This window comes from Leptothoe sp. EHU-05/26/07-4, assembly GCF_043421015.1.
GTDB classification, from domain to species: Bacteria; Cyanobacteriota; Cyanobacteriia; order Phormidesmidales; family Phormidesmidaceae; genus Leptothoe; species Leptothoe turfae.
The window spans coordinates 1-57,671 of record NZ_JAXSQV010000003.1 but is presented as its reverse complement, the minus strand read 5'-3'; the positions used below and the strand labels follow the sequence as shown (position 1 = coordinate 57,671).

40 protein-coding genes, 6 pseudogenes and 1 other annotated feature (1 of these 47 running past the window's edge) are annotated in these 57,671 nt (G+C 48.6%); of the genes and pseudogenes, 33 read left to right on the top strand and 13 right to left on the bottom strand.

Annotated elements, in window-relative coordinates:
* The 21 genes from U2F10_RS08105 to U2F10_RS08005 all read left to right on the top strand — a co-directional run.
* Positions 1–2,944: the 3' portion of a CHAT domain-containing protein gene (locus tag U2F10_RS08105; protein WP_499871663.1), read on the top strand. The gene continues 587 nt to the left of window position 1, outside the view; the window shows 2,944 of its 3,531 coding nt (coding positions 588–3,531); its start codon lies beyond the left edge, outside the window; it ends in the stop codon at positions 2,942–2,944.
* Positions 2,945–3,539: 595 nt separating this feature from the next.
* On the top strand, positions 3,540–4,937 hold the full coding sequence (locus tag U2F10_RS08100) for a phage tail sheath C-terminal domain-containing protein (RefSeq protein ID WP_499871661.1): 1,398 nt from the start codon (positions 3,540–3,542) through the stop codon (positions 4,935–4,937).
* 19 nt (positions 4,938–4,956) lie between these two features.
* Positions 4,957–5,466, top strand: coding sequence for a hypothetical protein (locus tag U2F10_RS08095; RefSeq protein WP_490794254.1), 510 nt, complete (start codon positions 4,957–4,959; stop codon positions 5,464–5,466).
* Position 5,467: 1 nt separating this feature from the next.
* On the top strand, positions 5,468–5,824 hold the full coding sequence (locus U2F10_RS08090) for a hypothetical protein (RefSeq protein WP_163700299.1): 357 nt from the start codon (positions 5,468–5,470) through the stop codon (positions 5,822–5,824).
* A 14-nt stretch (positions 5,825–5,838) separates the two neighbouring features.
* Positions 5,839–5,970, top strand: a complete 132-nt coding sequence (locus U2F10_RS08085; RefSeq protein WP_264315260.1) for a hypothetical protein — start codon at positions 5,839–5,841, stop codon at positions 5,968–5,970.
* Positions 5,954–7,495 carry a hypothetical protein gene (locus tag U2F10_RS08080; RefSeq protein WP_499871659.1) on the top strand — a complete coding sequence of 514 codons (1,542 nt, stop codon included), beginning with the start codon at positions 5,954–5,956 and terminating at the stop codon, positions 7,493–7,495. The genes U2F10_RS08085 and U2F10_RS08080 overlap by 17 nt, the downstream gene beginning before the upstream one ends.
* Before the next feature lie 2 nt (positions 7,496–7,497).
* A complete protein-coding gene (locus U2F10_RS08075; RefSeq protein WP_499871657.1) occupies positions 7,498–9,822 on the top strand; it encodes an MSCRAMM family protein in 2,325 nt (774 codons plus the stop codon).
* Positions 9,823–9,835: 13 nt separating this feature from the next.
* A complete protein-coding gene (locus tag U2F10_RS08070; protein ID WP_499871656.1) occupies positions 9,836–13,288 on the top strand; it encodes a hypothetical protein in 3,453 nt (1,150 codons plus the stop codon).
* Between the two features lie 264 nt (positions 13,289–13,552).
* Positions 13,553–14,059, top strand: a complete 507-nt coding sequence (locus U2F10_RS08065) for a hypothetical protein (RefSeq protein WP_499871654.1) — start codon at positions 13,553–13,555, stop codon at positions 14,057–14,059.
* A 573-nt stretch (positions 14,060–14,632) separates the two neighbouring features.
* Positions 14,633–15,796 (top strand): hypothetical protein, encoded by a 1,164-nt coding sequence (locus U2F10_RS08060; protein ID WP_499871652.1) that lies wholly within the window; start codon positions 14,633–14,635, stop codon positions 15,794–15,796.
* Positions 15,797–15,829: 33 nt separating this feature from the next.
* Entirely contained in the window at positions 15,830–17,956 is a 2,127-nt protein-coding gene (locus tag U2F10_RS08055) for a hypothetical protein (protein WP_499871651.1), read from the top strand.
* A 119-nt stretch (positions 17,957–18,075) separates the two neighbouring features.
* On the top strand, positions 18,076–19,041 hold the full coding sequence (locus U2F10_RS08050) for a hypothetical protein (protein WP_499871650.1): 966 nt from the start codon (positions 18,076–18,078) through the stop codon (positions 19,039–19,041).
* Entirely contained in the window at positions 19,041–19,892 is an 852-nt protein-coding gene (locus U2F10_RS08045; protein WP_499871648.1) for a phage baseplate assembly protein V, read from the top strand. The genes U2F10_RS08050 and U2F10_RS08045 overlap by 1 nt, the downstream gene beginning before the upstream one ends.
* Before the next feature lie 3 nt (positions 19,893–19,895).
* Positions 19,896–20,552: a polymer-forming cytoskeletal protein gene (locus U2F10_RS08040; RefSeq protein WP_163660245.1), complete on the top strand. Its 657-nt coding sequence runs from the start codon at positions 19,896–19,898 to the stop codon at positions 20,550–20,552.
* Between the two features lie 23 nt (positions 20,553–20,575).
* On the top strand, positions 20,576–21,019 hold the full coding sequence (locus U2F10_RS08035) for a GPW/gp25 family protein (protein ID WP_499871647.1): 444 nt from the start codon (positions 20,576–20,578) through the stop codon (positions 21,017–21,019).
* A 4-nt stretch (positions 21,020–21,023) separates the two neighbouring features.
* Positions 21,024–23,534 carry a baseplate J/gp47 family protein gene (locus U2F10_RS08030; RefSeq protein WP_499871645.1) on the top strand — a complete coding sequence of 837 codons (2,511 nt, stop codon included), beginning with the start codon at positions 21,024–21,026 and terminating at the stop codon, positions 23,532–23,534.
* A 10-nt stretch (positions 23,535–23,544) separates the two neighbouring features.
* On the top strand, positions 23,545–25,284 hold the full coding sequence (locus U2F10_RS08025; protein WP_499871644.1) for a hypothetical protein: 1,740 nt from the start codon (positions 23,545–23,547) through the stop codon (positions 25,282–25,284).
* Positions 25,285–25,322: 38 nt separating this feature from the next.
* Positions 25,323–25,856 carry a hypothetical protein gene (locus tag U2F10_RS08020; protein ID WP_499871643.1) on the top strand — a complete coding sequence of 178 codons (534 nt, stop codon included), beginning with the start codon at positions 25,323–25,325 and terminating at the stop codon, positions 25,854–25,856.
* A gap of 9 nt (positions 25,857–25,865) precedes the next feature.
* Complete coding sequence (locus U2F10_RS08015; RefSeq protein WP_499871642.1) at positions 25,866–27,632, top strand: hypothetical protein; 1,767 nt, start codon at positions 25,866–25,868, stop codon at positions 27,630–27,632.
* Positions 27,633–27,661: 29 nt separating this feature from the next.
* Entirely contained in the window at positions 27,662–27,925 is a 264-nt protein-coding gene (locus U2F10_RS08010; RefSeq protein ID WP_163660255.1) for a hypothetical protein, read from the top strand.
* A 9-nt stretch (positions 27,926–27,934) separates the two neighbouring features.
* On the top strand, positions 27,935–28,498 hold the full coding sequence (locus U2F10_RS08005; RefSeq protein WP_163660258.1) for a hypothetical protein: 564 nt from the start codon (positions 27,935–27,937) through the stop codon (positions 28,496–28,498).
* Positions 28,499–28,522: 24 nt separating this feature from the next.
* Here U2F10_RS08005 and hpsP read toward each other — a convergent pair whose 3' ends face one another.
* From hpsP to U2F10_RS07975, 6 genes are all read right to left on the bottom strand, one after another.
* Positions 28,523–29,716, bottom strand: coding sequence for a hormogonium polysaccharide biosynthesis glycosyltransferase HpsP (hpsP, locus tag U2F10_RS08000; RefSeq protein ID WP_499871641.1), 1,194 nt, complete (start codon positions 29,714–29,716; stop codon positions 28,523–28,525).
* Positions 29,717–29,742: 26 nt separating this feature from the next.
* On the bottom strand, positions 29,743–30,780 hold the full coding sequence (locus U2F10_RS07995) for a hypothetical protein (RefSeq protein WP_499871640.1): 1,038 nt from the start codon (positions 30,778–30,780) through the stop codon (positions 29,743–29,745).
* Between the two features lie 190 nt (positions 30,781–30,970).
* Positions 30,971–32,137 (bottom strand): hormogonium polysaccharide biosynthesis glycosyltransferase HpsO, encoded by a 1,167-nt coding sequence (gene hpsO, locus U2F10_RS07990; RefSeq protein ID WP_499871639.1) that lies wholly within the window; start codon positions 32,135–32,137, stop codon positions 30,971–30,973.
* A gap of 33 nt (positions 32,138–32,170) precedes the next feature.
* Positions 32,171–33,199: a hormogonium polysaccharide biosynthesis glycosyltransferase HpsN gene (gene hpsN / locus U2F10_RS07985; RefSeq protein WP_163660265.1), complete on the bottom strand. Its 1,029-nt coding sequence runs from the start codon at positions 33,197–33,199 to the stop codon at positions 32,171–32,173.
* 20 nt (positions 33,200–33,219) lie between these two features.
* Complete coding sequence (gene hpsL / locus U2F10_RS07980) at positions 33,220–34,902, bottom strand: hormogonium polysaccharide biosynthesis protein HpsL (RefSeq protein WP_163702384.1); 1,683 nt, start codon at positions 34,900–34,902, stop codon at positions 33,220–33,222.
* Between the two features lie 183 nt (positions 34,903–35,085).
* Positions 35,086–36,354 (bottom strand): pentapeptide repeat-containing protein, encoded by a 1,269-nt coding sequence (locus U2F10_RS07975; protein WP_163660271.1) that lies wholly within the window; start codon positions 36,352–36,354, stop codon positions 35,086–35,088.
* 108 nt (positions 36,355–36,462) lie between these two features.
* Between U2F10_RS07975 and U2F10_RS07970 the strand changes: the two genes are divergently transcribed.
* Complete coding sequence (locus U2F10_RS07970) at positions 36,463–38,010, top strand: site-2 protease family protein (protein ID WP_499871638.1); 1,548 nt, start codon at positions 36,463–36,465, stop codon at positions 38,008–38,010.
* Here U2F10_RS07970 and U2F10_RS07965 read toward each other — a convergent pair.
* Positions 37,984–38,826 carry an energy transducer TonB gene (locus tag U2F10_RS07965; protein WP_499871636.1) on the bottom strand — a complete coding sequence of 281 codons (843 nt, stop codon included), beginning with the start codon at positions 38,824–38,826 and terminating at the stop codon, positions 37,984–37,986. The genes U2F10_RS07970 and U2F10_RS07965 overlap by 27 nt on opposite strands.
* A gap of 332 nt (positions 38,827–39,158) precedes the next feature.
* Here U2F10_RS07965 and U2F10_RS07960 point away from each other — a divergent pair, with 332 nt between their 5' ends.
* Both U2F10_RS07960 and U2F10_RS07955 read left to right on the top strand, forming a co-directional pair.
* Positions 39,159–40,991 carry a purple acid phosphatase family protein gene (locus tag U2F10_RS07960; protein ID WP_499871635.1) on the top strand — a complete coding sequence of 611 codons (1,833 nt, stop codon included), beginning with the start codon at positions 39,159–39,161 and terminating at the stop codon, positions 40,989–40,991.
* A gap of 5 nt (positions 40,992–40,996) precedes the next feature.
* Entirely contained in the window at positions 40,997–42,061 is a 1,065-nt protein-coding gene (locus U2F10_RS07955; RefSeq protein ID WP_163660279.1) for a hypothetical protein, read from the top strand.
* Between the two features lie 107 nt (positions 42,062–42,168).
* Here U2F10_RS07955 and U2F10_RS07950 read toward each other — a convergent pair whose 3' ends face one another.
* Positions 42,169–42,375 carry an RICIN domain-containing protein gene (locus U2F10_RS07950; protein ID WP_499871634.1) on the bottom strand — a complete coding sequence of 69 codons (207 nt, stop codon included), beginning with the start codon at positions 42,373–42,375 and terminating at the stop codon, positions 42,169–42,171.
* 43 nt (positions 42,376–42,418) lie between these two features.
* Positions 42,419–44,032 (bottom strand): IS1634 family transposase, encoded by a 1,614-nt coding sequence (locus tag U2F10_RS07945; RefSeq protein ID WP_499871633.1) that lies wholly within the window; start codon positions 44,030–44,032, stop codon positions 42,419–42,421.
* Positions 44,033–44,371: 339 nt separating this feature from the next.
* On the opposite strand from U2F10_RS07945, the pseudogene U2F10_RS07940 reads away from it, so the two are divergent.
* Positions 44,372–44,959 (top strand): annotated as a pseudogene (locus tag U2F10_RS07940) (IS701 family transposase); the annotation flags it as partial.
* 11 nt (positions 44,960–44,970) lie between these two features.
* On the opposite strand, the gene U2F10_RS07935 reads toward U2F10_RS07940, so the two are convergent.
* Together U2F10_RS07935 and U2F10_RS07930 are read right to left on the bottom strand one after the other, a co-directional pair.
* Positions 44,971–46,575, bottom strand: coding sequence for a DUF6399 domain-containing protein (locus U2F10_RS07935; RefSeq protein WP_499870936.1), 1,605 nt, complete (start codon positions 46,573–46,575; stop codon positions 44,971–44,973).
* Between the two features lie 302 nt (positions 46,576–46,877).
* Positions 46,878–48,056 (bottom strand): annotated as a pseudogene (locus tag U2F10_RS07930) (ISL3 family transposase); the annotation flags it as partial.
* Positions 48,057–48,132: 76 nt separating this feature from the next.
* Here U2F10_RS07930 and U2F10_RS07925 point away from each other — a divergent pair.
* Positions 48,133–49,068, top strand: a complete 936-nt coding sequence (locus U2F10_RS07925) for an IS5 family transposase (protein WP_499870216.1) — start codon at positions 48,133–48,135, stop codon at positions 49,066–49,068.
* Between the two features lie 25 nt (positions 49,069–49,093).
* Here U2F10_RS07925 and U2F10_RS07920 read toward each other — a convergent pair.
* Positions 49,094–49,627: pseudogene (locus U2F10_RS07920) on the bottom strand (transposase family protein); the annotation flags it as partial.
* A gap of 174 nt (positions 49,628–49,801) precedes the next feature.
* Between U2F10_RS07920 and U2F10_RS07915 the strand changes: the two are divergent.
* Together U2F10_RS07915 and ltrA are read left to right on the top strand one after the other, a co-directional pair.
* A pseudogene (locus tag U2F10_RS07915) lies at positions 49,802–51,000 on the top strand (IS4 family transposase).
* 39 nt (positions 51,001–51,039) lie between these two features.
* A pseudogene (ltrA, locus tag U2F10_RS07910) lies at positions 51,040–52,170 on the top strand (group II intron reverse transcriptase/maturase); the annotation flags it as partial.
* Between the two features lie 55 nt (positions 52,171–52,225).
* Here ltrA and U2F10_RS07905 read toward each other — a convergent pair.
* A pseudogene (locus U2F10_RS07905) lies at positions 52,226–52,420 on the bottom strand (class I tRNA ligase family protein); the annotation flags it as partial.
* Positions 52,421–52,487: 67 nt separating this feature from the next.
* Positions 52,488–52,753: a binding site (T-box leader), on the bottom strand.
* Positions 52,754–53,535: 782 nt separating this feature from the next.
* Here U2F10_RS07905 and U2F10_RS07900 point away from each other — a divergent pair.
* The 5 genes from U2F10_RS07900 to U2F10_RS07880 all read left to right on the top strand — a co-directional run bounded on the left by U2F10_RS07900 (position 53,536) and on the right by U2F10_RS07880 (position 57,654).
* Positions 53,536–53,775 (top strand): hypothetical protein, encoded by a 240-nt coding sequence (locus U2F10_RS07900; protein ID WP_499871632.1) that lies wholly within the window; start codon positions 53,536–53,538, stop codon positions 53,773–53,775.
* 25 nt (positions 53,776–53,800) lie between these two features.
* The gene (locus tag U2F10_RS07895; RefSeq protein ID WP_499057047.1) at positions 53,801–55,222 is read left to right on the top strand and encodes an MATE family efflux transporter; all 1,422 of its coding nucleotides are present in this window, start codon (positions 53,801–53,803) and stop codon (positions 55,220–55,222) included.
* A 157-nt stretch (positions 55,223–55,379) separates the two neighbouring features.
* Entirely contained in the window at positions 55,380–55,682 is a 303-nt protein-coding gene (locus U2F10_RS07890; protein ID WP_499871630.1) for a transposase, read from the top strand.
* Positions 55,679–56,023 carry an IS3 family transposase gene (locus U2F10_RS07885; RefSeq protein ID WP_499871629.1) on the top strand — a complete coding sequence of 115 codons (345 nt, stop codon included), beginning with the start codon at positions 55,679–55,681 and terminating at the stop codon, positions 56,021–56,023. The genes U2F10_RS07890 and U2F10_RS07885 overlap by 4 nt, the downstream gene beginning before the upstream one ends.
* Before the next feature lie 17 nt (positions 56,024–56,040).
* A complete protein-coding gene (locus U2F10_RS07880; protein ID WP_499871627.1) occupies positions 56,041–57,654 on the top strand; it encodes an IS1634 family transposase in 1,614 nt (537 codons plus the stop codon).
* Positions 57,655–57,671: the final 17 nt, after the last annotated feature.

The following is a 57,671-nucleotide window of genomic DNA, read 5'->3' as shown; positions in this document are numbered from 1 at the left end:
CAGACAATTTGAAGAAGCCATTGATTTTCATCAGCAAGCTTTAGTAATTTACAGTGCAGTTTTAGACTACTCGGGAGAGGCCAATGCCTTAGGTGGCTTGGGAGTGGTTTATAGTGCCATAAGAGAGTATGAGCGGGCCATTGAGTTTCATCAAAAATCTCTAACAATCAGAGTACAGATTGATGATTTTGCCGGTGTGGCATTCTCTTTAAATAGCCTAGGCCTTGCATATAAATTGTTAGGGCAATATGAGGAAGCCATTGATTTTTATCAGCAATCTCTAGCCATAAGACAGAAAATAGGCGATCGCCGAGGAGAAGCGATTTCATTAAGCCATCTAGGTAACACTCATCATCTTTTAGAGCAATATCAGAGAGCTATTGATTTTTACATGCGATCGCTAACCATTAGGCAGGAAATTGGTGATCGTCGAGGAGAAGCGATTTCATTAAGGCATTTAGGGAACGTCTACGAATCATTAGCTGAATATGAACAGGCCATTGATTTTCATCAGCAATCATTAACGCTACAACAAGATGTTGGAGATTCTCGGGGAGAGGCAATTTCTTTAGGGGGAATAGGTGGTGTTTATCATGCATTAGGTCGATATCAGGAGGCCATTGACTTTTATCAGAAATCATTACTCATCACTCAGGAGATTGGTGATCGTCAAATCGAAGCCTATGCATTCGTTAATATTGGTAAGGCCTATTATGGACTAGGAAGGTACAAACAGGCTGTTGATTTCTTTTGGCGGTCTTTAAACATCTTTCAAAGCATTAGCGTTCGTCGAGGTGAAGCGAATGCCTGGAATAGTTTAGGCACTGCATATCATGCATTAGGTCAATATCAGCAGTCTATTATCTTCCATTCCCAATCTTTAAAGATTGCTCAAGAGATTAGTAATCTTCAGGAAACAGCTTCTGCTTTAGGAAACTTAGGGAAAAATTACTACGTTTTGGAGCAATATACACAAGCTATTGACTTTCATCAGCAATCTTTGCGTATTCAAAGAGAACTGCTTGATCGGCAAGGGGAAGCCGCATCTTTAGATAATCTAGGTGATGTGTATCGTGCATTAGGTCAATATCAATTAGCTATTGACTTCTATCAGCGGTCGCTTGCTATCACTCAAGAAATCAGCGATCGGCAAGGAGAAGCTGCATCCTTAGGTAACCTGGGGGAAGCTTATTATGCTTTAAATCAATATAGACAAGCTATCGAATTTCATCAACAAGCTCTTTATATTGCTCGAGAAGTTGATAGTCGAAAAGCCGAATCATTGGCCTTGGCAAACTTAGGCGAGGCTTTTGTTGGCCTTGATCATCCTGGATTAGCTATTATCTTCTACAAAGAAGCTGTTAATGTGCATGAGGCTGTTCGTAACGATATTCGAGGACTAGATAGTGAATTTCAGCACACCTACATTGAAACGGTTGCTGATGTCTATCGAACGCTTGTGGCTCTCCTTCTAGAACAAGGTCGTATTCCTGAAGCACAACAAGTTCTCGATCTCTTGAAGCTGGAAGAAATACGTGAATTCACCCGCACCACTCGTGCCACCTGGACAGGTACCGATCTGCAATACACCAAAATTGAACAGCCTGTTGTGGATGCCCACGGTAGCCTGATTGCCCTGGGGCAAGAAATCTATGCCTGTCGGCAAATCCGTTGCGGTGATCTAGAAAACTTGCGTGAGCAGCAACGAGTGCTGACGGACAGCTATGAAAAACAAGTGTCTCAATTTGAAGCTGCGATCGCAAGTAATGACCAAGAAGACGACCTCTTTCAATCCCCCAACAGCCTCAGTGACGATGCCTACAAGCTGTTACAGGCCAATCCTGATGCGGTCTTGATTTACCCCTTTGTGACTGACGATAAACTGTGGCTCCTTTGGGCCGCTGCAGGCGGTTCAGTCGGTAGCGTCCCCGTAACAGTTTCCCGAGGGGAATTATCCACAGTCGTCCAGCAATTTGGGGCTCAGCTTACCGATTTGAGCTTCCCTGCAGAGGTGCAAGCAAGCAGTCAGCAACTTTACCGTTGGCTGATTAAACCGCTCGAAACCGAACTACAGGCCAACAACATTCGTCAACTCATCTTTGTCAATGACCGCGTGACTCGCTACATTCCCATGGCCGCCTTGTACGATGGCGAACAGTATTTGCTCGAGCGCTACACGATCTCCACGGTCATTGCCCCTGCGATTACAGATACCGAAGCTACCCTGGCAGGGATTGATGAATCAGTCGCTTTGGGGTTGGGGCTAACTCAAGCTGTCTCAGGATTTAATCCGCTCCCGGCGGTTGCGCAGGAACTGGACGCCATCATTCGCAGCGATGATGCTGACCCGAGGGGTATTTATCCAGGCCAGGTCTTTCTTGATGATGACTTTACCCTAAAGGCCCTGCAAGCCAATGTTGAATTCCGGCAAATTCTACACATTGCCACCCACGCAGAGTTTGCCCCCAGTCGACCCGAAGATTCGTTTATTGTTTTGGGGAATGGCGATCGCATGAAGATCCAAGACATCGAAGTGATGCAAGAAAGCCTAAGGGATTTGCATTTAGTTGTGCTCTCTGCCTGTAAAACCGCCCTGGGAGGGACCGCCGGTGACGGTACCGAAATCGCCGGGATCAGTTCCTACTTTCTGGCAGCTAACCGTGCAGAAACCGTAATTGCCTCACTTTGGGCCGTTAACGATACCAGCACTAGCCTGTTGATGCAACGCTTCTACGAGTTTCTTGCCTCTGGCGAACTTACTAAAGCCGAGGCACTGCGCCAGGCCCAACTAAGTCTCCTCTACGACGAAGATACCGAAACTCGCCTTGCAGCCACCCGCGCCACGATCTCAGTTGAATCTCGTGATGGTAACCCCCTGGCTACTAATAGATTCCAACATCCCTATCACTGGGCACCCTTCATCCTCATTGGCAATGGGTTGTAATTCCTCCAGGTGAACTTACCCAACCTGAATTTCCAGAGATTAACATAATGGCGGTACCGGTAGGAGAGATCTCGCTGTTGGTAAGCCAGGAGAATACGAAGTAATACACAGAATAAAGAAATATATACTACTTTAAATTTTTGGATGCGGTTTCGTCCTTGAATCCATCACTTAAAGTATAAATTTATAGTTAGATGTAAGTGATTATGCGCATGAAAATCACAAGATTAGCTTACATGAGAGATTATTTTTTTTAGCTGCCTAGTTAATTCATTACTAATCATCACTAATAGGAGCAGTATGTACAACTTTCGACGAAGGCATTAGGCTTTCAATCATTTTATGTGAATCTAGATTTCCGGTGGCTCTTGAAGAAATCAAGAGTTACAAAAAGGTTGTATATCACGGTAATAGCTCAAATTAGTAGCTCCAAAAGATTCTATCGCTTAACAACGCTAGATAGATTGGTGATATTTAGATCACTCTTCTTGTTCTATTAAGTTACTGTTTGAGTAATTCAGAATGGTCAAGATTGCTGAATTTTTGAACTGCGTAGATTCAGATTTTGAAGATCGCGCCTCCAGGAGAGGAAACTATGTCAGAAATGATTTTGCCAGGGACTTACATTGAAGTACGTGCTGAGGGACTGATTAGTGCTGGGAGAATCTCTACAGGCAATATTGGTATTGTAGGAACAGCCTCAAAAGGGCCTGTCAACCAGCCAGTTTTGATTAGTAGCCTGGCTGAAGCCAAGGAAGAATTTGGTGAGGGCGATCCCAGTAATGCTACGCTGATGACGGCGCTGGCACTCATCTATAAAAATGGTGGTCGAACTGTCTATGCCGTTCGCACAGGTCAGAGGAGCCAATACACCTTTAAGAAAGATCAGGGAGATCAAGAAACGACGCCCGTATTAACATTGCAAGCACGGACGTCAGGAGATGCAGATAATCTAAAAATCAAGGTTAGTGAAGCGTCGAAAGACTTAGAAAATAGTGACACCGGTGGATCACCCTCCACAGATAAAGTTACAGTCAAGCTTTTTGAAGGCAATAGGACAAAAGAGACAGAATCTTACACTGTTACAAGCTTCCAGGATCTGGCAACACAAGTAAATGATCAGGCTGACAGTCTGATCAGTGCAGTTGATTTAAATGAGGCCCTGAAAGATACCCTCCCACCTAAGGTTGATGGAACAGATGGCAAATTTGAAGGTGGTCAAGATATTGATTATCCAGCCGGATTAGCAGCCTTAGAAAAGGAAATTGTAAATATAGTGGTGCTAGCAGGGCAGGATATTAAACAAGCCAAAATGCTAGAGGCGCTGCAAACACATCTCAAAACAACAGCTAATATCAAACGTGAACGTATTGGGGTGATCGGAACGAGTTTAGAGGAAGCTATACCACCAGCCAATGATATACCTGCGGATGATCGGTTGATCTTGGTGACGCCAGGCATTGTCACTAAAACTGCTGACATAAAAACAAACTTGTCTGGTGGTTATTTAGCGGCAGCCGTTGCGGGTGTGATTTCTTCACTGCCAGTACAAACCAGTCCTACCAACAAAACATTGGTATTGGAAGGACTCACAACAGAGTTTAACAGTGGTGAGCTAGAAAAATGTGTTCAAAACCGAATGCTGACCGTAGAGAAACGTAATGGCTTCCGAATTGTGAAAGGCATTACGACCCATAATGGTGCCTGGCGACAAATTACTACTCGGCGCATTGTGGACTATGCCATCTATGGTGTGCGTTCTAGCTGTGATCCCTACATTGGTAAGCTGAACAATACCCGTGTGCGCAGTGCAATGAAGGCAACGCTGGATGGGTTTTTGACACGTATGATTGATAACGAGGCCTTAGTTAGTTATCAACTAGACGTCTCTGCGACCCGTGCTCAGGAAATTGCCGGAGAAACCATGGTGACGATGACATTAATGCCTACGTTTAGTATCGATTTTGTCAAAGTAACGATGTATCTCAGCTAATTAAAGGAGATGTTTCATTATGCCAAATGCAAATGTTTTTCGAGGCTCTGATGCATCGCTGGTTTTAGCCGTCGATGATGTTGAGTCTGTAGAAGGTCAACTCGCGGAAAGCCTGATTGAGAATTATGAGTTTTCTAATGTGGTTGGTCGTCTACAAAATGTACAGGTGCGGGTTGAAAATGAGTTACGTCCATACCATGAGCTAGGTAAGCGATTTGCAACAGAATTGCGTCCAGGGAATATTAATGTGTCTGGTGTGGTCGAACGGGCTCATATTAATGGTGCTTTGATTCGTCTGTTGCTGGGGGATGGGGCAACCAGTCCACCGCCAACGGGCACCATTGCGCAACCTTCTTTCAATATTGTGATTAATCTCAGTAATCCGGCGATTCCAGATAATACCAATACCTTAACGGTATTTGGAGTCAAGTTTGAGAGTTGGAGTTTTAGCTTACCTGAGGATGATTTTGTGATGGAGTCCGCAACGTTTAAGGCGTTGCGCATTAGTGCTGAAGAGGTAGGAGGTTAGGGTGGCCTTGGTTGAAATAACACCTGATGAATTACTGGCAGGGGCGGCACTGACTTTTGATGTCGTTATTCCCAAGAGTATCTTGCATCCCCAGGGACAATCCCAAAAGGTTGAGGTCAATGATTCATCACTCACGGTTCAGTTACGACCGCTGACAGTTGGTACGTTTCAGCTGATTATGAAAGCCGCTCGTAATGATGCGGGGCTGATTCCATTGTTGATGATTAAAGAGTCTTTGGCTCAACCAACACTCTCTTTAGAACAGGTTAAGGGAATGCATTTGGGATTGGTTAATTTTTTGATTGCCCAAATTCGTCACATTAGCGGACTCGGAGAAAAAAAAATGCCTCTGCCTTAACACAATCATCGCTAGTGCGATCAAGCTATCGATTAGCCCGTGCCTTTGGCTGGACTCCCCAACAGTTGCAGGTGATGACCATGGGACAAATTTCCCTTTATCTTCAACTTTTAGACGAAGAGGCTGAGCATGAAAGATCCCTCTGACCATTTAACGACGCTGGGTAATGCGTTACGACAGAAGTATCAATCGCTTTGGCCCTGGTCATTAGATACCTGGTGTTCCCACGGGTTAGGGGATGAGGATTTGAGTAGTTTTCATCATCTGGAACAAGATATTCAGGAGGTATTACAAATCTGTGAAGAGCTGACTCAGCTTGAAGCGTGGTTAACGGCTCCATTTTTTCCCGTCCAGAGTAACCCCATTAATGGACAGCAAGATGTTGGTTTTCGGTACTCCGATGTCTCTAGTGCCGTTACTTGGCCACATGAATTGAAACCAAATAGCGATATCCAAAGTCGGGCGACTGTCGATAGAAGTCCGCCTATGATGAGTGATATATCTGCTCCCTCAAAATCAACTGACTATAAGTCACGACAATATTCATATCCTGTTTTGCCTCAGTCCAGTGATGGTGTCAATCCAGCGTCTTGTTCGGGGCTATCAAAAACACAACCAGAATTCAGCCACCCAATCGCTAGAGAACGGGCTAATCAAGTCTTCATACCACTCAAAAATGAAAAAGGTGAGCAAACTGGTAGTCTGCCAGTCACGAGGTTTGATCACAAAAATATATCTCAAGCAAGCTTGGATAAAACGTTTTCCAAACGGATTACCTCAACTCACTCAACTCACTCAACTCAACTTAGGCCGACAGAAACGTTGAATGTTGGTGTCGTTGGTGCAGCTGAACAACGAGTGCCAAACCAGCAACAGGATGCTCAAATCAGCATTCTGGAAAATTTGCCAAACCAATCAACTTCCCCGTCAACAAAGAAGCCTTTTGAATCGACTCAGTCCCAACCTTTGGCCACTCTCTCTTCAACTGTAAATAATCAAGTTATAAAAGATCAGATTTACACCTTACCAACGGTTAATGAGTCTCATTCCATGCCCCCAAGTATTCAGACTCAGGCCAATACTGCCAATACTGTTGATGCCCAACCGCTGAACTCAGAGCAGCCTGTCTCTACAGTGTTCACCCAAGCACCCATCAAGGATCTATCGGCGTTTGCCAATTGGCTAGATCATTCGTCTATTGAGTCTCCACAGGTTGATCAGTCTGACGATTCTTATGTGAGGCCACATCTTAAAATTCCGTCTAACGGTTCAAAAGTTAATCAGCAAACGTCTACAGCGTCTGTTGACTCAACTTCTGAACGTGAACGTGAGACTCTGTCCTCGCAGTGGCCAGAACCATTAGGGCATCAGCAATCAACACAGTTGCCAAGGGGCACGATTCCAGCGATAAACTCTTCCGAACCAAGACCAATCACACCAACCAGTCCTCTTCAACCGCAACACTCGACAGACATTTCCCCAACGGACATACACGCTACCCAATCGATAGAGTCTCCGGTAGATTGGCCAGCCGATTTCTCAACCATGTCCTCTGCATCGTCAGTACCATCGACAGATATTTTGCCTCTTGAGCTCCTGGATTTAGAGGAGGTCATGGCGGCCATTTCTGCAGAAATCTCCCGTGAATACCATCGATTTTATGGAGACTAGCTATGCCGATTGAACTGGCCAAAATCCAGTTAGATCGGGTCCACAAAGTGGATACTCTGGAGCGGGCTGCCCTAGTTCATCATCAGGTGCCGGGCCTAGAAGGGAATATCACCCAAAATCTGGGGCGTAATTCCGTTCGATTGCAGATTGAAGGGATCTTTTATGGCACGTCTGCCGAAGAGGATTTGGAGACCCTTCGAAAAGCGTATAAACAACGGGAGCCCGTTGACTTTCTGGCTGACATTGTTGGTAGGGCCTATTTTAGCCAGGTGGTCCTGGAGCAATTTGATGTGTTGCAAGCCGCCCAGGCTCCTGAGCAATTCAGCTATCGGCTCACCATTGCCGAGTATGTGCCCCCAAAGCCATCCACCATTGCTGACGCAGCTGCGGTCGATCAGGCAATCCAGTCCCAGGCGCAGCTCTTGTTGGATATCGCCACCCTACCGGAGGCGCTGAGTATGGGCAGCTTGCCTGCCCTGACCAACCCCGCTGAGCCGCTGCAAGGAGCCCTCAATCAAATCACCGTCGCCACAGAAGAGCTGCCAGCTGTTGCTGATGGCTTAAGGGGCCTGTTGGACCTCAAAATCGAACCCGTTCAGCCCCCAGCACAAGAAATACCTGAACCGCCTGAGCTCACGTTAAGTTGGCAGCCTAAACCGTCACTCCAGACGTTGCTTGAGTCAGGGGTGCCCATTGAACGTCTATTGCAGTCCGGTATTTCGGTCAACGAGCTATTAGAAGCCGGGGTAGCGATTAGCGATTTACTAGCCGCTGGGGTGTCAGCCAAGGCGCTGTTACAAGCCGGGGTGACCGCTGAGACCCTATTACAGGCAGGTGTAACCGTTGACGCCCTGTTGGGGGCTGGGCTATCGGCTGAGCAGGTGCTCAAAGCGGGCGGCTCGGTGGAAGATTTATTGGCTGCTGGGCTATCGGTTGAGGCACTGCTGAATGCGGGCGCTACGGTGGAAGACCTGCTGACCGCAGGCGTGCCAGTTAGCGATCTGTTACAAGCGGGTGTTGCCCTAGACGAGCTACTCACCGCTGGGGTGGGGGCAGATGTGTTGCTGGCTGCCGGAGTCTCAATGGAGGATCTGACAGCGGCTGGGGTTGACCCAGAACAGCTTAAGGCCCTGACCCAACCGGGTGATTTGCCACCCGTAGAGACTGCTCAGATAGTTTTGTTATTGGTGGATGAAGCTGGTAATGCGATCGCAAATACAGCATATGAACTTCTCTTGCCCGATGGCACCCGCCAATCGGGTCAATTAGACGATCAGGGACGTGCCCAGATTGAAGCACGCTTAACAGAAACCTATCGCCTGAGTTTCCCCGAGTTAGATGCCGCAGATTGGGAACTGTTAACCAGCGAAGCCAGTGGTCTATCGGAGAGTCCCTCTGATAGACCCTCTGATAGGCCATCGACCGATCAACCTGCTGAGAGTCCCTCCGATAGACCACCTATAGAGCCACCTGAACCCAATGCTCACATAAGTATCACCCTGGTGGATGATGCGGGTCAGCCACTGGCTAATCAGACTTATGAACTCACCTGGCCCGATGGCACCGTGCAAACAGGGCACTTAAGCCCCCAAGGAGACGCGACCCTTGAACAATTGCCCGTCGGCACCTATGGACTAAGTTTCCCGAACCTGGATGCAGCAGATTGGGAATTGCAAACCAGTGAAACAGAGGCACAACAACCCGAAACACCAGAGGATCGTCCTCCTCTCCCCCAAACTCCAACTCAGCCCCCCGCAGAGAGTCGCCCAGATGAAACATCAGGAGCCCCCTCATCTGTCCCTGAGTCCTCGGTAGCTCCTCCTGTACAGGCCACTGCCCAGGTAATTATTACCCTGGTGGATGATGCAGGTCAGCCCATGGCCAATGCAACCTATGTGCTTAGCCAGGCGGGCGAGACCGTGCGTACAGGTACCTTAGATGACCAAGGCAACATTCGTCTTGACCAACTATTGCCAGGGGCCTATGAGATTACCTTCCCAGAGTTAGATCAAGGAGACTGGCAGCTGGCTCCCACCCTAGATGAGACTGAGCCCCAGAAGCTGACAAGAGACTTGCCCAGGGAATCTCCTGTAGACGATGGGGCCACAGACCCCTCTGCGACCAAATGGCTTGCCCTAACAGTGTTGGATGACGATAACAGGCCTTTGACCGGGCTGCGCTATGAGCTATATCAGGACGATGAACAGGTGCAGACAGGTGTTTTAGATGACCAAGGAAGACTCAGGATTGAAGGACTGGCGGGAACTGTTTATACCTTCTCATTCCCAGAGTTAGACCAGGATGATTGGCAATGGTTAGAGGAGTAAGGAGAGAACCATTATGGAACAAAGTACTTCGGAACAGAAGGGGTTTTTGGCCATCCTACAAACGTTTCAGAAACCAGACAGTGGCGGTTTGGTTGAGCAGTTTACCGGACTGACCCAGGGCATTTCTTTACCTCAGTTTTCCATCGGGGATACGGTGACAATTCCGAAACTAGACGCCCTGACGGGGGCTGTTGATCGCTTTACAGATTTAGCCCAAACCCTGCCGTCTAACCCTGACGACCTGCTCAGTGGGCTGCTAGGTGAGCTCCAGGGGGTAGCCGATGGCTCGCTGGAAATTGAGACGTTAATGGCTCCCCTGACCACCTCATTTATGGGGGCAGCGCCAGTGTTGGGTGAATTTCAAACCATGCTGGAAGCGCTGACGGAGACTGTTTTTCCGGCATTGAGTCAGCTGAGTGAACAAACTGTTGATGCCAACTATCTAAGCGAATTGTTGTCAGTTTCATCGCTGGGCGAGACTGCCCTCACCCAACTAAGCGATGTGATCGGTCCCTATGGGGGGCAGGTTGAAACGCTTAGTTGGTTACTGACTGGATTGACTGAAGAAAGCGCCACTGAAGGTTTTCAAACCTGGATGGATGACCTGGTGGCCCTGCCTTTGGACCATCAGCTAACCGACGAGCATCTGACTCACTTAGAGCAACAGGCGAACCAACTGACGCGTCAAATCACTCGTTTAGAGGCCAAAACCCAGACCGCATTTGATCATGTGGAGCAGTTTGAAGGGACACTTACCAATCTCTCAAACCAGGCCATGGAGAAACTGGATACGGTGATGACCGGGCTCGATCCCCATGCGCTGGGAGCCCAACTTAATTTGCTCCCCCCCAATGCCCTGGACATTCTGCAACAATTTGATCTCAGCCGCATACTGGACCAGTTGCAACCGGCGATCGCAACCCTAGAAAACCTGGTTAGCCAGGGCGTTGGCCAAATCACAGCGGGGATTGAAACCGTGGTGGGCACCATTGAGAGTGCGATCGCAACCGCCGAGCAGGCCCTGGTCAAAGCCAGTGCCCTGGTGACCAACTTGATCCAGCAGATTGTTGACTTTATCCAAGGGTTTGACCTTACTGGCCTGATCAATCAAGCCAAGGCCATGTTTAACGACATCACCGACCAAGTGAGTGGTGTGATCAACCAGGTCAATGTGGCCATTGGGCAAGTGTATGGATTAGTCAAAGGGCTGATCGATAAAGTCGCAGCCTTTGACATTAAGACCCTCGTCAGTCAGTTCCATGCCCTGATTGCCCAAATGACCGCTCTTTTAGATCATCCCCAGGTTCGGAGTATTTTAGACCAAACTAAACAGGGCATTGACCAGGTGGTGCAACAACTGGATGAGGTTAGCCTACAGCCCATCTTTGACGATGTCCTTAACCAGGTGGACACCGTTAAAACCACCCTGGCTTCGATCAATGTGGCCGAGCTGAACCAGATGTTGCGCACGGCCCTATCCGCAGCCTTAGACCTGGTGCGCAATGCCATTGACCCACCCTCCCAGGCCACCGACATTCTCAAAGAAGGCTACCAGACCCAGATAGCAGAGCCGATTTTGGGTGGCGTGATCGAACCGGTCAAGGCCCAGCTTGATCAGGTGGTGGATATTATCAATCGCTTTGAACCCGGCACCCTGGTGGGTGAGCTGCTAACCCCTCCCTTTGAAGCCATGGTTGCCCAGGTGGAAGCCCTGGTTGACCCCGATAAACTGGTGGAGCTGATGCAGCCGATCAGCCAGTTTCAAGCCGACTTACTGGCCAAAGTAGATGCTGTTGCCAGCCCCAAAACCTTGCTGGCACCGCTGGTGGAAATCTATCAGCAGCTGATGGGATTTGTGCGATCGCTCTCACCGCGTCAGCTACTCATCCCCATCAATGACCTATTGCACACCGTCACCCAACAGCTAGACAAACTGGGGCTGGAGACATTGGTGGATCAGGTGGTGGGCTCAGTGCGCCAGGTCACCGATACGATCAGTGGCTTCCGTCTGCAAGATCAGCCCTTTTGGCAACCCGTGCAAACAATTTTAGACGGTGGGATTACGCCCTTTTTAGAGACTGTTGTAAACAGCTTGCACGGACTTGTCGATGGCCTGGATCTCTCCGCTCTAGACCCGATGCTCAGCCCCCTGCGCACGGCAGCCACCACAATCATGGCGCAAATCCGTGAACCGGTCTTGTTAGATCAGGTTAAAACAGTGATTCAGACCGTGGCTGATTATGAAAAGACCTACCTGGCTGAGATCACCCAGCTAGCCCAGGGTTGGCAACAACAAACCCGGAGACTAAACGGGGCAAACCAGATCCCATCAGAACTCCAAGCACGCTATGAACAGTTACAAACCCAGATACAAACCTTCAACCCCGTCACCCTGCTGGCCATTCCCACCAGTTTGATTGACCAATTTAACCAAAAACTCATCAGTATTTTAGATACCCTCGAACGTCTCTGGCTGCGCCTCACCCAGCGTCTCGATCAGGGGCTGTCAGCCATCGACAACCTGGTGAACAATGGGGTAGCTGGCCTTAAAACCTATCTAAATCAGGCAATAGACGGTCTGGTGGCTGGCCCCATTGACGCCATTACCCAACAGCTTGAGCAGCCCCTTGCCCACATCAGCAGCGCGATTCAGTCTATTTTGGGGCTACAGGAGCACCTGGCGGTCTTTAACCAAATACCTGACGGATTAGCCCGCATTGGCCAGGCCATGATTGGCATTAAGGATAAAGTGCAGGGGTTTAATCTCGACTTTTTAGCAGAACCATTACAGCGGGTAAAAGCAGAAGTGGTCAAGCCCCTGGCGGCACTCAATCCAGAAACCGCTTTAATTGCCCCCTTACAAAAGCTATATAACAAAGTCCGGCGCAGTTTAGAACGGTTGGCCCCCGCCCAACTATTAGCAACAGCCCGAGGTAGTATCACTGTCACATTAGCCGCGCCAGCGTCGAATGCCATTGCGATCCCCAGCGGTACCCCTCTTGTAGCAACCACTCCCATGGGGGATATCTGGTTTGAAACCTTAGAAAACAAAATCTTTGACCCTGGTGTCGCCACTTTGGAGATGCCAGTACAGTCTTTGGTCTTGGGCCGAGCGGGTGACGTGACGATCCCCGAAGACGTGAGCTGGCAGGTGAATCAAGCAGAAAATCTACCCAAAGAGCTAACAACGGCAGATCTAAAACAAACTTCCCCTATTTTGAGCCTGACAACCCTAGTTCGCGAAGTTTTGCTAGGAAAGCTAACTCTATTTCACCCGGTTGAGCTAATTGCTAAACCCTTAAACGAGCAATATCAAAAGATTATTCAGCTTAAGGATGAGTTAGGCATTGAGACCTTGTTTGATGCACTGTTTGAAAAACTATATGCCCTCAGTGAAGAGATTGAGGCCGGTGTAGACAAGCTGGGGGTTAGCTTCAATGGTTTGTTAGCCGCCATGCCTTTGTAAAAAAGAATTATAAAAACGTAAAAGGAGATACCAATGCCACCCGAAAAGACTGCACAAATTGAAACATTTTAAAAGTGTTTTTTCACGTAGAATATATTGTAATGTAAGCAAAGATGACTTTTAAGTCCGGTATCGAAGGGCATCCACAAGGGAGTGCCCCTACAGGATTGTCCATTTTTAATTGGGCTTAATGAATTCGGATTTGGTATTGTGTCTCTCTTTCTAGGAAATTAATTAAGTTTACGGCCTAAAAGGTGGCTATCTATGGAGAGTTCAGGTGAGGTTTATGTTGTTAAGTTAGGCGATACGCTAACGGGCATTGCCCATACAGCGGGGTTTCGTTCGACAGATACTATTTTTTATCATCCTGAAAATAACAATCTACGGCGGCAGCGACCGGATGGTGAATTGTTTGTAGATGACAAGATTTTTATTCCTGAAAAACGGGTCAAACAGGTACAAATTGAAGCCTTTGGGCCAGATGATCCCCGTAATCGTCAGTATGTATTTCAAGTAAAGACACTCAAGGCCTATTTCTCTTATGCGTTTACTGATGAGAATGATGAACCCTATGCCAATAAGCGCTATGAGCTAGAGGTCAGTGGTGAAACCTACACGGGTACTACAGATGTTAATGGCTATATGAGTCAGGCCGTATCGCCAACGGCTACACAGGCCAATTTGACCCTATGGTCCAGTGAGGACGATGCTACAAAACCCGTTAGTTGGGAGTTTCCCCTCGGGGCAGGTGATCCTGAGGAGATGGCGTAGAAACCATTAATAAATTTCTAAAATATTGGGAGGAATTTCTAAAATATCGTAGAGACGCTCCATGGAACATCTCTACATTCAAAGGTTCAAATTTAGTCATGATTTATATGGGGTTGTCAGGGCTACGGTGTACAAACATCTCGGCAGGGAGTTCAGAATCCTGCCTTACCTCCCTTAATTCCCCCTTACCAAGCTACGGTGTATACATAAGTCAGAGAGAATGGCTAAAACCCTTAAAAATCCTAGGTTTCAATATGGCCTACTAGGGGTTCCCCTTCGTAAGGGGAACCGTCAGGGAGGGGGCTGGATAACTAGCGCTAACGACCGAAGACCCCTCCGTTGGTTCCCCTTGCCAAGGGGAACCGTTGTTTATCATACTCGATGCCAATCATCTTCCAGTTGTGTGTACACCGTAGCCTTACCAAGGGGGAAACTCCAGTTCTCCCCCTTACCTTAGGCTTTAGCCCATGCCCGGAGGGCTTTAGGGGGAGTTAGAGGGGGTAATGCAACCGCCAACACTAAATTCCAATACTTGTATGTACACGGCAGGGGTGTCAGGGAGAAATATATCAAATGCCTGTTGAAGCGACCAAATTAATCAAACAACAGCCATTGGATAAACCAGGGGCAGATTATCCGTTTCCGCCGTTGGTGGGGTTAGATAAGCCACGCAAACCGACCAGGCAACCCCCGCGTCGGCTCAGTCTAAAGCCGTTGCCCCAGCGATATGGCATTGCCCCGCCAACAGTGAGCAGCAGTCCTTTCCATGGCGTGACTAGGCTGTCGTTGATCTTGGGTGATGAGGTATCGGAAACATTTAACAATGGCAAAGGGAACAAGACAAAAAAGGGGAAATACTTTGCAGAGGTGTCAGAAACCTTTAGCTTTATCTCGCGGGTACAGAATCCATTGATTGCGTGGAAGGTGCGCAATATGGATCGGTTTTATAAGGCTAAGTTTGAACTATTTGCACCGGGCTATCCTGAGGCGATTTGGGAAACGGTGTGGGATCAGGGAATGCTCAGCACTTACCTGCGACGGGGTGAGTTAGTGGCTGGCAGCAAGATTAAGGATGGAGAAGAGGTGGAGATTCCTTGGCTGGGGAGTATTGCCTGGAATGATCTGGTGGTGGATAATTATCAGCCAGATTTTCCGAATGGGTATTTGCCGCCGGAGAAGGGACCCTATCAGCTGCGGTTGACGATGAATGATGGCAAGCCGGGGACGGATAAGATGGGGTATCCGTTGGTGGCTTGGACATATTTTTATACGGAACCCCCGAATTTTGATGATGACGATGACTTTGGCATGTTGAGTTTACTGGTTGAAGAGAAAGCGGGGGTGGGGTATCGATTGGATGATGGGATGATGCCGCCAAGTGAGGGAACGGTGGATGAAGATGGGATTTTAGTACATCCGGTTTGTTTGTGGGCAGCCTCCATATTATTGAAATTCCAAGATGAATCTGAGACTTTTGAGATTGACTTGAAGGGCAGTGGATTTGATGATGAGGATATTTTGTATGACGAAGATATTCTATTATCTTTACAACTAATAATTAAAGAGAAAGCTGGCAAGCATTATATTATAGATGACGGTATTTTGCCGCGAAATAAAGGGAGTGTTGATTCGGACGGACTTTTAATTCATCAAATCTCTACAGAGGCAGAAGGCTTTTTATTATCATTTGAAGACGAAGATGAGCCATGGGAAATTAATCTCTTAGTGACCGATTAAGTAAGTTAAATCAAGTATTAGTAGGAGTTTGACATGTCAGCAACAGAATATGAAAAAAACAAAAAAAGACGTGCGGTGGCGCGTGCACAAGTATTTAATCCTGAAGCATTACGAGGAGCTCTAAGGCAGGAGAAAGAAAAAGATCAACGAGCTGATCAGGAACTACAACGGGCACAGGGACGACGACGACGACGACGACTTGAAAACGTAGATCCATTAGAAAAAAGAAAACTTGATCTCCATGCGTTCTTTAATTGGGCCAACTGGTGGCAAAACCTGGATCGTATAAGCATATCGGCTAGTGGCGCAAAGGGAGGAGTTGTCTTCGTAGATTTTTCCTCTTCTTCTTCTAAAGGAAGACTTGTTGTCAAATTCACAGATGTGCCACAACAAGTATTATTTGCTGAGCATGTATTGCAAGAATTGGGTAGAGCCAAAACTACCACGCCTCTCATAATACCTCTACAAAGTGCAGACAAAAGCGACATAGAATATGGAGAGAAAATTATTCAGCATATTAAACAAGAAATAAAAAAAGAATTAAATGCTTCTGCAACCACAGAGAAACAAAAGGAAAAACAAAGAAAGTATAAGGATTATGAGGCCAATTTAAATAAGGCAAAATACTTGATTGTCATGAAGTGCCTTGAAGGTGACATGCTATCAGAAATTGGCGATTTGACAGACTGGTTAGAAGATAGTTCAGACTATCCAGACTATTCCATTAATGACAAAAGTAAAGCAAATATTATAACCAAAGATGAGCTAAAGATAGTAATACAAAAAAAACATGATCTCAAAAAAATCATCTTTTCTTTTTATAAGAATAAAGAGATTCTTGCAGATGAAAATCTCATGATTAGTGTAGGCCGAATTTTGGCAGTTGATTGTTTGTTAGGTAACGGCGATCGATTTGGCCCTAAGTTTAATGTGGGTAATGCTATTTACATGAAGAAGGTTGGGCAGATTGGAAGAACTATTGGGGTAATAGATAATGATGCTTTTTTACCAATTTGCAAGAAAGATAACCTTCATCGACTTATAAATATTTGGTCAAAAAATGAGAAAACGTCAATAGGAAAATATTTATCTTTCATCTTAGACGAAGGGTGTGAACTAGTAGATGACAAGGGTGTTGACATAACATTTCCTTCGTTGAAAAAAATCTTAAAAGATTTTAAAAATAATTGGTTTAAAGAAGTATTCTACGGAAAATTTTATCCTGAATTATCTGGGAAATATCTACCTCAGATTTATTACGATATTTTGGAAGATGATGGATCGTTAATAAATCAACCTAAAAAGTATCAATCGTTTCCAAAAATTGATGACAATAAGGATTTTAGAATTCAAATACCGTGGTTCAACGCGTATTCTTCTATACTACAGGGTTTTTCAGAAGTTATAGACATTATTCAGAGTGATAATGGAACTCTAATAAGGTCTTTTTACGAAAAATACGATGAGCTTTTGGGAAAATATCGTGGAACACAGAATTTTGATTGGACAGCATTTCAAGTTAGATGGAGTTATATTTCTTTGGTTGTTAATATCAAGAAAGTTTATGAAAAGCCAAAACGATTTGAGTATCTTAATCATGACAACGCAATTAAGGAGATAAAGCTTCTAATCCCTTCCATAGTAAGTAGAGACTATTTGACTTCTAGTAGAGCTGAAAAACAACTATCTGCTGATAAAATAACAAAAGATGCTTTAGGATTCTGTTTTCGACAAAATCTCATAGATAAGGCGACAAAGGAACAAATTGCTGAAACCTTAAATTCATTTGGAGAACAGACAAAAAAGAGATTTATTTTTATGCAAAAAACGGGAGTATATCAGCAAGAGTTAACTGACACTCAGAATATGATAATTAATTTTCAAGTAGGTGCATTGTTGAAAATCTTTAATCATGACTTCAAAAACTCCTTAACCATTGAAAAAGCACCAAAAAACATGACAGAGGCTGCTGTTGTTGAGTTGAATCTAGCTAGAATAGATTACTGGAAAAGAGTGCTTGAAGATACTCGATTTCAAGAAGAGGATCCGAATTCAAAGGCGGATACTTTTGGTAAGATCCTTAGGCGGCGGCTTTGGAAAGAAGCTGAGTTTGTTGGTGTAGAAGAAAAGATTTCTCAAAGCTCAAATAAAGGCAATTAGGAAGTATGGGATAAACCTAAATGATCTTCTAAAACGAAGGATCATTTAACAAAGAGGATAGACTTTGGCTAACACTTAGATTTGGTTGCAATAGCCATTTAATTTATCAGTTAAAACCGATGCAATCCATTATCCACGAAATCATCGTTGACTCTATCTCCTATGCGTCTACTCATCTCCTTTCCTTGCACTCTCATGCCTCCCTCCTTACCCCTACCCATCACTGCCACATCATCCTTAGCACTCCAAGCGATCTCGCCCCCTCCTCCAATGCCCCCATCACTATCGCCCTAGGCTATAACAACACCACTATCCCCATCTTCACTGGCACCGCCCACACCATTAACCACGGCATCGACCACATCACCATCGAAGCCCTCAGCACCTTCCATACCCTCACCACCACCCACCTAAACCTCCTCTACGAAAAACCCACCGCCGGTGACATCGTCAAAGACATCGCCCAAAGCCGCCTCAACCTAAAAACCGCCAAAATCGAAAACGGCCTCACCTTCCCCACCTACACCATCGGCGACCAACAATCCACCTACGATCACCTCACCCACCTCGCCCACCAATGTAACTTTGACCTCTACGCCAACACCGACGACAAACTTGTCTTCGCCAAATATAACCCCACCACCACCCATACCCTCACCTACGGCAACAACATCCTAAACTATCACCAGGCCCAACCCGCCCCCAACATCACCGCCGTCGAAGTTTACGGCGAAAGCCCCGCCAGCCAAGGACAGGGCGACCAAGCCTATAGCTGGCTCACCAAAAAAGACGTCAAAGGCACCGCCGGAGGTGGCACTGGCACAAAACTACGCATCGCCGACCCCACCGCCCGCACCCAGGCCGTTGCTAACAAAGTGGCTCAGGCTCTGCTAGCCCAGAAACAACAAAAACAACGAGGCCAGGTACGCGTCCTGGGCGACTCCAACATCAAGCTGGGCGATGCCATCAAAATTGAAAAGATGCCCCAAGATCAACACAATGGCACCTTCAAAATTACCGGCGTCGCCCATCACCTCAGCCGCCGTAAAGGCTTTTATACCACCATTGATTGGGAGCAAACCTGATGGATTCCATTGTCGGCGTCATGAAAAAGGTAGCCGCCCACGAGGCCCGCAAGATTTACACCACCGAGCTGGGCATTGTCACCGCCATCTTCCCTCACAAATCTGACAGCGACAAAGAAAACTATCAATGTTCGATCAAGCTTAAAAATAAAAAACAACCCGACGGCCAAGACTTTGAACTACGCCAGGTGCCGGTTACCACACCCCATCTAGGTCTAGTGAATATCCCCAACGTGGGCGATATGGTCCTAGTCACCTTTATCGGCGGCAACCTTAACGCTCCAGTCATTATCGGTCGCCTCTACAATGACCCCGACCAGCCGCCTGTTAATAAAGAAAAAGAATTTTTGTTGCAGCATGGCTTAAAAGAAGGCGGCAGCCTCAAAATTGATACAGAAGGCGCAGTCACCCTTACCAGTAAAGATGAAAAAAATGTTGTGACTGTCAAAGATGGTGAACTCAGTGCCGTAAATGAAAAGAGTGAGGTGAGCGTTAAAGACGACAATATTACGATTAAAAATCAGCAGTGTACCATTACCCTCTCTGGGGGCAATGTTTCCATTGATAATGGCACCTGTAAACTCAACATTGAGGGGGGTGGTATTACCCTGGATGCCGCCAGCAGTAGCGTCACTGTCAAAAGCATGGGCTCGATCAAAGTCGGAGACGCCACAACTGGGTCGGTGCAACTCGGCGGGCGCATGCCCGGTAATGCAGTGGCAGACAATGACGATATTATTCTTAGCATGCATCAACATGTGGGAAATCTAGGCGCACCCTGCCCGATTATGGTCCCCACAGAAAAGATTAACTCGATTCAGGCAAAAGCACGAAATACAAAGGTGGGATAAGGGATGGTGCGCATTAAAGGGGCCAATAGCGATTATAAGTTTGATGTGAATACCGGCCAGATTGAAGGCCCCAAGCCAACGGAAAACCCTGATTTTGAACAACCGCTTTACCTAAAGATTTTTATCTGTCCTTACGATATGCCCAGCCGGGTGGAAAAGCCCCTAGATGAGCAAGAGGGAAACTGGTGCGAAGGCACCGACAGCCAGTGCCCCCATAAGGGTGATAAATCAGGCCATGCCGTAGTCTCATTGCATCAGGATGAGGGCATTCGACTAGAAACCAATAACGGCAACCAGTTAGTGGTTGATCAACAAAATGGCATCCGGCTACGGCCAGATGCTAAAACCTCGTTAGACGTGCGGCCTAACCATATTGTGCTACAGCGCCACAAAACTCGTATTGAAATTGCAGAGAATGGCAATATCGCCCTGTCTGTGCCGCCCCAAAACCAGGTCACGATCAATGGCAACGTCACCACAAACAACAATCTAGTGGTAGACAAGAACTTAACTGTCGGTAACCATTTAACCGTCAATGGTCATGTTACGGTCAATGGCAATGTTACCGTTACAGGTCGTCTGGACCTGTCTAAGGCAACGGTGAACCTGCCCCAGACGCTCATCGATCAGATTGTTTTAAAGGTAAAAAGTCAAGCATAACGTGAGTGTTTAGGAGAGACTCAATGGCAGAGGGGCTGAATAAAATTGATCTCAAACTCACCCGCCGTCAGATGGGTCAGCCGGTAGCGGCTCGGGCGGGGGTTGACCTGACGGTGGAACAGCAAGATATTGCTGCCGTCAGTGGACGCAACAATCTGGCCCAGGCCCTGCTAAATCGTCTCCATACCCGCCAGGGTGAGCTGAAATCTTTGGGGCATAGCACCTATGGCTCTCGCCTACATGAACTGGTCGGAGAACCCAACAACCGTCGCACCCAGCTGCTGACAGAAATGTATATTCGGGACTGTCTGGCCCAAGAATCTCGCATTTCAGAAGTGGTTAATGTTGTATTTGCGCCTCCATCCCGGGGGGTGTCGCGAGATATTTTAGGCGTTACCGTAATCGTCCGCCCCATCGATGACGATGAGCTGCTGACACTGGACCTGGCATTGGGGTTGGGGGGCTAACGCCATGGCATTTGAACCAAAAAGTTTTTCTCAGTTATTTACAGAAATGCGCGATCGCACCCCAGCGAGCATTTCTGACTTTGAGACCGGCAGTGTTGCCCGCACACTCTACGAAACCTTCGCCTACGAAATGGCACTGCTGTATGAGCAAATGCATCGGGTATATCTGTCGGGATTTGTCGAAACCGCCACCGGTATCCATTTAGAGCGGGTGGTGGCCGTATTGGGCATCCAGCGCGGGGAGCCAGATTTTGCCACCGGGCTGGTCACCTTTGAACGGGATCTGGGCATTGATGAAACCTTAGAAATTCCCCTGGGGTTTGTGGTGACCACCAGCGAAGACGCCGACACGGTTAAAAAGTCATATCAAACGGTGGAAACCAAACAGCTAGGTCCAACCGACAACCAGGTACAGGTGAGGGTGCAAGCGATCGCACCGGGGGACAGTGAAGCGACAGCGGCCAACACCATTGAAGTCATGCCCCAACCCCTATCGGGGATCAAAACCGTTACCAACGAACAACCCATTCGCTTTACTGGCAAACACCGAGAAACCGATGACGACCTGCGAGCACGGGCCAAAACCGCACTATTAGCCACCAGCGGAGCCAATACCACCACCGTCGAAAATGCCATCTTTAACCTGCCCGGTGTGAAAGAAGTGCAGGTGCGAGAGAATTTTCACTTTGCCCGTGGCCAGGTAACCCTGACCCCTGATCCAGAAACTACAACAGAAACCACAACAGAAATCACAATCCCCAGGGGCACCGAGCTGGTTTTAGACCCAGGAGGAAACCGGTTTAAAACTCGCACCCTGGTCAGGCTAAGCCCCAATCCTGATCCAGAGTCATCCCAAAAGGTCGACGTAGAAGCCGTTGTGCGTGGAGAAGCTGGGCAAGTAGACGCAGCGGCACCGTGGCAACCGCTGGAGTTGGATGGCGGTGTCGTTGTCACCATTCGCAATGACAATGCCATTGTCTTAAAAGATTTTGGCCTGATCGAAGTGTTTGTGGATGGTGTCGATTTTACTAACCCCACCCAGGTACAGGCCCTAGAAACCGCCATCGACCGCTCCCGCGCCGCTGGCATCTATGTCTTGCCCAAGCCTGCCCAGGCGATCCAATTAGACGGCGTATTTCTCGTTGAACTCACCCCAGGGCGACGTTGGTCAACCGAAGAACGCCAGACCCTGGAGCAGCAGCTCCAGGCCGATCTAACCGAGCATTTGCAGCAACAAAGCATGGGGCAACCGCTGTTGATGTCACAACTTACGCAAACCCTGTTGTCCCCGGTAGCTGTAAATGACCTGGTGGATTTTACCCTGACCACAACCCTGACAGCGGCTCCGGCACAAACCCATGATGCCGCCACCAAGCGACTAGAGGCCGATATCCATGAAAAGTTTGAACCCCGCCACCTGCGGGTGGCTACAGAAATTAAACCGCTGATAGTACAGGTTTATATCCAGGCAACGGGGCTCACCGATGAGCTGCATCGCAGCATTGAGGATGTTCTGCAAACCTTTTTTAATCGATTGCGACCGGCCCAGGCGATCCAGCGACAGCGTTTGATCCAGCAGCTTGAGGCGGTGGCTCCCGACCAAAATTTTGAGGCCACCGTTGAGCTGGTTCCTCAATTTTGGGCCGATATGGCCGATAACAACACCAGCAACGCCATCCCGGTCAGTTTAGTCGAACAAGCTGAGCTGGGTCTTGCCTTTATCTATGAACATGATCTAGACATCTCCGGTGCCCTGAAGCTAACGGTTGCCCCTAAGGCAACGGTCGCAGACAAGCGGGCAATCCAGGCTGAAGTGGAACAACAGCTGAGCGCTTATCTGACCGGACTCCAACCCGAGCAAAATGTGGACATGGGCCAATTGGCAAACCTGGCTAGCGAGGTGAAGGGTGTGCTAGGAGTTAACTGGCGACAGGATGATGTGCAAGTGTGGCGGTCTACGGGAGAGATGCGAACGCTGCAGGCAGATCGCCTGGATGGTAATGAGATTCGGGTTGATCAGTTTGAACGACCCCGATTGGCTACGGAGTTTGCGATCGCAACCGACATCCAAACCATTCCCATCAGTATTACGAATCTCACCCTGCACTTCAACATCACGGGCACCCCCTTCGACAATCAAGCCGCCCTAGAGACCGCCATTCAACAAACCCTCAAAACTCACCTACCCGACTTTGTCCCTCAGCTCACTAAATTTGAACCAGCCCAATCTCTTGCCTATGACTCATTTAAAACAGACATATTCAACGCCATCGGCACCCACATTAATAGCCTTGATCGCGCCGATATTCAGACCGCACCAGATGCGCCAGATGCCGCTGAGTTAGCCGAACAAACCAAAGCCCTACTACAAGGCTCCAACTATACCCTCGCCATCCTGGGCCTATTCCCACCCGGCGGTGACATCCTGATTCGTCTCACCGAACGTGCCGTTCTCCAGCCCTTAACGGCTGAGGCCATTACCATCACCATCGATTGGCCGCTGTCTACCCCCTAAGCCCGATCCCATGCCCCCCACCGGAAAAACCCTCAGTCTTCTCAGTCGTTTCCCTTCCTTTTACCAGGCGGACGGAACCGAAGGGCTGTTGCCAGATTTGCTGACGGTGTTTGGCGAGATTTTAGAACAGGCCGATACGGATCTGTTGCGGGTGATGCGATCGCACTTTGTCGATACTGCCGACAACCAGGGCTCCGAAGGGTTTAGCAGTCACCTACTGGGCGATTTGGATAACATACTCTCTCTATATTTAGAACGTCTGGGCGGTACACCGCAGCTGATTCAGGTAAATCCCCAATTTTATCCCGGTGCCATCAAACAACTGCCTGAATTTTCCCAAAAACTCCACCCTGACCACCCTGGCCACCCTGGCCACACTGCCTTTGCCCAATACTTGCAGCGTTGTCTTCCCCGTGCAACGCAACAGGCGTTGAATATATTTATTGCGACAGATCCTAAAAAGCGAACCATCTCCCAAACCAGGGTCGTCCGCAAGGCCTTGGCCGATGGCCTCAACCTCTGCCTAAAAGACACGGGCTTATATCGCAAAAATCAGGAACAGTTCCCCACCGCAATCCTGACGCCTGCTATCCAACAACTGCTACAGCAGGCTCCCACCCATGGGCTGCCCTTAGAAATTCTTAATCGAGCGCTGATCGAAACCGCGTTCCCCAATGAGATTGAAAAAAGCTATGCCCCCTATCGGGATCGTCTCAAAGCCTTAATTAAGGTCTTGCGGCGGGGCGCAGCGACCAAAGCTGGTATTCGAGATATTGTGGCAGCCAACTTAGGTATCTTTGGTAATGATTCCGCATCCCAGGCGGCAAAGGCCCAGATTCAAATCGAAGAATATCTGCCAGACTTGATCCGCGATCATTTTGAAATTCATCCCTTTGCGCTGGCTCCATCGTCAACTGAGACGGTAGACCTGTCCTTACCACAGCAGTTCGAGATCAATAACCCCAATGTTATTCCAACGGCACCCAGTCTACGCCTCCAAATTCAAGACGTGCGCAGGGCAGATAACCAGGCCAATGCAGTTGTATTACAGCCCCTGACTCATCTACGGTTTATCAATATAGACACCCAAGATTTTTTTGAGTACCAGGGCACCCTCAGGGTAAATGAAGATGTATTACAGGTCCTGGCCGATGGGCGCTTATTTTTAAATGGGATAGAAATCCCGGCCCAAGAGAGTCCTCCACTATTGCCCACGGGACAATCCCACTGGCGGATCGAAGCCAGGGTGGGTGAACCCGCAGGTAGGTTTGACCAAACTCTGTTTGACTTATCGCGGTTTGATGTTCCCATCAATGAGCCCGTCCCCCTCACCCATCAACAGGTAAGCAACTATGGCATCCATCTTACCGTTGAGGTCATTCGCAAAATTCCTGGTTCGTTTCGAGTCCAGGTGCCTTGGGATATTCCTGGTTTTACCGATAAATTTGGTGAGTTAGAAGACCATCCTCGTCGCCAGATTCCTGCCATTATTGATCAGGTGAAAGCAGCAGGGGTGCTATCTGTGATTGCTTATAGCAAGCGTTTTACAGAGTACCATGCTCTTATCGACTGGCTGACGGTGGTGCGATCGCCATTTACAGAACAGCACCAAATCAAAGAAGCCAACTTCGACATCGGCAGTCAGCTCCAACCCTATCCCGAGGGTATTCACCATGACTTAACCGATCAGCTTCATCTCTCGGGTGTCTTTGACTATACCGAGTTTAATTCCGGGAATCGCTTTGCTTAGGTTGCTATTTACCGAGGTTCACATAGGACAGGTTCACTATGAAAATTGCTGACGCACTGGACATGAGAGGCCGTTTAACCATCCACCGATACGATGCCAACGGGCAGCCGATCGATACCACTGCCACCAACAATGCGATTGTCTACTCTGGTCGTGATTTAGTTGCCAAACTGTTTGCCCAACAAGCCATTGACCCTATTCGCTACATTGCTGTTGGCACAGGCGGTGAGCCAGTCAATCCAGACACGGATACAGGACTGGCTAAAGAAGTGTTTCGCAAAGAATTAAAAGGACTCAATTTAGCCAAAGATTTAACCGATATTCAAATGGTTGTACCAACGGAGTCTGGAGAAAAAGAGCAAAAAAGCCGTCGCATTGTTCTTAGCGCTGATCTCGACTTCGAAGAGCCCAACCCGTCTGACAATGGCGGCAAACCCTACGAACTCAGAGAGGCTGGTCTGTTTAACGCCGGAGATGCCAACACAGGCATTATGTATAACCGAGTTGTTTTTCCAAATATTAGTAAAACTAAAGACTTTAAACTCACCCTGGTTTGGGAAATCATTTTTTAGGATTTCATCTTGTCTGTATCAGCTTTTAGCACATTGGAATTCCCTGCTATGACCAGCCCATTTGCCCCCGAAGAAAAGAAATCTGGTGACCTGATTCGAGCCACTGACTGGAATGCCACCAACGATGAAGTCATGCGCCTAGAAAAGGCCAAGGTCAATCGTCAGGGAGGCGACACCCTGGAAGGGCCACTTACCATTAAGGGGGCACTAACACTGGCTAACAGCGTCAATATTGTTGCAGATCCTCAAAATGCCGATACAAAGCTAGCAGTCACTGGCAATATAACCCTTGAAATCAATGGCAGTGCCAAAATTGCCACCAAAGATAAGACAGGTCAAGGCCTGGATGTCAGTGGCAAATCTCGCTTAGGAGGACACATAGATTATCAGGATGATACCGTTTTAAGCGTCGCTCCAGGGACCATTCATTTTGATGCACCAGGCAGCGTTGGTGCTAGGTTAACCATCATCGGTAAAACTGATGAGGCTACTGGTGTAACAGCAGGCAATGTTGGTATTAACACAACAGCTCCTACTGAAAAGCTCCAAATTGGCGATTTTAGTCAATCAGATAACCATATTAAAATCAGTACTGCAGGTGGGCATAAATATAGAGCTGGCATTAAACTCAAAATTTATGATGACAACAATGGTTTTACGATTGAAAATGACGAACGGGAAATAATCCATGGCTTAAACTTCTTGCGCCACCATCACGATTCTGCAGGGAAAACTGCATTGTTCATTGCCAAAGACAACGGTAACGTTGGCATTTACAATACAGCGCCTTTATCAAAACTAACCATCAATCAAAAAATAACGCATGACGGTGGCTTTAGTACGTTTGGTGAGGCCGCTTTAACCATCTTTGACCCCAACCACAATGGTGGCAACAGCCCCAACGGTACCCGCGATATTTTACATCTCGTTAGGGAAGGTGTAGGTGGCCAGGCCTATGGTAATAAAGTCTCGCTAGCACTTGGACGATATGAAAATAATGCAGTTAAATCTCGTACTCAGTTAGATATCAAATTAACCGATGATAATTTTAGTAGTCATAATAAAATTATGACTCTTCGGAGCAATGGCAATGTTGGTATTGGTACAGATAACCCTCAAGGATTCCATATCAATTTACCAGAAAAAAATCGTGGTTCGAAACCGTCTCCTGGCATCTCTATGGCAGGAGGAACAACGGGCAATGCTAGCATTGAGTTAAGGAATAATGGTTCTGGATCTCCATACATTGATTTTTCTCAAAGTTCAACTGTAGACAGAGATGCACGTATTATTTTAACTGCGACAGATAAGCTGGAAATTCAAGAGGTCAGTCAGCTAGAAATTGCAGCAACTGTTACAGCAAAGGCATTTGTCGGCAATGGTGCAGTCGTGACAGGTATGATTCTTATGTGGTCTGGCACCACTTCTAACATCCCTGCTGGTTGGAAGTTATGCGATGGAGGTCATGGGACTCCAGATCTTAGAGATAGATTTATAGTCGGTGCAGGTCAAGCCTATAAAGTAAAAGAGAGTGGTGGTGCAAACACTGTCCGACTAGGTATCGCTCATCTACCCAGCCACGACCATTCCAATGGAGCTTTCAACCAGCTTATGCTCTCTGATGGAAAAAGAACATTAAAGGGGAGCACTGATGACACTTCGGGAGAGCCAAATTTGGTATCTTGTGGACAAATTAAGTTAGTTGGAAGTAATCAGCCTCATGAAAATAGACCCCCTTACTATGCACTTGCTTACATCATGAAAGTGGAATTGTGATTCATCAGGGCCGCTATCAACTAAATGATATGAAACAACAACTCCAACAACGCCTCCAACAACTCAAAGCCGAACTTGAGTCAGGTCAAAAAGTTCTTGCTGATCTAGAAGTAAAACAGAATAACGTTCGCGAAACACTATTACGCATCAGTGGTGCCATTCAAGTCATTGAAGAAGAACTTGCCAAGGCAGATGAAACCCAACCCAATGATTCTGCAACCGACAACAACGGCCACCCACTTTCCTCCACTAATTTAGATACGGCAATCCCCTCCATAGCAGAAACCCCCTAGGCTACTCCTGTGATCCACCATCTCCTACAGGCCATCACCGACGCCCTAAAACTCGACCTAAAAAAAGAGATTCCTGAAGATGATAATCATTGGGGAGTAACTCCGATTACTGACCCAACTAGCATTACCTTACCTTATCTCACCCTTTACCTCAGCAAACTCCAGGTTGATCACCCCCTACAGCAACTATCTCATTCTTCAACACAGCCTGACCCTCCAGCTCCATTAACCATTACCCAAGAATTCCAGCAAGACTTTGTAATTGAACTTTACGACAAAACTCCAAGTGATCTCGAAAAGCGAGCTTCCCTGGTCATCGGCGGTTTACTTACCAACCACGACAGCTTAATCAAGCGTTACAACACCACGGACATCCAAGCCAACTATCAAACCAATCAAATTTCAACCCGTCATCACCTTAGGCAATTTCAATTTCATGCTGGCATTCCCACCTATGCCTCAAATGTCTTAGGCTTACAGCTGAACTTCACTGCGATCGGCCACCTGAGCATGTCCAGATCCATGCCAGACTCACAAGACATTATCCAAACCATTAATATCTCTACAAAATAAAAGATACGGGTTCACTTCAACTATTCAGTTTACCTTCAGAAGCTGATTGTATATAGTGAGCATACGGGATGCGATCGCATCCCACCCATAATTCTCCCGGGCAAACACACGGCCATTGTCTCCTCGCCGACGGAGTTCTCCAGAATCGGCAAGAGCATCATGTAGAGTTTGGGTCAGAGCAGTCTGATCGCAGTTCATAACCCAGCCACTTTGACTGTTTTTAATGTCTTGCCAAATGTGGACCTGGTCTGAAATTACCACTGGTTTGCCTGCCACCATGGCCTCCGCCACGGCAATGCCAAAGTTTTCATAGTAGGACGGTAGAACAAACAAATCCGCCGCTTGCAAAATTTGGGTCTTCAGTTCACCAGAGACAAACCCTGTAATCGTAGTGCAATCATTGAGTACGGAATGAGTGATCCGCTGACTGATGGTCTCTACATAGCCCTGGTCTTGGGGGTTACCACCACAGAGCATAAAGTGAAACTGACTACCTGACTGACGCAGCGATTCTAGGGCAGGCAGTAATAAATTCAGCCCTTTTTTAGGATCAATTCGCGACATAAACAAGACGATGGGCACACCCTCTGCAATGTCATAGCGCTGTCGAATATCTCCAGCATCCGCACTGACTGCCTTGGGGGTGGTCACTCCTAAGGGCAGTACAATATCTCGCGTTGTTACCCCAAAGCGTTCTGATACAGTAGCCTCCTGTTGACTGGTGAAATGGAGCGCCGCTGCGCCTTGAATATTAGGTCGCTCCAACACCGCTGCATAGAGCTGCTTAAACTGTTTCTTTTTGGCTAAGTCTGCTGGGTCAAGGGTGCCCAAGGGCCGCAAAATGTAGGGCAGTTTTTGCCATCGTGCCACCGTGGCCGCCGCACTGGTCACCGGAGAAAATAGGGCATGGATATGGGCAATGTCATACTCGGACCCATGGCGGTTTAACCACTGCAATAGCGGTAGGGAAAACTTATAGCGCCGAAACGGCGCACACCGAAAGTAAACGGTGCGATAGCCGTCTGTCTCGACAGGTTGATTCAGCGGCACATCTAAAGGAGCCTGGCCTTCATCGCCATTGGAATCTGTTGTCAATACAGTCACATTGGCATCCTGTCGGGCCAAGGCACTACTTAATCCCCGCACCATCTGGCTGGGGCCGCCGTATACCAACGAGATGGAAGGCACAATTTGCAAAATGTTTAATGCCCTGGCCATAAATTTAGAAAGGACTAACGAAAGGACTAACGTTTGCTTCGACTGACTCGACTATAAACTCGATGACCCAAAGGCAATAACAATAGCCAGGTCAACGGTGACGGTGAGTGTTCGGGAACGGCTGCCACAGCCTGGGTGGAGGCTAATAGCTGAGGAGCCAGGCTCGGTTTCCCAGCCATGGTTGCAATTGGACTATCTGCCAATGCCATAGGCATGGCAGATACGTCCGGTATTGGCAGACTACCTTCATCCGCCGATAGCGCATCTGCCAATAGCAAAGGGATGGCATCTGCTTCCGTAATCGGTAGACTGTTGTCATCCGGCTCTGCTTCAGTCAAAAAGTCGCTTTCCCGAGCCCGTTCGATTTGCTCTGGGGTTAAGCGTGATAACCTATCGCCGTCTGGAAAAATATCGTCAATCGATTCAGGGACGGTACGTACAGCGCCACTACTCATCACATTATCAGCCTCCCCTGCGCCAAAGGTGGAATGCCTCAACCCCAGATTGTGGCCTAATTCGTGGGCAATCACATCAATGCGTCCGGCCCCATTGTTGAAGTCCAAAATGTCATCGCTGACCAACACACCGTTTAACCCGATCCAGGCATTACCGAATTGCACCAAACCCGTAGTTGTTTCGATCACATCTACAAACCAAAGATTGATGGGGCCATCGGTTCGTGTTGAGTCGGGATGCCGCCCAAAATCCCCAGCATCGCCAGAGAAGGACAGATCGATAAATTCATCTTCATCTGTGGTCAGATAGGTGCTGTCGTTCAGCTGATTTAATGGCAGAAACGCAATATCTATACCGGCCTGACCCCAAATTTTATCGGCAATGGCTTCAAACAGTTCAACCTGGGCGCAAACGATACCATCGTCATCACACACTTGAATGGGTTGAACTTCTAGAACCAGTTGATCAGGTTCGGAGATGGAGACGGGGGTAGCTGAGCTGCCACCGCCACTGCCGCCAGTACAGGAGGAGATCACAAAGGCAACACTGCCCAAGACTGTAAGCCGACAGATTAAGGAATTACTGACACGTTCTGATGTTATGACCACTGGTTGTCATCAATATATTTCGTTGAATAGGCTTAGTTTAGATAACTTCACCCTGCTTTTAATCGGAACATCAACAAGATTTGCTGGGAATATATATTATGAAGCTTCTTAAAGTGGCAACTTGACGATGATGTTGGGGAAATGGTGAGTAAGGAGTGGAGGCACATTGATCATGTCTGAAAAGGCGTTACTAAGCTGTTAGTAGCGCTTCATAAAATGCCAGTAGCTCTGTTGCTAGGGCCTTATTTGTATAGTGTTTCATGGCTCTGTCGTAGCCCTTTTTCCCCAGGGCCTGCTGCTGTTCAGGGTGTTGCATCAGCTGACTGAGTCGATCGGCCAAGGCCATGGGGTCACCTTCTGGAAAAACTAAGCCACTGTCATCAATGACATAGGGGATTTCTCCAGAATCAGAGCCGATCACCGGCACCTGACAGGCCATGGCTTCGATTAATACATGGCCAAACTGCTCTTTCCACCCCACGGAGGTCAGGGTTTTGAACTCATAGGTGGTTTCTGAAGGTAGCACCAGCGTATCCATCAGGTTTATATAGTCGGGCACCTGATCGTGGGGGACGCTTTCAATCCAACGGATGCGCTCAGCAATGCCAAGGGCTTGTGCTTGATTCTGTAACGCTTCCTTTAAGGGACCACGCCCCAGTAACACCAGGGTCCAGGATAAATTAACTAGGGTCTCTAATGCTTTGAATAGGGTAACAAGGCCCTTTTCAGGGACAAAGCGACCGACAAATCCGACGATAAAGTCATGGTCAGGAATCGCTAACGTTTGTCGTAGCTGTGGCTGTTCTTTCGGACAAAACAGTCCTTCATCCACCCCCAATTGCGGCATTACCCGCACCGGACCATGGTAGCCATGGTCTTTTAAGATATTGGCTCCGTCCTGGTTGCCCACCACCAGGCCATCGGTGTGCCGCAGGTTATAGCCCTCTAGCAGAGAGAGGGGAAATTTCACCTCATAGGGCAGATTCCACCAGGTGAAAAAGAGAGTTTTGGCGTTACCCCCCAGGAGACGATTTAAGGTGATCAATTCTGCATAGCCCAAAGATTTGGACCCCTGCTCCACTTGAATAATGTCAGGCTTAAATGTTTTCAGGAGGTCAACAATGCCCCAGCCAAAACTCAGCAGACCTTGATTGTTCTGGCTAAAGTTGGCGATGGGGACTATGCGAAATGAGCCTTCTTGACGCGGTTCAGGTTCAACAATGCGATTTTGTACTCCTCCCGGATTCCAACGTTTTGGTACCACTACCGTGACCTCATGGCCCATGTGGGCTAATTCCCGCAGTTTCTCGCAGTTTAGGTCAACAATGTAGCTGTGGCTGGCAACTAAAACTTTCATGGGTTGGATGATGATGTCTGCCGTACTCCAGTATTAGCCAGTAACGACCCTGGTGGAGGTATTGTTGGGGTGGGTGGGCTGGGGCATAGTCTGGGCCGGTAGGCTAAACAACCGCCCCTTACTGTTAAAGGTGGTTGCTAAGGTCCAGCAGGCCTGGATAAAACCTAGGGTGTAAAAACCAAACCGGGTGACAATTTTAATGGGCGACCCGCTCTTATTACAGGGGGGATTGCCCAGAACATGGCAGTCAAATAAACGTCCCGACAGTCGCAGCAACTGCCATGGTGTCAGGTTCTTTAATGCCATTAAAAAATGGTTGTGATAAAAGGTCAGCTGGTATTTAAGGGAGCGGGTGCTGATATCGTGGCAGCCACCGGTCTCTTCTCCCAAATGGATCAAATTGGCCTCTGGGTCGTACCAAATCTTTAGCTGTGTGCGTCGAAAACGCAGGCAAAAATCCGACTCTTCCCGCACGGCACTGCCCTGGAAACGCTCATCAAACCGTAATCCGTGGTTTGCAAACACGTCTCGTCGAAAGGACATGTTACAGCCCCGTGCTGTCAATACCTGCTGCGGGTTCACGGTATGGACTAAATCAATGTAGTACCAGGCAATACCGGGATCCATGGCCTCCGGCGGCAGGGTTTCAATCTGCTTGGCGGCATTGGATTCTGCCAACTTCATGCGATCAAACACACGCCCGGCCACGGCACCGATGTCAGACCGGGTTTTATAGTTTTGCCCATGGGCTGCTAAAAAGCCTGGGGGCAATTCCACATCATCATCTAAAAACAGAATGATATCCCCATGACAACGCTCAATCGCATAGTTTCGCGCAGCTGGTAAACTGGCCCAATCAACGGTGTACAGCGTTACTTTAGGATCTGTTTTTATGGCATTGAGGAATGCTGTTGTTGCTGACTCATGGGTCTGGGTCTGGTCAACAATAATCACCTCAAAGGCTGGATAGGTTTGCTCTAATACATTTTCAATAGTGCTACAGAGAACGGCTTCTCTGCCGTAGGTGGGAATGACAACTGAAATAAATAGATCCGTATCCATAGTTATTTGAAGGAATCGTCTTAAACGGGTTGGGGTTCCTCAACGTCAGCTGATTTTAGGGCTGTTTTTTTCTGCGATCGCAACCGCTTCTTCTTCCTGGGATTGGCCAATTCCCGCTCCTGCTTATCCAGGGTAGGAATCTTCAAGGCGATCCCGGCTGCCAGCCAGTAATAAACCGATACCGGGTCCACATCCAAAGGATAGTAGTAGGGAAAGAAGCTAATAAAGAGCACAAACACCCACATGGAGGCAGCATATCCCCGCAGGTTCTTATCCCTTGTTTTCCGATAAGCCTTAAACGTAGCAATGGTCAGAGCCGTATAGAGCATCACCACAAACAGCAACCCTAGAGGCCCCAGCTCATAGAGCAGCTTAGGATGATACGTTTCCACCAGACGTACTTTGCCAAACAAACGTGCCCCGTTGGTAGCCCTAGCTACGCCGTTACCTAAGATGCCTTCTTGGGCCTCCATGACCTCAGCAAACTGCTGCATCACAAATTCATGGGGTGGAGAGGCATTCCATCGATCCTCAAAGCTATCGATACGTTCCTGCATTAACTCTGGGTTACGAATCGTCAGCCCCACTAAAATCAGCCCCAGGATCACACCAATCGGCACAAAGCGTTTAAGGTTAGCCACCTGCCCCGTTAGGACACTCAACACCCCAACGACAATGGGAACCAAAAATAAGGCAATCCGCTGGCCAGAGATCACCGACATAACGAATACGGTGATCAGGGAAATGATGCCGATTAATCGCCAGAAGGGAGATCGATCATTAAAGGCCGTACCAAAGCTAAAAAATGCACTGGAAATTAAAAACCAACCCCATTGCCAGGGGGCCACAAAAGTACCCGGCAATCGAATCTGACCTTGGGATGGGCTGTACAACAGGGAGCCTCCCACAAAGCAGCGGGACCGCAAAGACGCCTTAAACAGGTCTACGCCTTGGGCTCCAATCCCCTCTGTGCCAGCACAAACACCGGTTTTGAGCATCAGGTACTGAACAAACCCGAGAGCACAGGACACGAGCACTAACACGGCCTGGATACGTAGCAAAAAGTATAGATCTTCCGACGTGCGTATCAAATAGTAAATGCAGGTGATAACAGGTAGGTATCCCAGCAAAATTTTCAGACCCAGGATGCCCATCATCAGAGGCATTTCATCCCCAGGTGCCTGGAGCTGCTGAGGTAGATTAATCAGCAAAATATTGAGGATGACAATCGCCAGTACCAGCACCAACGGCAGTTGTAATGCCTCCGGCAATAAAATCTTCTGACGCTTTCTACGGCACATCTGAATCACACCAATCAAGGCAGGTACGTAAAAAGCATCCTTGGCAAGCTGTAATAAGGAATTGCCCCCCAGCATGTAGGTCACCGTCCCTGAAAAGGGGATATAGATGATAAATGCGTAGAGGGCGTATCGCTGATACTTAAAGGACAAACTGAGACATAGCAAACTGGCTGTGGCGGCTATGCCTAAGGTGGGCTCCACCATGACGCCCAGCAAAAGACCCACTAAACCCGATGCGACACAGGCCAGCACCGTAAACTGAATCAGCTGAGAACGAGCCTTTGCCACTTCCCTCTCTTTTGCCCGTTGCTCCTTGCGAGTGAGGGTGGGTTCTGCCGTTTGTTCTGGCGCAGCCGAGCGAGAACGTTTTTTGGAGCGCTTCTTAAGTTTCTTGGCAACCATGGACGATTAGAAGAAGGGCAATAGATAAGCTAACAATTAGCCAACAGGAACAGGTCTGGCTAGTTTCAATTTACCCAAACCTAATGTGATTGATAGATAAATCACACTGGACTTGGCTCAACCTTACAAGAACTTTTTATACAAGCAGGTATGCGTAACCCGATTCCTTATTCCCGACTTCCCCTATCTACCCAACCGATTTGGAATATCCCGACAGCCACCTGGAATAGTAGCCCGAGTTTTACTACCGCTCCAGGTGCATAGATAGCAGCGTTGGGTTTCAGATAGGCGCTGGGCATTGGATAGATCCATGCCTTCTACCACAGCTCCGGTAAACTCGCCGGTTTCATAGTTAGGTGTATCGTTACGGGTACGAGGTGTGGCGGTTTCGGGGGGGCCATGAAAGAAGCGGGTGCCCATAAGATCGGCCCCAGATAAGTCTGCGTCACATAACACCGTGCGGGTTAGATCGGTGCGGACTAACTCGCATTGGGATAGGTCGGCGCGGATTAAATTAATGCCGCTCAGGTCTACCCAACGTAGATCATTGCCGGAAATATCTGCCGCTGCCAGCATCACGCCAATATCAATCACCCGTACACCATTAAGGCGATCCTCAGCGTAGCCGCCAGAGCCATCTAAAATCGGGCGTCCCAACCGCTGATCACGGGCTAGGGGGGTGAGTAGTTTAGAGCGCGACAAAAACCGTAGAACTTTAGCTTTACCATCGCCATCGATACCGCCCAAAATAGCTGCCGTTCGAGCTTCAGCAATGATGCGTTCCTGGGGCCAGTCTTCAAGTAAGCCTTCATCATCCAGGACCAGTTCTGAAATGCCCTGGAAATAAGCATCAATGGTTTGCTGCTGGGTAATTAAATTCTGCTGAGTGGTTAGATCGCGGGAAATAATAAACTGTCGCCAAGCGACATAGAGCGCCAAAATCGCGATAAATATTTGTCCTAAGGCCCCCAAAAAATCACCGAGGGCTCCAATGGCATTCCAGTTGAGGGTGGCCCCCCACTGCAATAGTCGCAGGTTGATCCCACTGACTTGCATCAAGCCGTAGACGCCGAGAATTAAGCCAGGGGTGGCGACAATTAACGATCGTTGCTCTGGAGATAGGTCGTTGACCACTGCCCGCAAGGTGGGCATCGCCAACCGGATCGAAATCGCTAACGCGATTAAAGAGCCAAACGAAATTAGCCAGAAGCTATCGAGTACCAGACCAATAAAGGTGATCAGGGTGGATGCGATCGCAATCAATAACTGCACTGACACTTTCATGGGCGAGCTCAGGGGCAACGTTGCCATCTCCTCATGGTGCAAATCCCCAATGGATGCAAAATCAGGGTCTGGATTGTAATCAACGGTAAACCGCTCTGATGCCCTCGGAGTCTGAGGCATCAAGTCTGCTGGCGTCGCAGCATGATCAAATGGCTCTTGGGCGCTCATATAACATAAATTGGCAGAAAGCTTCGCGGTGTTGAGTTTAACCTGAAAGGGACGTCTACCCTTAAACTATCAGCAGAGTTTTAATGGTGTTGTCGGTTTTTCTGCGCAATGATAACGGTTCTAATTTTAGTAGCCGCAGTTGGCATTCTCATTTGGGGATTTATCAGAGCCCGTCCTGACGGCAAGTTGGGCATTTTCGCCTGGTTACAGTCAGTGGTGCTGATGCTACCTTGGCTCATATTTTTTGGACTGTTTACCTTTGGCATCTATCTCAACATTGCCTGGGTCCTGGTCGCTGTGATGGTTTCAACTGCCATCTACATATATTTAGGACGGCAGTTAAGAACCCTGGCCAAAGCAGCCCCTGAAGGTCAGGCCCAGGCTAAAGATCCCATTACAGTCTCCCAAAACGAACCCCTGCCGACGGTAGACGTCGTGGTCGAGCCAGACCTGGAGGCAGGTAGGGAATCCCCCACGAGCCCTAAGACGGAGAGTGACGAGAGCGGTGCCCCTGAGGCAACTGCCTCACCCCAAACGCCTCCAGCGATCCCAGCAGAGGATCTAGCGGCCATTGAATCTATTTTTGGCGTCGATACCTTCTTTAGAACGGAGACGGTTCCCTATCAAGCCGGTGTTTTCTTTAAAGGCAACCTGCGGGGCGAGGCTGAAACGACAATCAATGCCCTCAATGCTCAGCTGAAAAACCAGTTTGAGGACGATCGGTATCGGCTGTTTTTAATTAACGGCCCCGAAGACCGACCTGCCATCATTGCGCTGCCCAGCAAGACAGATCCCAAACCCGCTGACATCCGTCAAAAGGGGTTGGCAGTGGCGCTTGCGATCGCAACATTTATCACCAGCTTGGAAACCGGAGCCCTACTCAAGGACTTTGACCTGTTTGAGCAACCAGGCCGCTGGCCAGAGGTATTACCCACTGCCCTCGCCATCTTCGCCATTTTGGCCATCCATGAAATCGGCCATCGCTGGCAAGCCAAACGTTACAACATCAAACTCAGTCCGCCCTTTGCCCTGCCCGCCTGGCAGCTAGGTAGCTTTGGTGCCCTGACTCGGTTTGAGTCGGTGCTACCCAATCGCACCGTGCTGTTCGACATTGCCTTTGCCGGACCAGCAGCCAGTGGCCTATTATCCCTGGCAATGCTGCTAGTGGGTCTAGGGCTTTCCCATCCCGGTAGCCTCTATCAGCTACCGGTAGACTTTTTTCAAGAATCGGTACTAGTTGGCACCCTGGCCCGTACAATTCTTGGCGATACCCTACAAAACAACGATCTGATAGACGTTGACCCCCTGGTGCTGATGGGGTGGCTGGGGCTGGTCATTACGGCGCTAAACGTGATGCCTGCCGGACGTATTGATGGTGGCCGTATTGTTCAAGCCATTTATGGTCGCAAGATTGCCGGACGAGCCACAGCCGTTACCCTCATCCTGCTAATTTTTGTGGCCCTGGCGAATCCCCTTGCCCTCTATTGGGGAGCCCTAATTTTGTTTTTGCAGCGCGGTGAAGAACGCCCCTGCCTTGACGACATTAGTGAACCGGACGATACCCGTGCCGCCCTGGCATTGCTGATTTTATTCCTGATGCTGGCCACCCTATTACCCCTAAGCCCCGCCTTAGCTGGTCGCCTTGGTATAGGCTAAATTAGAGGCCAAATTACAGGCCTCATAGTCAATTTCGATATTAAAGGAATAGGCTTTTGTTTTGCCCATCGCGTGATAAGCAGCGTAGTCCGCATCGCGGGCAATCTCCAGCGCTTTTTCATCCAACACCTGGTAACCAGAACTATTCAACGGTTTCGGGTCACGGATTAAGCTGCCATCAGGACCCACCTCAACCATAAAACTCACTGAGGTACCGGGGGGATTTTCTAAACACTCCTGCAGGGGTACCTCAACTTCAGATAACGCTCGCTCTAAATCCCGTAGCGGTGTAGGCAAAAAACCCTGCTCCGCCATCTTGCCCAGTTGCGTCAGGACAGGGGTATTGCCAATTTGGGTGTCATCAAAATCAGTGTAGCTATCTAGGCTGGCAATACGTTCATCCAGAGTTAGCTCAGGGGGGGCTTCATCTCCACCATCACCCTCATCCAATAGCTCCTCATCGAAACCTGGTTCCTCCTCCCACTCACTGAAGTCATCCAGCTCCGGTTCAATCTCTTCCAACTCTTCTAAGATCTCCGGATTCGCCAGAACCATCTCATCAACTGGCTCCTCCACCGGGAGCGGTTCTTCCGGTGGAGGCTCAGGTAAAGGCGGCTTAGACGAACCAGGCGTGCGTGCCAATTTTGGCAATGTCACCACTTGAATGACCTCTGGTTCAGTTTCTTCAGGTACGTCCGGTTTTTCTTCAATCAGATTTGGCATCGGTAGGGCCAGCACCAGGCCATGCAAACCAATGGAGGCCAGCACCAAGGTCGTTACCCAACTATTCAATTTTGGTAAGCGAAACTTGGTCATAAAAGATTGCTGTAATAACCGTCAACTATGCCCATGCGCCATCAGAATTAAAGCGTGATTAAAAGGTCAGCCCAGCAAAAGCAGACGTTAATTCTCCAAACACTTTACCTATCTATCATTCCTTGCAGACGTTAGAAATAGATACACCGTTAGACAATTTTTGAATTGGGGTAAATCTAACGCTTACATAGTATTTGTACAAGGGTAAATTAGCCCCCATTAAATTGCATTGACGTTAGTCACTCAGATCTGGGGCACTAATTGGCTACTATCTAGACTTGAGTTGCATACCTACCCCCTGACATAGGTTAGGGAACCCACAGGAACGTTCTATGGCCTCAGCCAAAACCGGAAAAACCAAAACCGGAACCTTAGTAGCCTTGGGACTATTTTTCTCCCTGGGCGTGGTGCTATTTGTACAGTTGACCAACCGACCGATAGTGCCCCTTCAACAGCCATTATCCATGCCCCCCCAAGTCACCCTGCTCACAGACCCATTTTTACAATCTCCAACAGAGTCATCGATACGCGTAGTCTGGTTTACCGAATTTGCAGGTAGCGACCACAAAGTCATGTACGGCCCTGGCGATCAGACGGTCTTTGCCGACACCACCCAGCTTAGCCGCACCCGTGAGGATGCCGAATCTAAAACCGCTGAGCCCTATGAGGCCGTTACTCAACGCCCCATTTGGCGACACGAGGCTGAAATCAGTGGATTACGCCCTGGTCTACCCGTTCCCTATGCAGTTGCTAGCACCACGGACGATGGCACCACTGTTCAAAGCGATCAATTCTCCCTCAGGGCTTTACCACCGGCAGGTGAGCCCCTTAAAATCCTGCTCACGTCCGATCATCAGCTGATGCCGATGACCGCCGCCAACCTACAAAAAGTAGAAGAAACCATTGGCCAGGTGGATGGTGTATTCCTGGCAGGCGACCTGGTGAACATACCCGACCGCGCTTCCGAGTGGTTTGATGATGCCCGTGGGGGTGCGTTCTTCCCCTGCTTGCAGGGACGAGCCAGCTATAACCTGATCAACGATGAAAACGAAGAAGGCACTGTCTACAAAGGGGGGAAAATCATTCAAAATGCGCCCCTATTTACAGCCGTGGGCAACCATGAAGTCATGGGGCGCTACAGCACCACAACTGCTTTAAATAAACAGTTCAACGATCCTGTTCCCTGGAATGCCGCTAAAGACCTGTACGATCAACACAAAGCTATCTTTAACCCCACCGAAAATGAGGCTGTAGAAAGACACTGGCTTAAAGAAAATTCTTTTAACATCGATACCTACAACGAGATTTTCTCTCTCCCCAAAGCCCAACGTGATAATGGTCAGACCCAACGATACTACGCCACCACCTTTGGCGATGTACGTCTGGTGTCTCTCTATGTGACCCAGATTTGGCGCATGTTTAAGGTGGATGATGAAACTCGGGGGCGCTACCAGGAACGGGCCGTTGATTTGGGTAACCCTCAAAACTGGGGCCATGGTCAAATGATTTTTGAAAGCATTGAACCTGGCAGCCCCCAGTATGAATGGCTACAGGCAGAACTGGCCAGTGACGAGTTCCAGCAGGCTAAGTACAAGATTGTTATGCTGCACCATCCAGCCCACACCTTGGGGGATAATGTAGTACCTGCATTTACCACTCCGGTTCCTGTCTACGACTATGGCGATGAAGGGAATCTCACCGGTATTCGCTATGAGTATCCCAAAGAAGAGGATCACATCATTAAATATCTGGTACCGCTATTAGACGAGGCCGGAACCGATTTGGTGTTTTATGGGCACTCTCATATTTGGAACCGCTTTAAAGGCGACAGCGGTATGCACTTTTTAGAGTCTTCTAATGTGGGTAATACCTATCACGCTCACACGGAGGCCAGGCCGAGACCGGTGCCCCAAGACAGCCGCTTTAAAGAAACCTATGTTGCCACTGGTGACCCCAATGGGTTAATTCCCATCATGCCCACCCTGAAGCCCCTAACAGATGAGTTTGACAATCCAATGCCCTATATTGCCAGTAATGATATTACGGCTTTCAGTATTTTAGACACGGGTTTGGGAACCATCACCAGCTACTACTTTGATACGCGCAAGCCTGATTCAGATGTCATCCCCTTTGATGTGTTTAACCTTGGCCAGCGAGAGAGATAACGACCATGACCACCCCGTTTGATGTAGCAGCCACCCAGCGTCGAGTAGACAATTTTTGGAAGCTTGGCGCTAGCTTTGGCATGGAGCGTAATGCGTACCACAACTATCTTAATGAAATTGTTAGCGATCGCTACGCCCTGATCAAAGGATTGCAAATTTTGAGAGATGAACTCCAGTTTGCAGCGGCGAGTCCAACGGATATTAAGGCCTGCGGGGCGGACATGAATTTGCCCAGTGTGGTGACGACATTGGCCTATACCAACTGTGGCGATCGCATCCACCAGGGGGAGGCAACCAAACGCTATCGTGACGTGGTTGCCTCCCGGTTTGCAACGCTGTCAGAAATTGGCGAGCTAAAACTAGAGGCATTTTTCCCAGCTGGCGGGGGTACAGATAATGGGGCGACATTGGCCCATGTGACGGTGGCCCATGAGTTAGATGAACAGCTAAAGCAGCGGGTGTATGCAGGTAATCCGCAGTCCATATCGCTGGTGGCGATTGATCTTAAAACCCACGTGGGTCGTTTGCGGGATGGTGAAAACCAGATGTATGGCGTCACTCGTGAGTCTCCCTGGCGTGAACCTCGGGCAGCCTGCGGGGCGATTGTGGGAGCGCTGAAACAGTATCATCCAGATAATCTGATCCATCGCCGCATTCGAGATGATCTGCGGGAACGTAATTTTCAGTATCTCTCGAATAATAAGATTTTTACGGATGATGGGGTGGATATTACCATGGCCGTTGCGTCGGCAATTGTGGCGGTGCGGGGAATTCGGAATACGGCCATGGCATTACCCCAGGAGTTAGATGAGCGGGGGGTGGCGCACTTGACGGCCAGTGTGACGGTCAATCGCCCTTCGCGGGATGATCTGGTGATTTATCTGGCACGGGCAACGGTGTTTAATGGCAAGATCCAGATCCAGGGGTTGGGGACCGAGGCTGACAAGTATGGTGGTCAGCTGGTGGAGTATGCCAAGGAGCGGCGGTTGCAGTTGCGGTATGGCGATGGCGATGGCGAGAATCTGCCGGTGGAGGAGATTGATTATAAGGTAAGAGATTCCGGGTTGTAGAGTTGGAGGATGGGTAAATACCCCTGAATAGTTATCGCCATTGACCGCCCCCTGTATTTACCCACCTGCTTGTCTAACAGCAGCAGCGGTTAACCCACCCCATCCCCTTACTCCTCCATCCGCCACAGCTGGCCCGACACATTTTGACAATCATCCATAAAGGCTCCGCCTTCTAACACAGACTCAGGGGCTAACCGATTCCCCTCAAGACATTTATTCTGATTCTCCAAAAACATGGTTGTTAGCCTAAAATAACCATCGCCAACCGGGATCTTCTTCCACAGCTGGCCCGACACGTTTTGACAAGTATCCATAAAGGCAGCCCCCCCTAACACAGACGGACATTCCGCAGGTTAGTCAGCAAATCAAATAATATTTCTGGCAGGGCGCGCCAAGAAATCTGAGGATATTCAGCCGTTCAGGTGAGAGGTTGGAAACCTGAGGTTGCTCATTGAGCCAAGCCAGGTGAATTGCCTGAAACTTCTGAAAAATCCACCGTAAGGACGGCGTTTGAGTCGGTCGCTTGCGTTGGTCGAGAAGGGTTTCATTCGCCTGATCCAAGGCGTGTCTCACCTGCCGTTGAGCTAAAGTGTACACCATCAGGGACAATCCCATGATGGTCGCCAAAGCTACAATGCGTTCAGGTGTTTTGAGAAAAACACTGGAGGTAAAAAACAAGGGATCCTTGAGCATACCGAAGCCTTGTTCAGAGACCGATTGCCCTTTGTAATCGGAGAGAATGATTTCGTCAGTCAAGGTGTCATCATCGATGACATTGGTCGCCAAAATGAAGCGTCCTGCCTTTCGCTTTGCCTGATGAATAGCAGCGTCATCGGCGACGATTTGAGCGGTAATTCGATAGGTGGTGTGGGTAGGTGTCGCCCCTGTTTTCGGGCGTCCTGACTGGGCATAGTGGTGCTGTTCGACCACGTCTAACTGGCTCAAACAGTGATAGGGCCAGCGGGTCGCTAGGGCCTCGGCCTGGCGGCGAGCATCGGCGGCACAATTAAACTCAATGGTCTGTTGACGACGCAGTTGTTTTGTTGCCTTGACGAGGTGTTTGGCAACCTGTTTATCCACCTGTTGGCAATCCGTCTCGACCCGTGTCTGATTCTCGACCACGACCCACCCTTGTCGAATTCCCCCATAGGTTGTGCACACACGAGCCAATCGATAGCCGTCCCGTTCACTTGCCACAAAGGCCTCTGGATCGATCTCAGTAACCACCGATTGGGCGGCGGATAGCGTTAACGGGACACGGGTAATCCAACGCAGTGCCCCCAAAATGGCTAAGTTATCGGCACTGTATAAGGCACTGTCAGCCACCAAGATTCCCTCGACACTCCAGTGCTCTGCAAACGTCTTTAATCGGTCTGCAAACACCGCTTTGTCGGATTGATTGCCACTGGCGACCTCAAACGCTAAGGGGACTCCCCCATCATTCGTACAGATTGTCTCCACTACAAACTGTTTTAAGTCAGGTCGGTGGTCTTTCGAATACCCATGGGTGATTTCAATGCAACCCGGCTCTTTGTTCGCGCTTTCATACGCCCCATGCACACTCAGGCTACTACTATCAAGATGATAACGACGGCTATCTAAGCCAAAGGCTTGATAGGCTGCCATCGAGACGACACTGAACAATTTGCTGGGTCCATAGGCCCACACTTTGTCGAGTAATCGACCCAAGTAATCATCATTCAGATGGGAGGGCGCAATCCCCTCGCCAAGCAGATGCTCCGTTGCTTTGCCCACAAAAAATTCTTCATACAGATACAACGGTGCACTCACAAAGCCTAATCCATTCAGAATCATGGCTTTGATCCCTTGTCCCGGACTCACCTTTTGCTGCACATGGGTCCCTAGACAACCATTCACCAGCGCTTCGAGTCCGATTTGGTCTACAATCCCTGCAATGATGCCTAAGTGATCAATATCCTCGACACGCATCTTCTTTAAGCGGCTCTGCAAAAACGTTACCGCTTAAATTACCTGATTTTCAAACCTAACCTGCGGAATGCGCGCACAGAGTCAGGGGCCAGACGATTTCCCTCAAGACACTTACCTTCACCTTCAAGGAACATCGTTGTCAACTTAAAATAATCACCATCAGCCGGAATTATTTTCCAAAATTGACCTGACACATTTTGACAATCATCCATAAACGCCGCACCTTCTAACACAGACTCAGGGGCTAACCGATTCCCTTCTAAACACTTGTCTTCATCTTCAATAGGACTTACGCAAAGCAGATCAGAAAAAGGAAGTTAGTCATAGCTTAATGCAGGGGAAATCGATAAGATCAAGGGCATGAGGAAACCGTTCAGCCGACTTGATGACTGCCAATATCTCCTGATCAGCCAAGTGAACTATACGCTGACCAATTTTGCTGACCATAGCGAAGCCTGGACCCATGACACCATTAATCGATACTTAAAACGAGAACGCATTACCCCTCGATTGGTCTGGGAGAACACACAATCGCAAGTCGAGGCAGATATCTATGGCTATGTGCTCTTTGACGACACGGTTCTCGACAAACGGCATTCGTTCTCGATTGATTTGGTGCGTCGACAATACAGTGGTAATGCCAAACAAGTGATTAAAGGCATCGGTGTGGTCAGCTGCATCTATGTCAATCCCAACACCGATCAGTTCTGGTTGATTGATTACCGAATCTATGACCCCGATGGCGATGGCAAGAGTAAACTTGACCATGTTAGCGAGATACTAATAAATCTCGTGTATCACAAGCAATTACCTTTTCATGCCGTCCTGATGGACAGTTGGTATGCGGCCAAGGCGTTGTTGTTACTCATCGAATCGCTTGATAAAGTCTATTACTGCCCACTCAAGTCAAATCGCAAAGTAGATGATTCAGGAGGACAAGGTTCTTATGGGGTAACAACTTAAGCCGGGAAAAGTTCTGCGTGTAACGGTTGTATCTGATGTGCTTTATATGACCGTCTAGGCATTGGCAGCTCATCAATCGTACTGAGAATCCATTCAAATAGGTCCGGAAAAGGCTGTCTAAAGAGTCGTTGTGCGGCGGTGGTGCCATCGGGTCGTTTCAGGTCGAAATTGTGAATAATGGTAAGCACCTTCAACGACTGATGAGAAAAGCCTCGGTTGACATGATGGCGCTGCGACAAATAGCCATTGCGCCCTTCGACAGCAGAGGAGGTGCGTTGATACTTTGCACACATCCACTGACACCACTGCACCCAGTGTTGGTGTTGAGGGGCATCCATCTGTAGGGTCATCGTCTGGGCCATGAGCTGATCATAGGCATCGCTAGCGGCCTGTTGATAGCGAGATTTGAGGTGAGGCTGTCGAGTTTTATCAGCTTGTTGTAACCAGTAGACCCAGGGCAACAAGGCTGTCAGTACCCAATTTTGGAGGTCAACCTCCTGAGTTTCAGTGGCTAAGGCCTGGATCACCCACTGCCACCAGGCATGAATCCCCGTGGCAAAATGGGGGATCTGAGCTTGAAAGGTGGCAATCGCTTTTTGAGCCGTATCGCCCCCATAGAGACAAGTCAACTTGCTCAAGGTGCTCAAGGGAACGGTCAGTTGTGTGGTTAAGCCGTCGAAGAATTGCCATTGGGCCGTGTCGAGCGTGAAGGGATGGACCGCTTGGCTAATGTCTGCCAAGGCCTGATGGTAAATGTGTTGATCTTGTTCAAGCTGTTGGTGTTGGTGAGAGAGGGACTCTAGCTGCGAAGACAAGACCTGTTGCTTGGCCTTGTCTGTTGTTTGGCCTAATTGGTGGTGAAGGGTGTCTACTTGTTTTTCAAGCTGAGCGAGTTGACGTCCCAGAGCACTGCCGATAGGACGTCCGAGCGCCCGCATCGCATGGAATAGATCCGCCACACTGGCTGTTCCCAGACCGCAGAGCGCTAGTTTGACCAAGGCACGAGCTCCATCACTGACCATAAAGTGACACTGCCATTGGGTCTGATGCCACCAGGTCTCAGTCTGTTTGAGCCAAGTGTCATAACGGCGGTTCTCACATTCCACTTCTGTAAAAATGAACCCACTGGCTAACTCCACCAGCACCAGAATCGGCAGGCCAAAAAAGGTTTCATCCCCTCCGAGACAGATGCCAGGTTTGTTGACCGGTTGGCACTGCTCGGCTTGCGCCGTTTCGTAGGCCATTATGGCCTCATAGAGACGGTGTTTGAGTTGACGTAGCGCACTCGCAGAACTCCCCACATGGGTATCGAGGTGAACGGCTTTGAAGAACTCCGATAGGCTCTCGGCTCCTACCCCGTGCTTAATGCCAAAGTGATAGATCACCCCCACCACCAGACGTAATAGCCAGGCAGTCCCAGCCGCAGTTTCCCACAAACCTGATTCCGGATGCTGGTTGCGACGTGCAATGGCCTGATGATGACGATGCACACTACTTTTGCTGATGCCAAGGGTGGTTGCTATCGACTCTATCCCTTGCTTTGCATTCGTTTTGATACAATCGGCGACTTTTTGACTGCGCTCTCGTATAGTAAGAGACATCGTTCCCAACTTTACTTTGCATGGGTACGATACATGGCTCTGAGCATTGCTGCAGAGCTCTTTTTCTGGTCTTTGACTGAGGTGTTTATTTATACACACCTGAAAGCTGTATTTATTTCCCGCCTTAAAGAGTTACCCAGCTAAAGTATTGCCTATCACCATCAACGTTTGGACAGTGCCTTGAGTACTTAGGGTTTGCTGAAAACTCAATAGAAATCTCAGGTATTAGACGACAATTACATTGGGCTCTTGGCGACTTTTGGTGATCGCGCTACCCTAGCCTGAACCATCGCCCCAGAAGACTATCTGTTTGTTAAAATTAGTCGCTTAGCCAATAGGTCTAGCTCTGCCCGTCCAAACATTTGTCGTTTCAGCATTTTTAATCGATTATTTTGGCCTTCAACGGGGCCATTGCTAACCTCTAATGTAACGCCAGCTTTGACCGCATCATAATCTTCGTCCAATCCTTTGGCAAAGCTCTGAAATGCTTTCACTGTAGTATTCTTAGCTTTTTCTAACCAGTTATCTAACTGCGCAGGAAGTCGCTGTCGGACAAGGATGATAAAGTCCTGAGTGAGCCTTATGAGCTCCAATAGTTCAGATCGTTGACTAAGGCGTTCCAGGAGCGTTTTTTGTTTATCTGTCAACGAGTCCGGTTTCTGGAGAACTAACCAAGCCGCTCGCCGAGCACTTAACGGTTTCTGGGACTTGATGGTGACCTTTGGGGCCGGACCTCGACCAGGCAAGTCCTTTAATGAGTCAGGGTTGGGGCTTAGCTGAGTTTGAGCTGACCGTAGCGTATGGGTATAGCGTGCAAGAGTTTCGTAGGTCCCTGAATAGCCCTTTTCTTGAATTGCCTTAAAGAGCTGTTTGGTGTGCTGACGTCCTTGGTTCCATTGATCGATGAGATATGACTTGTAGGGGTCTAAAATACTCCTGCGTTTTCGGCTGGATGGCTGCCATTCCGGAAACGTCTCATGCGATAGATAGGTATACACCGTACGCTCACCCATCCCTAGATGATAGGCAATATCTTTGACCTTGTATCCTTGCTTCCGTAAGCTGTGGACCTGCTCATAGTTTTCGAGGCGTTCAGCTCGCTTTTGGGCCGTTTTCTGTTGTTGGGCTGTTTGGGGAGTTGAATTCTGTGATGTCGAAACTTCAGACACCGTAGCTCCTTCGGATTGAAGCTGTTCTTGTTCAATCTGTTTGAGGATTTTTGAGTGACTCTTCAGAGCCTTTTCTAGAGTCTCTTCAAGATTGTGTAACAGATGAAAGCGATCTGCCACCTGAATGGCATCGGGAGCTCCCTGAGTCATCCCACGCTTGTACGTCTTGGAACGGTCCCGTGACAAGATTTCAATACCAGGGTGCTCTTCTAACCATGCGGCTAAGGTTTCTGCTGTCCGGTCTGGTAACAAAGCAATGGGATGGTGTGTTTCGAGATCCACCAAGATAGTTCCATAGTGATGACCTTTACGGCTTTGGTGCGTGAATAAAGAAGTTGCGGAGCCGTAGGTGCCGGTAAAGTGTAGTTACCACACAAACACGGTACCGATGAAACGCACCTACAAACTCCGCAACTGGTCTGAGTATAACGCTGCTCTGGTAAAGCGAGGAAGTCTGACGTTATGGCTCAGTGATGAGGTGATTGCCGAGTGGAAAAACACTCAAAAGACTGGTAAACCAGGGGCATCGAAAGACTATAGCGATTTAGCCATCCAAACACTCTTGACCTTCAAAGTGCTCTATGGACTGGCCTTACGTCAAACCATTGGCTTTGCAGGGTCTATCTTTGAACTGATGGATGTATCGGTAGACTTACCGGTGCATACAACATTGTCACGTCGTCAACAGACATTACCGATTGATTTACCGATTCAGCCGACCTCTGGCAGTCGTCATGTGGTGGTTGATAGTACGGGCATTAAAGTGTACGGAGACGGGGAATGGAAAACCCGGCAGCATGGGGTGAGCAAACGTCGCACTTGGCTCAAACTCCATTTGGGTGTCGATGAGCAAACCGGAGAGATTCTGGCTGCCGTAGTGACTTCGAACGCCATCACTGATGGCGAGATACTCCCGGACATCCTCGACCAAATTCCCGATGAGATTGACCAAGTGAGTGCCGATGGGGCGTATGACCGCACCTACTGCTATGACGCCATTGATGAGCGTGATGCAACGGCAGCGATTCCCCCTCGCAAAGATGCCAAAATTTGGTTTCATGGCAATCGCAAACAGGCCCCGCATCCACGAGATGAAAACTTACGAGCGATTCGCAAACAGGGACGGTCTACCTGGAAAGAAGAGATAAACTATCATCGACGGTCTTTGAGTGAAACCATGATGTATCGACTCAAAACTATGTTCACAGGTGAGGTGTCTGCACGAGGGATTGAAAATCAAACGACAGAATTACTGTTGGAATGTTCTATTCTCAATCAGTTCACCCACTTAGGAATGCCCGATAGCTATCCTATTGAAGCCTAAGATCGATATCCTAGAGGACCGATCTGTCTACCAAAATATTCACGCACCAAAGCCGACCTTTACGGAACGCAAAATCATCTACGCCCAGACTCCTAGGGGTAATCACCTCGGGTAGCGGCAAGCTGGAGAGAAGGCGCAGAAAGGTATTTCGGCTATAGGCGTAGCCTACTCTGTAACTTAATCTAGCGGCGGCTGACCCAGCCAATTCTAATCCTATGGCGATTAGATGGTCTGTGTAACGAGTCGTACGCCTAGCCCAAGGGGCGACAACACTGGGTATGCGCTCAGTAAAGATCCGTCGCTGACAGGTGTCATTGAGACAGAAAAACTTACACACCTCTAACAAGAGAGTCAGGCTGAACTGAACCAAGGGTAAATCCCTGAGCGTTCGTTGATAACGACTATGAACCCGTCCAGTGGGAGCTTGGCACAATGGGCAATGGGCAATCACCTGAGTGGATTCTACTGTAACGATGAACCGATGGGTTTGGGTATCTAAATCCCAGTGTTTCAGGGCTAAGGCTGATGAGTCAGGGAGTAGATGCTGTAGAAAGTCCATGATGGGATGCACGTGAAGGCCAATCCCTATTTACGGTTTGCCATCCCATTCGGATCACCAAAAGTCGCCAAGAGCCCGAAGTGAGTGTGATTTTGCAAGCCTATAGTTGGCAAAGATTTGGGAAAATAAAACGGCAAAAAAATAGGGGACTATGGATCCCCCACAAAAAATAAAATGTTGCCTCAAGTATACCAAACGATTTGCCGTAAGCATCTGAACGAGCAGCAGTATCTAACGCTGGAATTAGTGTTACTTTTGATACAAGCGCATCGTCAGGTCACTCTTGGAGCCTTAGCCAGTCTATTTCCTCAACCGATCAAATATGCGAGTCGAAAACGGAACCTGCAACGGTTTTTAGTCCTGCCTCGTTTGAGCCTTAAAGTGTTGTGGTTTCCGTTGCTCAAATATTGGATTCGACAAGCTCAAACCGGGCATCGTCTCAATCGAGAGCAGCGTCGTCAGCTAAAAAAAAGACCCATCAGAAGTATGGGTATTGGTTGATTGCGATAGACCGAACCCAATGGAAAGGACGTAATCTGTTTATGGTGACCCTGGTATGGGGGACTCATGCATTACCGCTCTATTGGGAGCTATTAGACCATGTAGGCAACAGTAATCTGAGGACCCAAAAACGAGTCTTAAAAATCGCTCTAAAATTATTGAAACCCTATCCAACATTGGTGATAGGAGACCGAGAATTTCATAGTCCCAAATTAGCCGAATGGTTGGACCAAAAAAGGGTATACTTTGCCCTGCGTCAGAAAAAAGACTTCCATTTTCAACACCATCCTGATGGCGAATACCAAGTTCTCAAAGACCAAGGATTTAAGCCTGGGATGTCTAAATTTTATGTTGGCATTAGAGGGAACAAAGGAGATGGATTAGGTCCCTTTAATCTGGCTGTTTATTGGAAACGTAAGTACCGCAAGACGGGACCGAAAGCCCCCTGGTATATCCTGACAAATCTCCCAACTCTCAAACAAACTTTAGCGGTTTACCGATGTCGGTGGGGGATTGAACAATTTTTCAAAGATTGCAAAACCGGAGGGTATCACCTGGAAGATACCAAGGTGAACGACCGACGTTTTCTAGCCTTGGTGGTGTTGATTGTGCTGGCCTATAGTCTTGCCACGATGCACGGTCAACGGATGCAAGAATTACGGATAGATGAGTATGCTGGATGTATCAAAAACTACTCAACTAAGATTCCCCATCAAAGTGATTTTAGCTTGGGTCTGTATGGACATCGGTGGATAGTTGCCATGGAAATATGGTCTGAATGGGCCTTCAGATTGATTGCACTCAAGCCTCATAAACGGCTCTATTTTCAGCGTGGATTTCTCGCTCTATCCCTTATGGAACAGACTTTATAGCTACGTTGTCACCCTTTAAGGACGGACTCAGACGTATCAATGAACCAGCCCAGGGGAGATACGGTTTGGCGCACGGATATGCAGCCAGCCTTAGACATGAACTTGATGGCGCAGGTAGTGGAGAAAGCCAATCTGTTGAAGGCATGGAAACGGGTGAAGTCGAACAAAGGAGCGCCCGGCAGTGACGGGATGTCCTTGGAAGACTTTCCGGCCTATGCCCGAGACCACTGGCCCACTATTCGCCAATCTCTGTTGGATGGCAGTTATTGTCCTCAACCCGTGCGACGGGTAGTCATACCCAAGCCCGGCGGACGAGGCGAAAGATTATTAGGGGTCCCTTGTGTCGTAGAACGGGTGATCCAGCAAGCCATTCTTCAGGTGCTAACGCCAATCTTTGATCCTGGCTTTTCAGAGTCAAGTTTTGGGAGTCGTCCACAGCGCTCTGCTCATGGAGCAATCAAGCAGATAAAAGGCTACCTCAAAGCGGGATATCGCATCGCCGTAGATTTGGACTTGGAGAAATTTTTCGACACGGTCCAGCACGACGTTCTGATGGCTCGGGTGTCACGGAAAGTGCACAACAAAGTGCTCTTGAAACTGATAGGCCGTTATCTGCGAGCAGGTGTAATGGTGGATGGCATCATCCAGGCAACAGACTGGGGTACCCCTCAGGGATCACCGCTTTCACCGTTGCTTTCTAACATATTGTTGGATGACCTTGACAAGGAACTGGAGACACGAAGCCACCGCTTTGTCCGCTACATGGATGACCTGGTAATCCTGGTCAGAAGTGTACGAGCAGGCAAGCGAGTGATGGCTAACGTCAGCCGATATCTCACCCAAACGCTGAGGCTGAAGGTGAACCGGCAAAAGTCTCAGGTGGTGAACGTCCATGCATTGGAATATCTCGGGTTTCAATTTCGAGGGATTCGAGTGTATTGGTCCGACAAAGCCTTTGCGGACTTCAAACACCGACTGAAGGGATTAACAGCCCGCAGTTGGAGAGTCTCAATGGACTACCGCCTAGAGCGCATAAACCAGTATCTGTGAGGCTGGATGGGTTATTTTGGCATTTCACAATATTATCACCCGATACCAGAGCTAGACGGCTGGTTGCGACGGCGCATCCGGATGTGTTACTGGAAACAGTGGCGCAGACCGCGTACGCGCCGCCCTTGCGGACAACACGATGACCTTGCATGGTTTTGTAGCGAACAAACAGGTCTTTATAGGCCCGAGAGATGACATGGTGCACACCCGGTTTACCATTGGCGGTGGGTGGGCCTTCGTAAAATACAAAATTGCCTTGGGGGGCTGGTTTATCTACCGACTTTTGGAAGATATGGTGCGCTTTCCAAAAAGCTATAACCGTCTGCTCCAGGCTGGAGAAACTGGGCGTTTTTTCAACATCGTGAAACATGATTACCGCACTCCCTGTGGGTATAGAGCCGTTATAAAGTCGGCAATCGCCAAACCCTATTCCTCCACATTGGGGCGCTGAGGTGAGCGCGGTACCACCCAATTTTGCCAACGCTTTGCAACGTCGGTCTTTGCAGCTGCTCCCAAATGGGAAGAGCCTCCTGCTATAACGTGCAGGCCACGGCCCTGTCTACTCGAATGCGATCGCGAGCGATCCTTCTTTTGGAGGGCGGCTCAGGGAGGATATTCATTTTTGCCGTATGGTCAGGCTTACACCATCCCTGACTCGCTCTACACCGACACAAAAATTACTCTTTCCCATCAATGCCTTTGTTGGGGTTAGACCACATCTAGTTTGAAAACTTAAGTTTTTCCCGTAGGTCAAACGACTAGGTCTGGATGTGGTCAAGGTTTATTTAGATTTTTCCGATTATAGCGAATGAAAACTCAAGTTGCGAGTAGTTAACCAAGAAGCTGCGAGATGCCAAGTCGTTTTGTTTTTCAGCTTAGAGCCAAACTGCACTCTCAGTCTGTTGCTTGTCAGATCACTTTAATATTTCTGTAATGGCACACTGTAGGAGTTCAGTGATAGTCGGCAGCACCGTAGATAACGGTTCGCTTGAGCGGCTGCAAATTACCTTTGCAATCTAGCAGGCTCTTTCGTCAGTCCGTTCCAAGTGAATTGTGTACGCTCGGCATGGGCGTGAACTAATGGGGTGAAAGTCCCCTGTAGGAGGCCTGCCCAAATGCTCGAAAGTCATAGGAGCCGAGAGACGAGTACTACTAGCTTAAGGCAAGGGCGCTCTCGCGAGGGCGGGTCTGAAGGAAGCCAGCGGCAAATCTGCGAGCCGACGTAGGCGTAAGACTTCCCGAAGGGTAAAGAAACGTCATAGAAGGCCTGGATTCCCAGGTAAGTTGGCACAACACAACGAAACCTAGATGTCCAAGGAACAGGGTAAATGACGCGATTGTGTAGAGACTGAAGTGACCCCAAAATCGTTATCAACCATTAGTGAGAATGTGCAAAAAATCGGAGAAAGCTGCAAGATATCAAGACTTAACCCACTGCATACTCCTAGGTATCTGCTGAAATATCGTTCAAGGAACGAGTTGCACATGTCACATATTTTGCATCGCGACTCTAGCCTAAGAGAGAGAGGAAGTAGCTATGCCGCTGGCACAGACCTCGTCAGCTATGGTTTCCAAGAACCTTATCTGCGTGCGGTTTTGGGACTTATTGGCGTGATCGACATCACGTTTATTCGTGCTGCAAACTCAAACGAAAGAGAAGATTCTCGTCGGCAGTCTCTAGCTAAAACTCATGACTTAATTCGCCAGATGACAACAACTTGGTAGCGACAAGGGAAAGGCGGGCTTTACGATGGCTTATCAAACGGAATCACTCCTCCCTGTCGCAAAAGTTGACTGGCGAGGCAAACGTCGTGTGGATTATCGAGGCATTTTGCTTCTTGCGTTTCCACTGTTTCTCAGTAACGGGGTTCAAGCTGTTCTGAACCTTACAGACTCTTGGTTTATTGGACGCCTCTCGACCGATGCGATCGCTGCAATGGGGGCGCTGTACTTTCTTATCCTGGTACTGTTCGTCCTGTTTGGTGGGGTCGGCATGTATGTACAAACTTTAGTGGCTCAAGCCTATGGAGAGGGTAAATATCACCAGGCCGCCCAAGCGGTTGGGGCCGGATTTTGGGGTGCACTCTTGCTCACCCCACTGTTCGTTCTACTGGCTATTTCAGGAGTTGAGTTGCTTAAGCTGTTTCAATTCTCTCCAGTCGTTGAGCAGCTAGCCATCGACTACTGGATACCCCGTCTCTTGGGCTTGACAATCGCAATTATAAATTTAGGATTGACCGCCTTCTTCAATGGCGTTGGTAGAACTACGATTACGCTGTGGGTATCGATCGCCATTGCCCTCCTCAACGTGGTTTTGAATGAGAGCTTGATGTTTCAGTTGGGAATGGGAATGGCTGGGGCCGCATGGGCGACAACCCTTTCGCTCATGGCTGGCATGGTGCTTTTTCTCTGGGTTTTTCTCAGCCGTGAGATTCGTCAAGACTTCCAATCTCATCGGATTTGGAAGCCCCAGTGGCAAGCGATTCGCTATCTTTTTGCGGTAGGTCTTCCACTCGGGTTTCTTATGACCGCCGATTTAACCGGGATTGCCTTCTTTCAAATCATGCAGGTCAAGCTTGGTGTCGTACCAGGGGCTGCTACCCAGGTTGTCATGATGCTGACCTCGACGGCCTACATGCCAACGCTAGGTATCGCGCAGGCAGGAACAACCTTGGTCGGACAGTCAATTGGAGCAGGTAATCGCCGCTGGGCAAAGCGATTAGGCAATATAGCGATCGCCTTATGTGTGCTGTACTCGATTTCAGTGAATGTCTTACTTGCCTTTAACGGGCAGTGGCTAGTACCCCTATTCGTCACGACGACTGATGCCCACGTTGAAGCCGTTATTCAACTGAGCCAGACATTACTCTGGCTAGCCGTTGTCTACAACGCTTTTAATGCATTGAATATTGGCAGCGCCTTTTGCCTTCAAGGTACCGGCGACGTCAAGGTGCCGAGTCTGTTTGCTGTTCTATTGAGTTGGTTGGGCTTTGTGCCACTCACTCATATCCTGACATTTGAGCAAGGAGAAGGGCTGGTTGATTTTCTGCCACAATTAGGAGTAGGTATCTTTGGTGGATGGAGCGCCGCAATCCTATTTACTCTGCTACTGAGTTCATTTCTATTTTTGCGATGGCGATTTGGAGGCTGGCAAAAAACTAGTTCGAGATAGAGCATAGCCTACTGATTAGGTGCAGTTTTCTCGCAAATGTCCTCTGGATAAGCACCTGAAGGTTTAACTGAGGTAGTCCAACGATCCCCTGTAGTGACCCCCAAAATTAGGACAGGACTGAGAGAGCGTAAGCTAGAGTCCAATAGGGGGAAGGAATATGGCCAGCAAGCCAAGAAACTACAGTAGCGAATTTAAGGCAAACGTGGTGCTGGAGATCGTCAGCGGCCAACGGAGTGTGAGCGAAGCCAGTCGAGCCCATAACGTCCATACGTCAGTGATCAATCGTTGGCGTAATGAATTTCTTAAACAAGCGCATTTAGCGTTTGGAGGCAAAGGAGGAGGAAATGAATCAGCCGAACGAATAGCCGAATTGGAACGAATGGTGGGTCGGTTAACGATGGAGTTAGCGGTGGCAAAAAAAGCTTCAGACATGTGGAATCTGAGCGGAAACGAACCATGATAGAGCAGTTGAAAGGCGAGTATCCAATCCAGGTCATCTGTGATGTCATTGGCTACAGTCGGAGTCGTTATTACTATCGGTCAACATCAGACAAACAAACGCAAGAAGAGGAACTAAAAAAAGCGATCATTGATGTGGCGGGACGGTATCCCACCTATGGGTATCGACGGATTACTAAACAATTACAGCGAGAGGGATGGCGTGTTAATCACAAACGTATCAGCCGATTAATGAGAGAATTGGGACTACTGGAAAAGCGACGAATACGACGGAAACGAACAACCAAGAGTGTGCATGGCTATAAGCGCGCATTCCGCAGGTTAGGTTTGAAAATCAGGTAATTTAAGCGGTAACATTTTTGCAGAGCCGCTTAAAGAAGATGCGCGTCGAGGATATTGATCACTTAGGCATCATTGCAGGGATTGTAGACCAAATCGGACTCGAAGCGCTGGTGAATGATTGTCTAGGGACCCATGTGCAGCAAAAGGTGAGTCCGGGACAAGGGATCAAAGCCATGATTCTGAATGGATTAGGCTTTGTGAGTGCACCGTTGTATCTGTATGAAGAATTTTTTGTGGGCAAAGCAACGGAGCATCTGCTTGGCGAGGGGATTGCGCCCTCCCATCTGAATGATGATTACTTGGGTCGATTACTCGACAAAGTGTGGGCCTATGGACCCAGCAAATTGTTCAGTGTCGTCTCGATGGCAGCCTATCAAGCCTTTGGCTTAGATAGCCGTCGTTATCATCTTGATAGTAGTAGCCTGAGTGTGCATGGGGCGTATGAAAGCGCGAACAAAGAGCCGGGTTGCATTGAAATCACCCATGGGTATTCGAAAGACCACCGACCTGACTTAAAACAGTTTGTAGTGGAGACAATCTGTACGAATGATGGGGGAGTCCCCTTAGCGTTTGAGGTCGCCAGTGGCAATCAATCCGACAAAGCGGTGTTTGCAGACCGATTAAAGACGTTTGCAGAGCACTGGAGTGTCGAGGGAATCTTGGTGGCTGACAGTGCCTTATACAGTGCCGATAACTTAGCCATTTTGGGGGCACTGCGTTGGATTACCCGTGTCCCGTTAACGCTATCCGCCGCCCAATCGGTGGTTACTGAGATCGATCCAGAGGCCTTTGTGGCAAGTGAACGGGACGGCTATCGATTGGCTCGTGTGTGCACAACCTATGGGGGAATTCGACAAGGGTGGGTCGTGGTCGAGAATCAGACACGGGTCGAGACGGATTGCCAACAGGTGGATAAACAGGTTGCCAAACAACTCATCAAGGCAACAAAACAACTGCGTCGTCAACAGACCATTGAGTTTAATTGTGCCGCCGATGCTCGCCGTCAAGCTGAAACGTTAGCCACCCGCTGGCCCTATCACTGTTTGAGCCAGTTAGACGTGGTCGAACAGCACCACTATGCCCAGTCAGGACGCCCGAAAACAGGGGCGACACCCACCCAAGTCACGTATCAAATTACCGCTCAAATCGTCGCCGATGACGCTGCTATTCATCAGGCAAAGCGAAAGGCAGGACGCTTCATTTTGGCGACCAATGTCATCGATGATGACACCTTGACTGACGAAATCATTCTCTCCGATTACAAAGGGCAATCGGTCTCTGAACAAGGCTTCGATATTCTCAAGGATCCCTTGTTTTTTACCTCCAGTGTTTTTCTCAAAACACCTGAACGCATTGTAGCTTTGGCGATCATCATGGGATTGTCCCTGATGGTGTACACTTTAGCTCAACGGCAGGTGAGACACGCCTTGGACCAGGCGAATGAAACCCTTCTCGACCAACGCAAGCGACCGACTCAAACGCCGTCCTTACGGTGGATTTTTCAGAAGTTTCAGGCAATTCACCTGGCTTGGCTCAATGAGCAACCTCAGGTTTCCAACCTCTCACCTGAACGGCTGAATATCCTCAGATTTCTTGGCGCGCCCTGCCAGAAATATTATTTGATTTGCTGACTAACCTGCGGAATGTC

Excerpts from the sequence above, each read along its gene's own strand:
- U2F10_RS08100 (WP_499871661.1), top strand. The coding sequence starts at position 3,540 with ATGTCAGAAATGATTTTGCCAGGGACTTACATTGAAGTACGTGCTGAG.
- U2F10_RS08095 (WP_490794254.1), top strand. The coding sequence starts at position 4,957 with ATGCCAAATGCAAATGTTTTTCGAGGCTCTGATGCATCGCTGGTTTTA.
- U2F10_RS08080 (WP_499871659.1), top strand. The coding sequence starts at position 5,954 with ATGAAAGATCCCTCTGACCATTTAACGACGCTGGGTAATGCGTTACGA.
- U2F10_RS08075 (WP_499871657.1), top strand. The coding sequence starts at position 7,498 with ATGCCGATTGAACTGGCCAAAATCCAGTTAGATCGGGTCCACAAAGTG.
- U2F10_RS08070 (WP_499871656.1), top strand. The coding sequence starts at position 9,836 with ATGGAACAAAGTACTTCGGAACAGAAGGGGTTTTTGGCCATCCTACAA.
- U2F10_RS08065 (WP_499871654.1), top strand. The coding sequence starts at position 13,553 with ATGGAGAGTTCAGGTGAGGTTTATGTTGTTAAGTTAGGCGATACGCTA.
- U2F10_RS08060 (WP_499871652.1), top strand. The coding sequence starts at position 14,633 with ATGCCTGTTGAAGCGACCAAATTAATCAAACAACAGCCATTGGATAAA.
- U2F10_RS08055 (WP_499871651.1), top strand. The coding sequence starts at position 15,830 with ATGTCAGCAACAGAATATGAAAAAAACAAAAAAAGACGTGCGGTGGCG.
- U2F10_RS08050 (WP_499871650.1), top strand. The coding sequence starts at position 18,076 with ATGCAATCCATTATCCACGAAATCATCGTTGACTCTATCTCCTATGCG.
- U2F10_RS08045 (WP_499871648.1), top strand. The coding sequence starts at position 19,041 with ATGGATTCCATTGTCGGCGTCATGAAAAAGGTAGCCGCCCACGAGGCC.
- U2F10_RS08040 (WP_163660245.1), top strand. The coding sequence starts at position 19,896 with ATGGTGCGCATTAAAGGGGCCAATAGCGATTATAAGTTTGATGTGAAT.
- U2F10_RS08035 (WP_499871647.1), top strand. The coding sequence starts at position 20,576 with ATGGCAGAGGGGCTGAATAAAATTGATCTCAAACTCACCCGCCGTCAG.
- U2F10_RS08030 (WP_499871645.1), top strand. The coding sequence starts at position 21,024 with ATGGCATTTGAACCAAAAAGTTTTTCTCAGTTATTTACAGAAATGCGC.
- U2F10_RS08025 (WP_499871644.1), top strand. The coding sequence starts at position 23,545 with ATGCCCCCCACCGGAAAAACCCTCAGTCTTCTCAGTCGTTTCCCTTCC.
- U2F10_RS08020 (WP_499871643.1), top strand. The coding sequence starts at position 25,323 with ATGAAAATTGCTGACGCACTGGACATGAGAGGCCGTTTAACCATCCAC.
- U2F10_RS08010 (WP_163660255.1), top strand. The coding sequence starts at position 27,662 with ATGAAACAACAACTCCAACAACGCCTCCAACAACTCAAAGCCGAACTT.
- hpsP (WP_499871641.1), bottom strand. The coding sequence starts at position 29,716 with ATGGCCAGGGCATTAAACATTTTGCAAATTGTGCCTTCCATCTCGTTG.
- hpsO (WP_499871639.1), bottom strand. The coding sequence starts at position 32,137 with ATGAAAGTTTTAGTTGCCAGCCACAGCTACATTGTTGACCTAAACTGC.
- hpsN (WP_163660265.1), bottom strand. The coding sequence starts at position 33,199 with ATGGATACGGATCTATTTATTTCAGTTGTCATTCCCACCTACGGCAGA.
- hpsL (WP_163702384.1), bottom strand. The coding sequence starts at position 34,902 with ATGGTTGCCAAGAAACTTAAGAAGCGCTCCAAAAAACGTTCTCGCTCG.
- U2F10_RS07975 (WP_163660271.1), bottom strand. The coding sequence starts at position 36,354 with ATGAGCGCCCAAGAGCCATTTGATCATGCTGCGACGCCAGCAGACTTG.
- U2F10_RS07970 (WP_499871638.1), top strand. The coding sequence starts at position 36,463 with ATGATAACGGTTCTAATTTTAGTAGCCGCAGTTGGCATTCTCATTTGG.
- U2F10_RS07965 (WP_499871636.1), bottom strand. The coding sequence starts at position 38,826 with ATGACCAAGTTTCGCTTACCAAAATTGAATAGTTGGGTAACGACCTTG.
- U2F10_RS07960 (WP_499871635.1), top strand. The coding sequence starts at position 39,159 with ATGGCCTCAGCCAAAACCGGAAAAACCAAAACCGGAACCTTAGTAGCC.
- U2F10_RS07955 (WP_163660279.1), top strand. The coding sequence starts at position 40,997 with ATGACCACCCCGTTTGATGTAGCAGCCACCCAGCGTCGAGTAGACAAT.
- U2F10_RS07950 (WP_499871634.1), bottom strand. The coding sequence starts at position 42,375 with ATGGATACTTGTCAAAACGTGTCGGGCCAGCTGTGGAAGAAGATCCCG.
- U2F10_RS07935 (WP_499870936.1), bottom strand. The coding sequence starts at position 46,575 with ATGTCTCTTACTATACGAGAGCGCAGTCAAAAAGTCGCCGATTGTATC.
- U2F10_RS07925 (WP_499870216.1), top strand. The coding sequence starts at position 48,133 with ATGAAACGCACCTACAAACTCCGCAACTGGTCTGAGTATAACGCTGCT.
- U2F10_RS07900 (WP_499871632.1), top strand. The coding sequence starts at position 53,536 with ATGTCACATATTTTGCATCGCGACTCTAGCCTAAGAGAGAGAGGAAGT.
- U2F10_RS07895 (WP_499057047.1), top strand. The coding sequence starts at position 53,801 with ATGGCTTATCAAACGGAATCACTCCTCCCTGTCGCAAAAGTTGACTGG.
- U2F10_RS07890 (WP_499871630.1), top strand. The coding sequence starts at position 55,380 with ATGGCCAGCAAGCCAAGAAACTACAGTAGCGAATTTAAGGCAAACGTG.
- U2F10_RS07885 (WP_499871629.1), top strand. The coding sequence starts at position 55,679 with ATGATAGAGCAGTTGAAAGGCGAGTATCCAATCCAGGTCATCTGTGAT.